Source organism: Virgibacillus sp. 6R (genome assembly GCF_001895305.1).
In the GTDB taxonomy this organism is placed as follows: Bacteria; Bacillota; Bacilli; order Bacillales; family Amphibacillaceae; genus Virgibacillus; species Virgibacillus pantothenticus.
This window is the reverse complement of record NZ_CP017762.1, coordinates 3,171,204-3,228,874: the sequence shown is the minus strand read 5'-3', so window position 1 is coordinate 3,228,874 and position 57,671 is coordinate 3,171,204. Positions and strand designations below refer to the sequence as shown.

The 57,671-nt window shown below is 37.9% G+C and carries 49 protein-coding genes and 2 other annotated features (2 of these 51 cut by a window edge); of the genes, 19 read left to right on the top strand and 30 right to left on the bottom strand.

Annotated elements, in window-relative coordinates; translation table 11 throughout:
• The 6 genes from hisB to hisC all read left to right on the top strand — a co-directional run.
• Positions 1-338, top strand: partial view of an imidazoleglycerol-phosphate dehydratase HisB gene (hisB, locus tag BKP57_RS14745; RefSeq protein ID WP_050351350.1) — the 3' portion only. The gene continues 247 nt to the left of window position 1, outside the view; only the last 338 of its 585 coding nucleotides appear in the window; the start codon falls outside the window, past its left edge; the stop codon is at positions 336-338.
• Between the two features lie 258 nt (positions 339-596).
• Positions 597-1,202 carry an imidazole glycerol phosphate synthase subunit HisH gene (gene hisH, locus BKP57_RS14740; RefSeq protein WP_072741841.1) on the top strand — a complete coding sequence of 202 codons (606 nt, stop codon included), beginning with the start codon at positions 597-599 and terminating at the stop codon, positions 1,200-1,202.
• On the top strand, positions 1,199-1,918 hold the full coding sequence (hisA, locus tag BKP57_RS14735; RefSeq protein WP_072741840.1) for a 1-(5-phosphoribosyl)-5-[(5-phosphoribosylamino)methylideneamino]imidazole-4-carboxamide isomerase: 720 nt from the start codon (positions 1,199-1,201) through the stop codon (positions 1,916-1,918). Before hisH ends, hisA begins: the two co-directional genes overlap by 4 nt.
• A complete protein-coding gene (gene hisF / locus BKP57_RS14730) occupies positions 1,912-2,694 on the top strand; it encodes an imidazole glycerol phosphate synthase subunit HisF (protein ID WP_072741839.1) in 783 nt (260 codons plus the stop codon). The genes hisA and hisF overlap by 7 nt, the downstream gene beginning before the upstream one ends.
• Positions 2,675-3,298, top strand: a complete 624-nt coding sequence (gene hisIE, locus BKP57_RS14725; RefSeq protein WP_072741838.1) for a bifunctional phosphoribosyl-AMP cyclohydrolase/phosphoribosyl-ATP diphosphatase HisIE — start codon at positions 2,675-2,677, stop codon at positions 3,296-3,298. The genes hisF and hisIE overlap by 20 nt, the downstream gene beginning before the upstream one ends.
• A complete protein-coding gene (gene hisC / locus BKP57_RS14720) occupies positions 3,295-4,359 on the top strand; it encodes a histidinol-phosphate transaminase (protein WP_050351355.1) in 1,065 nt (354 codons plus the stop codon). Before hisIE ends, hisC begins: the two co-directional genes overlap by 4 nt.
• A gap of 282 nt (positions 4,360-4,641) precedes the next feature.
• On the opposite strand, the gene BKP57_RS14715 is transcribed toward hisC, so the two are convergent.
• The 9 genes from BKP57_RS14715 to fni form a co-directional block, all read right to left on the bottom strand.
• Positions 4,642-5,367, bottom strand: a complete 726-nt coding sequence (locus tag BKP57_RS14715; RefSeq protein ID WP_072741837.1) for a SurA N-terminal domain-containing protein — start codon at positions 5,365-5,367, stop codon at positions 4,642-4,644.
• 699 nt (positions 5,368-6,066) lie between these two features.
• Entirely contained in the window at positions 6,067-7,032 is a 966-nt protein-coding gene (locus BKP57_RS14710) for a siderophore ABC transporter substrate-binding protein (protein WP_050353433.1), read from the bottom strand.
• Positions 7,033-7,341: 309 nt separating this feature from the next.
• Positions 7,342-8,097, bottom strand: a complete 756-nt coding sequence (locus BKP57_RS14705; protein ID WP_050351357.1) for an iron ABC transporter ATP-binding protein — start codon at positions 8,095-8,097, stop codon at positions 7,342-7,344.
• Positions 8,091-9,041, bottom strand: coding sequence for an iron chelate uptake ABC transporter family permease subunit (locus BKP57_RS14700; protein ID WP_072741836.1), 951 nt, complete (start codon positions 9,039-9,041; stop codon positions 8,091-8,093). Before BKP57_RS14700 ends, BKP57_RS14705 begins: the two co-directional genes overlap by 7 nt.
• On the bottom strand, positions 9,031-9,984 hold the full coding sequence (locus BKP57_RS14695; RefSeq protein WP_050351359.1) for an ABC transporter permease: 954 nt from the start codon (positions 9,982-9,984) through the stop codon (positions 9,031-9,033). Before BKP57_RS14695 ends, BKP57_RS14700 begins: the two co-directional genes overlap by 11 nt.
• Before the next feature lie 440 nt (positions 9,985-10,424).
• Complete coding sequence (locus tag BKP57_RS14690; protein ID WP_072742445.1) at positions 10,425-11,150, bottom strand: DsbA family oxidoreductase; 726 nt, start codon at positions 11,148-11,150, stop codon at positions 10,425-10,427.
• Positions 11,151-11,650: 500 nt separating this feature from the next.
• Complete coding sequence (locus BKP57_RS14685) at positions 11,651-12,472, bottom strand: MBL fold metallo-hydrolase (protein WP_232231430.1); 822 nt, start codon at positions 12,470-12,472, stop codon at positions 11,651-11,653.
• A 420-nt stretch (positions 12,473-12,892) separates the two neighbouring features.
• A complete protein-coding gene (locus BKP57_RS14680; protein ID WP_072741835.1) occupies positions 12,893-13,342 on the bottom strand; it encodes a DUF2188 domain-containing protein in 450 nt (149 codons plus the stop codon).
• Between the two features lie 364 nt (positions 13,343-13,706).
• Positions 13,707-14,762: a type 2 isopentenyl-diphosphate Delta-isomerase gene (gene fni / locus BKP57_RS14675; protein WP_072741834.1), complete on the bottom strand. Its 1,056-nt coding sequence runs from the start codon at positions 14,760-14,762 to the stop codon at positions 13,707-13,709.
• 684 nt (positions 14,763-15,446) lie between these two features.
• Here fni and BKP57_RS14665 point away from each other — a divergent pair.
• Entirely contained in the window at positions 15,447-15,995 is a 549-nt protein-coding gene (locus BKP57_RS14665; protein ID WP_072741833.1) for an HD domain-containing protein, read from the top strand.
• Between the two features lie 136 nt (positions 15,996-16,131).
• Here the strand turns inward: BKP57_RS14665 and rsgA are convergent, their stop codons facing one another.
• From rsgA to BKP57_RS14620, 9 genes are all read right to left on the bottom strand, one after another.
• Positions 16,132-17,199 (bottom strand): ribosome small subunit-dependent GTPase A, encoded by a 1,068-nt coding sequence (gene rsgA / locus BKP57_RS14660; protein ID WP_072741832.1) that lies wholly within the window; start codon positions 17,197-17,199, stop codon positions 16,132-16,134.
• Between the two features lie 560 nt (positions 17,200-17,759).
• Entirely contained in the window at positions 17,760-18,584 is an 825-nt protein-coding gene (locus BKP57_RS14655) for an aldo/keto reductase (RefSeq protein ID WP_050351366.1), read from the bottom strand.
• A gap of 1,117 nt (positions 18,585-19,701) precedes the next feature.
• Complete coding sequence (locus BKP57_RS14650) at positions 19,702-20,646, bottom strand: SDR family NAD(P)-dependent oxidoreductase (protein WP_072741831.1); 945 nt, start codon at positions 20,644-20,646, stop codon at positions 19,702-19,704.
• A 72-nt stretch (positions 20,647-20,718) separates the two neighbouring features.
• On the bottom strand, positions 20,719-21,306 hold the full coding sequence (locus tag BKP57_RS14645; RefSeq protein WP_050351369.1) for a TetR/AcrR family transcriptional regulator: 588 nt from the start codon (positions 21,304-21,306) through the stop codon (positions 20,719-20,721).
• A gap of 1,312 nt (positions 21,307-22,618) precedes the next feature.
• On the bottom strand, positions 22,619-25,060 hold the full coding sequence (locus BKP57_RS14640; RefSeq protein WP_072741830.1) for an ABC transporter permease: 2,442 nt from the start codon (positions 25,058-25,060) through the stop codon (positions 22,619-22,621).
• The gene (locus BKP57_RS14635) at positions 25,057-25,818 is read right to left on the bottom strand and encodes an ABC transporter ATP-binding protein (RefSeq protein ID WP_050351371.1); all 762 of its coding nucleotides are present in this window, start codon (positions 25,816-25,818) and stop codon (positions 25,057-25,059) included. The genes BKP57_RS14640 and BKP57_RS14635 overlap by 4 nt, the downstream gene beginning before the upstream one ends.
• A gap of 201 nt (positions 25,819-26,019) precedes the next feature.
• Positions 26,020-26,769: a hypothetical protein gene (locus tag BKP57_RS14630; RefSeq protein WP_050351372.1), complete on the bottom strand. Its 750-nt coding sequence runs from the start codon at positions 26,767-26,769 to the stop codon at positions 26,020-26,022.
• Positions 26,770-27,182: 413 nt separating this feature from the next.
• The gene (locus BKP57_RS14625; RefSeq protein ID WP_072741829.1) at positions 27,183-27,425 is read right to left on the bottom strand and encodes an ATP-binding protein; all 243 of its coding nucleotides are present in this window, start codon (positions 27,423-27,425) and stop codon (positions 27,183-27,185) included.
• Between the two features lie 286 nt (positions 27,426-27,711).
• Positions 27,712-28,224, bottom strand: coding sequence for an N-acetyltransferase (locus BKP57_RS14620; protein WP_050351374.1), 513 nt, complete (start codon positions 28,222-28,224; stop codon positions 27,712-27,714).
• Positions 28,225-29,008: 784 nt separating this feature from the next.
• On the opposite strand from BKP57_RS14620, the gene BKP57_RS14615 reads away from it, so the two are divergent.
• Positions 29,009-30,778: a methyl-accepting chemotaxis protein gene (locus BKP57_RS14615; RefSeq protein WP_072742444.1), complete on the top strand. Its 1,770-nt coding sequence runs from the start codon at positions 29,009-29,011 to the stop codon at positions 30,776-30,778.
• A 445-nt stretch (positions 30,779-31,223) separates the two neighbouring features.
• Here BKP57_RS14615 and BKP57_RS14610 read toward each other — a convergent pair whose 3' ends face one another.
• On the bottom strand, positions 31,224-31,790 hold the full coding sequence (locus BKP57_RS14610; protein ID WP_072741828.1) for a DNA-3-methyladenine glycosylase I: 567 nt from the start codon (positions 31,788-31,790) through the stop codon (positions 31,224-31,226).
• Positions 31,790-32,632, bottom strand: a complete 843-nt coding sequence (locus tag BKP57_RS14605; RefSeq protein WP_072741827.1) for a sulfurtransferase — start codon at positions 32,630-32,632, stop codon at positions 31,790-31,792. Before BKP57_RS14605 ends, BKP57_RS14610 begins: the two co-directional genes overlap by 1 nt.
• 705 nt (positions 32,633-33,337) lie before the next feature.
• Here BKP57_RS14605 and pepT point away from each other — a divergent pair.
• Complete coding sequence (gene pepT / locus BKP57_RS14600; protein ID WP_072741826.1) at positions 33,338-34,570, top strand: peptidase T; 1,233 nt, start codon at positions 33,338-33,340, stop codon at positions 34,568-34,570.
• A 458-nt stretch (positions 34,571-35,028) separates the two neighbouring features.
• Here pepT and BKP57_RS14595 read toward each other — a convergent pair whose 3' ends face one another.
• The 3 genes from BKP57_RS14595 to BKP57_RS14585 form a co-directional block, all read right to left on the bottom strand.
• Complete coding sequence (locus tag BKP57_RS14595) at positions 35,029-35,481, bottom strand: DUF2269 family protein (protein WP_072741825.1); 453 nt, start codon at positions 35,479-35,481, stop codon at positions 35,029-35,031.
• Positions 35,482-35,495: 14 nt separating this feature from the next.
• Positions 35,496-36,362 carry a fructosamine kinase family protein gene (locus tag BKP57_RS14590; RefSeq protein ID WP_072741824.1) on the bottom strand — a complete coding sequence of 289 codons (867 nt, stop codon included), beginning with the start codon at positions 36,360-36,362 and terminating at the stop codon, positions 35,496-35,498.
• Between the two features lie 84 nt (positions 36,363-36,446).
• Positions 36,447-37,484, bottom strand: coding sequence for a PTS sugar transporter subunit IIC (locus BKP57_RS14585; protein WP_072741823.1), 1,038 nt, complete (start codon positions 37,482-37,484; stop codon positions 36,447-36,449).
• A gap of 800 nt (positions 37,485-38,284) precedes the next feature.
• On the opposite strand from BKP57_RS14585, the gene BKP57_RS14580 reads away from it, so the two are divergent.
• On the top strand, positions 38,285-38,845 hold the full coding sequence (locus tag BKP57_RS14580) for a nitroreductase family protein (protein WP_072741822.1): 561 nt from the start codon (positions 38,285-38,287) through the stop codon (positions 38,843-38,845).
• Between the two features lie 181 nt (positions 38,846-39,026).
• Here the strand turns inward: BKP57_RS14580 and ddlA are convergent, their stop codons facing one another.
• The 3 genes from ddlA to BKP57_RS22210 all read right to left on the bottom strand — a co-directional run bounded on the left by ddlA (position 39,027) and on the right by BKP57_RS22210 (position 42,167).
• Complete coding sequence (ddlA, locus tag BKP57_RS14575) at positions 39,027-40,127, bottom strand: D-alanine--D-alanine ligase (RefSeq protein ID WP_072741821.1); 1,101 nt, start codon at positions 40,125-40,127, stop codon at positions 39,027-39,029.
• Between the two features lie 1,212 nt (positions 40,128-41,339).
• Positions 41,340-41,693, bottom strand: a complete 354-nt coding sequence (locus BKP57_RS14570; protein WP_072741820.1) for a hypothetical protein — start codon at positions 41,691-41,693, stop codon at positions 41,340-41,342.
• A 321-nt stretch (positions 41,694-42,014) separates the two neighbouring features.
• Entirely contained in the window at positions 42,015-42,167 is a 153-nt protein-coding gene (locus tag BKP57_RS22210) for a hypothetical protein (protein WP_156875346.1), read from the bottom strand.
• An 81-nt stretch (positions 42,168-42,248) separates the two neighbouring features.
• Positions 42,249-42,496, top strand: a binding site (T-box leader).
• A gap of 75 nt (positions 42,497-42,571) precedes the next feature.
• Positions 42,572-42,925: a binding site (T-box leader), on the top strand.
• Positions 42,926-42,991: 66 nt separating this feature from the next.
• On the opposite strand from BKP57_RS22210, the gene trpE reads away from it, so the two are divergent.
• The 8 genes from trpE to BKP57_RS14530 all read left to right on the top strand — a co-directional run bounded on the left by trpE (position 42,992) and on the right by BKP57_RS14530 (position 50,996).
• Positions 42,992-44,380, top strand: a complete 1,389-nt coding sequence (gene trpE, locus BKP57_RS14565; protein ID WP_072741819.1) for an anthranilate synthase component I — start codon at positions 42,992-42,994, stop codon at positions 44,378-44,380.
• Positions 44,377-44,973 carry an anthranilate synthase component II gene (locus tag BKP57_RS14560; protein WP_072741818.1) on the top strand — a complete coding sequence of 199 codons (597 nt, stop codon included), beginning with the start codon at positions 44,377-44,379 and terminating at the stop codon, positions 44,971-44,973. The genes trpE and BKP57_RS14560 overlap by 4 nt, the downstream gene beginning before the upstream one ends.
• Positions 44,957-45,982, top strand: a complete 1,026-nt coding sequence (trpD, locus tag BKP57_RS14555; protein WP_072741817.1) for an anthranilate phosphoribosyltransferase — start codon at positions 44,957-44,959, stop codon at positions 45,980-45,982. Before BKP57_RS14560 ends, trpD begins: the two co-directional genes overlap by 17 nt.
• Entirely contained in the window at positions 45,983-46,768 is a 786-nt protein-coding gene (gene trpC / locus BKP57_RS14550; protein WP_050351387.1) for an indole-3-glycerol phosphate synthase TrpC, read from the top strand.
• Entirely contained in the window at positions 46,758-47,363 is a 606-nt protein-coding gene (locus BKP57_RS14545; RefSeq protein ID WP_050351388.1) for a phosphoribosylanthranilate isomerase, read from the top strand. The genes trpC and BKP57_RS14545 overlap by 11 nt, the downstream gene beginning before the upstream one ends.
• Positions 47,364-47,368: 5 nt before the next feature.
• Positions 47,369-48,565, top strand: coding sequence for a tryptophan synthase subunit beta (trpB, locus tag BKP57_RS14540; protein ID WP_072741816.1), 1,197 nt, complete (start codon positions 47,369-47,371; stop codon positions 48,563-48,565).
• A gap of 1 nt (position 48,566) precedes the next feature.
• Complete coding sequence (trpA, locus tag BKP57_RS14535) at positions 48,567-49,337, top strand: tryptophan synthase subunit alpha (RefSeq protein ID WP_072741815.1); 771 nt, start codon at positions 48,567-48,569, stop codon at positions 49,335-49,337.
• A 1,209-nt stretch (positions 49,338-50,546) separates the two neighbouring features.
• Positions 50,547-50,996 (top strand): CotY/CotZ family spore coat protein, encoded by a 450-nt coding sequence (locus tag BKP57_RS14530; RefSeq protein ID WP_083547279.1) that lies wholly within the window; start codon positions 50,547-50,549, stop codon positions 50,994-50,996.
• 1,079 nt (positions 50,997-52,075) lie between these two features.
• Here BKP57_RS14530 and BKP57_RS14525 read toward each other — a convergent pair.
• Together BKP57_RS14525 and BKP57_RS14520 are read right to left on the bottom strand one after the other, a co-directional pair.
• Positions 52,076-52,696 (bottom strand): putative bacteriocin export ABC transporter, encoded by a 621-nt coding sequence (locus BKP57_RS14525; protein WP_072741813.1) that lies wholly within the window; start codon positions 52,694-52,696, stop codon positions 52,076-52,078.
• Positions 52,697-52,699: 3 nt separating this feature from the next.
• On the bottom strand, positions 52,700-54,829 hold the full coding sequence (locus BKP57_RS14520) for a DUF1430 domain-containing protein (protein WP_072741812.1): 2,130 nt from the start codon (positions 54,827-54,829) through the stop codon (positions 52,700-52,702).
• A 587-nt stretch (positions 54,830-55,416) separates the two neighbouring features.
• On the opposite strand from BKP57_RS14520, the gene BKP57_RS14515 reads away from it, so the two are divergent.
• Entirely contained in the window at positions 55,417-55,764 is a 348-nt protein-coding gene (locus tag BKP57_RS14515; protein WP_050351394.1) for a thioredoxin family protein, read from the top strand.
• A gap of 103 nt (positions 55,765-55,867) precedes the next feature.
• Here the strand turns inward: BKP57_RS14515 and BKP57_RS14510 are convergent, their stop codons facing one another.
• Positions 55,868-57,082 (bottom strand): hypothetical protein, encoded by a 1,215-nt coding sequence (locus tag BKP57_RS14510; RefSeq protein WP_072741811.1) that lies wholly within the window; start codon positions 57,080-57,082, stop codon positions 55,868-55,870.
• Between the two features lie 12 nt (positions 57,083-57,094).
• On the bottom strand, positions 57,095-57,671 hold the 3' portion of the coding sequence (locus BKP57_RS14505; RefSeq protein WP_050351396.1) for a hypothetical protein. It continues 257 nt past the right edge of the window; only the last 577 of its 834 coding nucleotides appear in the window; its start codon lies beyond the right edge, outside the window — the gene reads right to left on this strand; the stop codon is at positions 57,095-57,097.

The following is a 57,671-nucleotide window of genomic DNA, read 5'->3' as shown; positions in this document are numbered from 1 at the left end:
GAGATAAAGCTGGAATTACGCGTTATGCCAGTGTTACTACTCCGATGGATGAGGCGCTATCGACCGTGTCCCTTGATTTAAGTGGTCGATCGTATCTCGTCTATCAAGTAGAAGGTTTAAAAGATAAAGTAGGTAATTTTGATACGGAACTGGTGGAAGAATTTTTCCAAGCGTTTGCTAGTAATGCGAAAGTAACTTTGCACATTCATAACGTTTATGGGAAAAATACGCATCATATTATTGAATCCATGTTCAAAGGATTCGGCCGTGCCCTTGATATAGCAACACAGAAAAGCGGAAGAGTGATAGGCATTCCCTCTACCAAAGGAACACTGTAAGAGGATAACAGCAGATTGGCAACAAAAGCTTCCCAGCAACTAGACAGACGTGAAATTCCAGCAAGCGAACCTGCTTTAGCGTTTAAACAAAAGAAGCTTGTCTAATGATATGTATTCAAAAAACAAGAAAGCTGTGATGGCAAGACCACCACATAGCGAAAAAAAGACCCTCTTTTTCATGTTCGATTCAGATGGTAGTCTCTATCCTGTTTTTTATTTAGAGAAAAGCACACCTATTTAAAAGAAAGGAGCGAAACCATGATTTCCATTATCGATTACGGCGCTGGCAACATTAAAAGCCTGCAATTTGCCTTAGAAAAAACGGGAATGAACTCCCAAATAACAACCGATGAAGTAACCATTAAAAAAAGTGATGCTATTATTTTACCGGGTGTCGGTGCCTTTCAGGACGCTATGCGAGCTCTAAAAGAACAAGGATTAATTTCCATTATTAAACAGGAAGTTGCAAAGGGAAAACCGCTCCTTGGCATCTGTCTCGGAATGCAATTATTGTTTGAATTAAGTGAAGAAGATGGAGAAACAGAAGGCTTTGGCTTTTTAACCGGGAAGGTACGTAAAATTTCCGGTAACGTAAAAGTTCCACATATGGGCTGGAATAATCTCATCAAGCATAGAAATATCCCGTTATGTAATAACCTTGCGCCTGATGCATTTGTCTATTTTGTCCATTCTTATGCAGCTGATGGATTAGACACAAATACACTTGTTGCCAGTACAATATACGGAGACACCATACCCGCTATTGTGCAACAAAATAATATTGTCGGAATGCAATTTCACCCGGAAAAAAGTGGTGCAACAGGCCTGCAACTATTAGCAAATTTCAAGGAGATGATACGATGATTTTATTTCCTGCCATTGATATAAAAGACGGGAAATGTGTTCGATTAACACAAGGAAATTACGATCAAGTGAATATTTATAGTGATTCACCAGTCACCGTTGCGAAAGAATGGGAAGCACAAGGCGCAGCATACCTACATCTTGTTGATTTGGATGGGGCAAAATCAGGCGTTTCCACCAATCAGCCTTTCATCCGGGAAATTGCTAAAGAAACAAGCCTACCTACCCAAGTTGGAGGTGGTATCCGTAGTTTACAAGTTATGGAAGCATACCTATCCGCAGGAATTGATAGGGTCATTTTGGGAACTGCAGCTATAAAAGATGAGACTTTTTTGCAAGCCGCCCTCACCCAGTACCCTAATCGAGTTGCTGTATCCATCGATGCGCGAAATGGATATGTTGCAACAGATGGATGGACAAAGACAAGCACTGTCAACGCCATCGATCTTGTCAAAGAATTAGAAAGTATGGGTTTGCAAACAGTCATTTATACAGATATTTTAAAAGATGGTATGCTGAAAGGTCCTAATTTTCAAGGGCTTGCGCGATTACAAGATGCTACTTCGATGGAGATTATCGCTTCAGGCGGGGTAACAACCATCAAAGATATTACGGCACTAGCAAAGATGGGGTTGTATGGGGCGATTATTGGAAAAGCACTTTATGATGGCTCACTCACTTTGCCAGCAAGTTTGGAGGCAGTAAAAACATGTTAGCTAAGCGGATTATTCCATGTTTAGATGTTGATAAAGGTCGTGTTGTCAAAGGAAAAAAATTTACCGACATTCAAGATGTGGCCGATCCTGTGGAATTAGCCAAACGATACAATCAAGATGGTGCAGATGAGCTTGTTTTTTATGACATCACAGCTTCCAATGAGAATCGGGATATATTTATCGATATTGTAGAAAAAGTGGCTGCCGAAATTGCAATCCCCTTTACAGTTGGAGGCGGAATTCGCACCATTGAGGATATACACCGTGTATTACGAGCAGGTGCTGATAAAGTTTCCATTAATAGCGCTGCTGTCCGCCACCCAGCATTGATTACAGAAGCAGCGCGGAAATTTGGCTCCCAGTGCATCGTCCTATCGATTGACGCCCAGCAAATGACTAAAAATTATTGGCAGGTCTATATCAATGGCGGCAGAAAGCAAGCATCTCTTGACGCTATTGACTGGGCAAAGCAAGGAGAAGCACTCGGTGCAGGTGAGCTTGTTCTGAATGCCATTAATACAGACGGGGAAAAAAATGGCTATGATTTAGACTTGATACAAGCTATTGCTTCAACAGTAAATATTCCGATCGTTGCCAGTGGTGGTGCTGGTAAAAAGGAGCACTTTGCTGAAGTTTTGCAAGCAGGCTATGCAGATGCAGCTTTAGCCGCATCCGTATTCCATTACAGTGAAATACCCATACCAGCATTAAAAGACTATTTAGATAAGCAAGGTATTCCGGTGAGGAGAGATAACGATGAAACAAGTGACTTTTGATGACAATGGGCTTATTCCTGCTATTGTGCAGGATGCGGATACAGGTGAAGTGTTAACATTAGCTTATATGAATGAGGAAGCAATAGAGAAAACATTAGCTACTAAAGAAACGTGGTTTTATAGCAGAAAGCGCCAAGCATTATGGAACAAAGGAGCGACGTCTGGAAATCAACAAATCGTTCAGTCGGTTTCTTTAGATTGTGATCAAGACGCTATTTTATTACAAGTAAAACCGCTCGGTCCAGCCTGTCATACAGGGGAAAGTACTTGTTTCCATCAAGAGCTTCTTCAAGATCAACCTGCTTCTTTTACCATGATAAATCAATTAACTGAAAAAATTAAAACTCGAAAGGAAACCCCCATTGCAGATGCATATACAACATACTTATTTCAGGAAGGCATCGATAAAATTTTAAAAAAAGTTGGAGAAGAAGCAAGTGAAGTTATCATTGCCGCTAAAAACTACGATAAAAAGGAAATAACTTGGGAAATTGCTGATTTGACCTATCATACGCTTGTACTGATGGAGCTGTTGGACATTTCCGTTGCTAATATTAAGCATGTGCTACAAAAAAGGCATATACAAAAAGGGGATTCAAAATGATGAAGTATTGGAGTGAGGTAGCCAAACGCTGTACACCTTACGTCCCCGGTGAGCAGTTAAATGATTCAACTATTATAAAGCTAAATACGAATGAAAATCCTTATCCACCATCACCAAACGTACAGTCAGCAATTAAGAAAGAGATGGAGCAAGCATTGCACCTCTACCCATCTCCGACGGTTGATAGTTTAAGAGAAGCCATTGCCAAACAAGAGGGTACGACCAAGGAATCTGTTTTCGTAGGAAATGGATCAGACGAAGTGCTCGCTTTTGCGTTTATGGGACTGTTTTCGCCATATCGAACGATCCGTTTTCCGGCGATTACGTATAGCTTTTATCCTGTTTATGCGAATCTATTTCAAATTCCATATGAAAAAGTACCTTTAATGAGTGATTTCACATTAGATGAAACAGCATTTTTTCATTCAGAAGGTGGTGCCATTTTACCAAATCCAAATGCGCCTACCAGTATTTTTACCAGTTTAGATTTGATGGAGAACATTGTGAAACATAACCCTGACAATGTCGTGATTATTGATGAAGCATATGTTGATTTTGCACCAGAGACTGCTGTGGCACTAACGCACAAGTATGAGCAACTACTGATTGTAAAAACTTTTTCAAAATCACGTTCTTTGGCTGGATTACGCGTTGGCTATGCGATCGGGCATCCACATTTAATTGAGGCCTTAACCCGTATCAAGGACTCCTTCAATTCCTATACCATTGACCGTCTGGCAATAGTCGGAGCAAAGGCAGCGATAGAGGATACCGCTTATTTTAAGCAAACGACACGACACATTCTCCAAACTCGTGAATGGACGCGTGAGCAATTGGAAGAACGTGGTTTCAGCGTCCTGCCAAGCGCTACTAATTTTCTATTTGTCCACCATCCCATCTATGAGGCGGAAAAATTATATCAACAGTTAAAGGAGAAAAAAGTCCTCATTCGTTATTTTCGTAACCAAGGTATTACAGATTATATGCGGATTACCATTGGTACAGACGAGATGATGAGGAAGTTTCTGCTAGTGTTGGATCAGGTAATGGAGGGTGAGTAGCGATGATGTTGTTATTTAGTGAGAAAAGGATCGATAAGAAATAGTAACGTCTTCGGCAGAGCTTAAAATCGGGTAACCTGACTAATGGGCTACCCGTTTGATTTAATTTTACCCCGAATGTAAGTGCCGTAAGATCTACTTCGGTAAGCTCAAGTAGACACAGAAAAGCCTAAACAGGGACCAACCGGGGCCTAAATTTCGGATTCGTTCAAGAGCCTTTAGGTCACCCCTTATGGTACAAATATTTATTCGAGGATGCCCCCCAATGATTGAATTGTTATTTTATATGAATGTTTCAACTTTGGCATCTTTCTTTAGTGCATCTACTCGTTTTTGTAATTGTTCATTTGTTTTTTCTTCTTTTAGGGTTTGCTTGATTCGATCTTTCAAATCTTCTAGTTTGCCTATTTCTTCACTTTGTTCCTTGATTTGTTTATAATAATCTTCCACTTCTTTATCTGTTACTTTTATGTCAAATTCGGACTCCAAGTATTGCGAAGTGATCAGATTATCTCTTAACATGCTTTTAAATTGGTCTTCGTTCAGCTGAAATTGTTCCAAAGCAGTATTTAAGCGTTCTGCGCCTTCTTTTTTAATGGTATCAAATTCTTTCTGTACTTCATCATCCGATACTTCAATCCCTTTATCGGAAGCGTCCTGATTTATTAATTGTTGATTTATAAGCATATCTATCGTTTGTTGTTTTAACTGATCATTATCCACATCTTGATTAAACTGTGTATTCATCGTTTTCAACTGCAAATAAGCAGGGTTGTAACGATCTCCTTTTATTTCTTCACCATTTACAGAAACCACAGCTTTTCCTTTATCAACTTTTTCTTCATCCGTTATTTTAACAGGCTCCGGCTGTTTTCCTCCGTCTTCTGTATTGCCTTCTTCCTGTTGCTCCTCTTGTTGTGCCGTTTTATCCTCTTCATTGTCTCCTCCGCAAGCAGCTAATACCATTGCCAGCGTTAAGGTTAATGCAAATATGATCCACTTTTTCATCAAGCCATCCCTCTTTTCATTTTGAGTGTCCTTTTCATTCAAACATATTTTGTACAAGCTTTGCAAGTAGTCCAAAACAGCGATGCCACTCTCTAAAGCTACTATGCCTTGCTTTAAGCCATATATTTACAGTTTAACAACAAATGAACGGCTAAGTACCATGATTATGCCACAACTGTTGTCACCTTCTGTATTTATTCTACACTACATACGACATACAATTCAAACAAGCGCTTACGATAAGAAAAAGACTGGCGGCGTATGAATTTTGAGCTTCGGAGCACGACTTTTCGGCTGCGGCGCACAACTTCATCGATGTGATGCGCGGCTTTCTTGCTGTGGCGCGTGACTTTTGCGATGCGGTGCACGACTTTCTCGATGTGGTGCGTGACTTTTACGATGTGGTTACACGACTTTGATGCGGTGCACGACTTTTACGCTACCATGCGCCACTTTGGGCGATGGCTTGATTTATCAAAAGGGTTGCTGAATTTCAACGTGGCATTACTGGGGTGCTAGAATCCGACAAGACATTTGTTGGTCTGCACCGTAAAATGATCGGTACGGTCATCTTCACGTGGCAATATTACATCATCTTCCATGAAAAAGAACCCTGCGATTTAACTAGGGCTACTGAAAAATCATCAGATTTTCAGTGGCCTCCAATATAATTCAGGGCCCTTTTTTTAAAGGATAGCTTTATTTTAAAGTTGCATCTATTTCCTTAATCATTTCTTGAACAGAAACAAGTCCACCACCTGAAAGATACCAGAATTCTGGATCTAAGTAAGCGATATTATCGTTTTTAAATGCTTTCGTTTCTTTTACCAAATCATTTTCGACAATATTCTTTGCTGCTGGTTCCTCACCAATGGCAGCACTACGGTCAATAACATATAATAAATCTGGGTCCTGCTCCATCACATATTCAAAGGAAACATTCATACCATGCGTAGATGCTTCAATGTTTTCATCTACAGCTGGTACGCCAAACACATCATGAATGATTCCGAAACGGGACTTAGGTCCATAAGCACTAATTTTATCGTCGTTTGCTAACGTAATAAGCGCTTTTTGATCCATGTCTTGTGCTTTCTTATTTAGTTCTTCTATAGATGAATCAATGGCAGCTAGCTCTTCTTCTATTTCCGATTGCTTATCAAAAATTTCTCCTAATGTATTCATGTTTGCTTTAAAGGACTCCATATAATTCGTTGTATCTACACCTAAGAAAACAGTTGGAGCAAGTTCTGCTAATTGATCATAGACAGCAGATTGACGACCAGAAATAAAAATAACATCTGGATCGATTTCAGCAATTTTTTCAAAATCAGGTTCTTTTAGGCTTCCAACATTTTCGTAATCATCACTTTCATATTTTTCTAAATAAGATGGGATTACGCCACCTTTTGCTACACCAGCAACTTCAATTCCTAATTTATCCAATGAATCAAGTACACCAAAGTCAAATACAACTACTTTTTCGGGGTTTTTTGGCACTTCTGTGTCGCCTAACTCTTGCTTAATTTCGATCGTTTCAGCTTCTGCCTCTTTGGAGTCAGCCCCTTTACTATTACTGCTCTCTTTATCATCACTATTTGAACCACAAGCAGCTAAAGTTAAAACAAGCAGACTTGCGAATAAAAAGAATAACGTTTTTTTCAACATATTAAATTCTCCTTTTTTTCTTCATCAATTTTATTACCAAACACGTTATATAAGTATTACAACCAAAATAGATTTCGTATTTTATTCCAGACACGCAGTTTTATTTGTTTACTTTTAAGTTTTCTGCTAAGTCAAGCATATATCAATAGAAACTTAAATGAAGTCAAAATCATTTACCTTTAGAGATACATCCATTACAATTGGTACATATGCTATCCTTCATCATGAATTGGCTTGGGGGTCAACATCATGATGGGGGATTTTTGTTTGTTATTATTAAGACACACTTCTGGCAGCACAAAGCAATTAAAAATAAACACAAATTCGTTTATCATCAATATTTTTAATATCAATGTCCATGTCATAAATATCTTTTAATACACATTTATCAATGACATCACATGCTCTGCCTTGCTTGACTACTTTTCCATCCTTTAGAGCAACAATATTGTCCGAATAACAGGAAGCAAAATTAATATCATGAATTACAATTAATACCGTTTTTCCAAGTTCATCCACTAAATTACGCAACGTCTTCATGATTTGTACGGAGTGACGCATATCTAAATTATTTAATGGTTCATCTAGTAATATATACTCTGTATCCTGGGCAATAACCATCGCAATATGGGCTCGCTGCCGTTGTCCACCACTAAGCTGATCTAAAAACTTATCTTGCATATCACGAAGTTCCATATAATCAATCGCCTCGTCAACTTTTTCCCAATCGTAATTATTCAATTTACCTTGTGAATATGGAAAACGCCCAAAGGACACGAGCTCACGCACCGTTAATTTCAAATTAATAGAATTCGATTGCTTTAAAATGGATATCTTTTTTGCAAGTTCGTTATTTTTCGTTTTCATGATGTCTTTGCCATCTATCGAGATATCTCCATTATCTTTTGTAATGAGGCGACTAACCATAGAGATCAACGTACTCTTTCCTGCACCATTGGGTCCAATGAATGAAGTTATCTTTCCCTTCTCAATCGTCAGGGATACATCCTCAATCACTTTCTTCTGGTTAAATGACTTAAATACATTTTTAATATCTACCATGATTTATTCTCCTTTAACAAAAGATAGATAAAGTAAATACCACCGACAAAGTTAATGATGACACTAATCGTTGTTTCGAAGGTAAATACTTCTTCCACAATAAATTGCCCACCGATTAAAGCGATAATACTTATAAGCATGGAGCCAATTAAAATATAGAAATGGCGGAATGTCTTCAAAAATTCATATGCCAAATTGACAACAAGTAAGCCGAGGAACGTCAATGGTCCTACTAAGGCTGTAGCCATGGAAATAAAGACAGCAACAATAACCAGTAAATGCTTGACAACTTTCCCATAAGGTACCCCTAAATTAATTGCGTTATCCTTTCCTAGTCCTAGTACATCCAAGTATTTATAATAACGCAACAGATATACAATAAGTAAAACAAAAATCCCTATTGATATATACACTAAGTCTGTGTTTACATTGTTAATGCTTGCAAACATTCGATCCTGAGCTACCATGAACTCGTTCGGATCAATTAAAACCTGCATAAATGAAGTGATGCTGCTGAAAAAAGTACCTAAAATCATTCCTACAAGGAGAAGAAAATAAATACTATTTTGCTCACTTGTAAATAGCAACTGATATAGGAGCAAAGAAAATACGACCATTCCTCCAATTGATATGAGGTAATTGACATGACTATTCATCATTACCAATGAATTAGCTCCAACTACAAAGATAATAAATGCTTGGATTAGTAAGTAAAGGGAGTCCAATCCTAACACACTTGGTGTTAATATACGGTTATTCGTAATGGTCATAAAAATGGTTGTAGCAAAACCAATTGCTGCACCCGTTAACAAGATAGCAACAACTTTAATGATTCGTCTTGGTAAAATGTAACCTATGTTCCCAGTTAGATCATAAAATATATAGAGCATTGTTAATAATATAGCGATTAATGCGAGAATCAGTGTTTTCTTTTTATAGCCCATATTTTTTTCTCCTAAATAGCAGATAAATAAATAATCCACTACCGATGACCCCAACCGTCAAGCTAATCGGAATTTCATATGGATAAATAATAACCCTGCCAATAATATCACATACGAGAACAAATATTGCTCCTAACAATGCTGTATGTAACAAGCTTTTTTTCAAATGATCTCCTTGATAAATGGTTACAATATTAGGAATGATAAGACCTAAAAATGGGATAACTCCTACTGCCAAGACAACTGAGGCGGTTACAAGTGCTACAATCACAAGTCCCAAATTGACGACCTGCCGATAATTTAATCCCAAGTTCTTGGAAAAGTCCTCACCCATACCAGCAATAGTAAATTTATTCGCATAAAAAAAGGCAACGATTAAAATTGGAATGCTGACAAACATGAGCTCATAATTCCCTGTCATGATCATGGAGAAATCTCCTTGCATCCATGACGAGATGTTTTGGATTAAATCGTAGCGATATGCTATAAAAGTAGACATAGAGCTAACAATGTTTCCAAACATTAATCCAATTAAAGGGATAAATATCGCATCTTTAAATTTTATCTTTTCCAGTATCTTCATAAACGCAAATGTACCTAATAATGCAAAGGCAAATGAAACAAGCATCTTTTCAAATGGATTAGCGGAAGTAAATAGCACCATTGATACTAATATTCCTAACCTTGCTGAATCCAATGTTCCTGCTGTTGTGGGTGAAACAAATTTATTTCTGCTTAACTGCTGCATAATTAGCCCACAAATACTCATGCTCATCCCAGCTATTAAAATACTGAAAAGTCTAGGGACTCTTGAAATCAATAATACTTTTGCCTGCTCCTCCGATAGATTAAATATATCTAACGGAGAAATATTCGATACACCAACAAAGATAGATACAAAGGAAAGTATAATCAACATGACCACTAAGTAACGTATTTTCATAGGCTGACCTTCACTTTCAACTTCCCCGTATTGTTTAAAATCGTTATTATCTTTGATTCATTATAATTAATAATGATATTCATTATCAATTAACTTCAACTAACAGTATAACAGATTTGCCTTTTTCGTCAATGAAAAAATATAATATTATTTTTACTTTGACCTGTGATATGACGTACTTATGCATCGTATTTTTTATTATTCAGTAGATTGCAGATAGTAGCATATAGAAATAATACTGGATTGACACATTTTCTTAACACGTTAAGCCGATGTAAAACCGTTTTCATTTTTGCTTATGCACAAGAAAAAACACCGTTATTTTAGGCTTCATAGGTTGTAATCAGAAGGCATTCCTGCTCCTGATAATTTTTCACATAAATAACTGGTAGCGAGGGTTATGAGACAGCTTCACTACCAGTTATTTATCCCCTTCCCCTCTACTCTTCGTCAATTTCACAACAGCCTTCATCTGTACAATAGGTCGTTTTAGAGCCTTTAGGGTTCAATGATTGGAGTTTCTTTTCGGTTTGTGCTTCTTGCCAAACTTGATCAAGTGCCTGTGAAAAAACTTCAACTGGCTGTGCTCCGGAGAGGGCGTATTTTTCATTAAAAACGAAGAAAGGAACACCCTGAACTCCTATCTCCCTCGCTTGCTCTTGATCTGCTTTTACATTTCTTGCGTAATCACTACTGCGCAACACCGAAGCAACTGCTTCTTTATCCAATCCTACATCAGTGGCTATTGACTGCAATGTGTTATGATCACTTATTAATTGAGAATCCGTAAAAAAGGCGCGCATTAGTTTCTCAGCCAATTCATTTCCTTTTTCGTGACGTTCCGCATATTTTACTAATCGATGAGCCGTAAACGTATTCGTATGTTGCATCGTATCAAAACAGTAAGTTAGTCCTGCTTCTGCTGCTTGTTTTTCTATCTGTTTAGTCATTTGCTTTACCTGTTCTATTGGTATCCCTTTTGTTTTGGCAAGATATTCATACATATTTTGATCCGGTTTTTCTTCTGCGTTTGGATCCAACTGATAGCTTTTAAATTCTACCGTAACATCATTCCGATTGGCAAAAGTTTCTAAAGATTGTTCCAGTCTCCTTTTTCCAATATAACAAAATGGACAGACAAAATCGGACCATATCTCAATCTTCATACCAACACCCCATTTCCATTTCATTGTAGCATAGCTATTCCCATTGAATGAACAATCCTGCCTATAGAAGTTGTTGGAAAGAAGATCTCCATAAATCCTGTCCAAAAGGGTACCGTTCCCTTCCCATCTTGTTAAAGACATACATAGCTTGCTTGGAATTACAACGGAAACATTCCCCCGTTTTACACGTACAAAATAATCCATGAATGTACAGCGCCTTATTCACCGATGGCAAACGCTGATTCTCCAACGATGAAATTATTTTCGACTGTGCAATAGGAGTACAACGTTACCAAGGGACAAGGCGACATTAGTGAATGTGCATATTTGACATATAAAAGATTTTCCAATCGCGTACAAAATGGTTTTGTTTATCGTTGCATTATCTTTTCTATAATGACCTTGATTACCTCTAGAGGGTTAAAAACTAAGGTAGCGCAAAGTTTTTTTATTAGGGTTAAACCCGAGTAGATAGACAATGAATAAATTGGATGTTCTTTTTAATGATATAAGTTGTTACCTTTATCCACATATTCCCCATGATCGGGTACAGCTATATCCGTAAAATGTTCGACGAGCTTATTCAAGCCTTTTGTGAGCTTTTCTCCTTTCATGCTGACCCCATGACCTGACACGACAACTCTTGGCTCTAGTTTAGCTAATTTGCGTACAGACTCATACGCTTCGTCCCAATTCGTTGTAAAATATCTAGGTGGTCCATTAACTTCAGCAGACTGCATAAGCACACGATAAAATGAATCTTGACGAACAGTAATAAACGCATCGCCTGAAAATAATAATCGATCACTCTCTCTATAAAAGGATACATGGCCAGGCGTATGCCCTGGTGTATGTATCCATTTCCAGCCGTCTAAATGAGGAACTTGATGATCTTCTGGAAGGGCCTGTACAGCATTTCCAAGATCAATTGGTTCATTCGGATAAAGGTCGGCAATTTTTGCTAGTAAACCACCTTCCACACTTGAATCTGGTTTTGGATAACTTTTTTCTCCACGTACATATGGCAATTCTTTTGGATGTGCATAAATAGGTACATCCCACTCTTCTATTAAGTCCGCTAATCCGCCTACATGGTCAAAGTGGGCATGTGTTAAAAGAATTGCTGCAGGTTTACTGCCTTTACCAAATCGGTCAACCACAACAGATTTAATTTCAGGTGCAGCATGAGGTAATCCAGCATCTACAAGTACCCAATCTCCTTTTTCCGGATAACCGATAAATCCAATATTCACCATTTGATCCGTATAATAGTACACATCTGATTTCACCTGCACCCCCCCACCGCTTGTGATCGATGTCATTGGAATAAACCTGTCGTGCTCTCTTTTGTGAAAACCTTGTTCCACTTTCATCTGCCTCCTTTACTTTTACCGTCTATATTAGTATCTACCGCACGAAAAAAAATAACCACTCTGACGTGAGCAGTTATTTTTAAAATTAGTCTATCCTTTTTGTATGTCAGCTTATTTATTTTGATTAACTATTATTTTGCATAAGCGGTATCCAAACTTCGCGAAAAAACTGTATGACTTAATTTAAACGCACTAGCAATTTAATTGTAGACTACTTCGGCGACTTAATTTTAAATACGCAGGCAATTGTAAACTTCGAGCGAATCCACTGTGAACTTCGGCGATTTTCCATTTTAGTGCAGTGCAAAAAATTTTACAGTTATTATTGATTTTGTAATTCCCTGAAAAACACTAAATCGTTGGCATTTTTTAGTACGTATATCGCTCCTCAATCGTCCCATCTTGTCGATGAATGATGAGATACGTTCCTTTGTTGCTTGCTATTTCTTTGCCTCGCTCCACTGCTTCTTTTTTTGTTTGATAAACAGCACTTGGTTTTTCGCCATTGCTTGATCGTACAGCCCAGCCATCTTCATGACTAACAATATGTTCTCCTTCCTCTAACCGCTCGGGATTATTATCATATTTCTTTCCTTCTGCAGAGCGTTTCGTTGGTTTCCCTGTTTGCTTGTATGTTTCTACTTCTTGTTGACTGGCGTTCTTACGCCATTCCTTCGCTTGTTCGATAGCAATCGGAATAGCCCTATTTTCATCATAACCCTCGTCAAGCATGGAATTAGCAATATCAATTGCTTTTTTTCTCGTTACTTCATTTAAATTTTTCATCGAAGCAGGATAATCTTGTAAAGTCCAAGCCATAAAGTTTCACTCCTCTCAAGAATTGCTTATTGTATAGTTACCCGACTAAAGAAGCTAAAAAACACAAGATGAACAAAGGCGCGGGGCGCCCGTTTAGCAACGTAGCGAATGGAACAAATCAACTAAAGATAAAGGAATCATGCCACTAAAAACAGGGGTATGCCGACGCCTGAGCGGCAAGCCCGTTTTTAGTCGGCCTTCCTCTTTGCCACGAACCGATGAGGCCTTATCGTAGGGCGCATTTCTAAAGTCGCATCGTTGCTGGCGTTTGCGCCGGACGTGACTAGTCGGTTATTTCGTTATCTACAAGCACCTCATTTTATAGTTTCCTATACAATCAAAAAAACAGCCAGTTGCCAAGCAACTAGCTGTTCTGTTCTAATAACGACCTGCCCATAATGGATACGCGCCTCGTTTTTTTTAATTCTTCTAATGACGCTGCTCCAATCCCAAACATAGCCATCTTCAATTCTAATTCTATTTGTTCCATTGTTGTGATGACTGATTCAGCCGATTCGGTTGCTGCCTGTAGCAGTTGACGGGCAAATCCAATGACATCTGCTCCAATCGTAATTGCTTTTGCAGCATCAACACCTGTTTTCATTCCTCCACTTGCTACAAGCGGCGTATGTGGTAGTTTATTTCTTACCGATACGATACAATCCTTTGTCGGCAGCCCCCAATTATTAAATGCTTCTGCTGCCGCTTTTCGAAGTGGATCTTGTGAACGTAGCTTTTCCACCTGGCTCCATGACGTTCCACCGGCTCCAGCTACATCAATATATGCTACTCCGGCACTATACAGCTTTTCAGCTACAAATCCATCGATGCCAAACCCCACTTCTTTAGCGCCTACTGGTACAGTTAAATTACGGCAAATTTCTTCAACTTTTGGCAATAAATTAGCAAAGTTTAAATCCCCGCCATCTTGAACTGCCTCCTGCAAGCTGTTGAAATGGAGAACGAGCGAATCGGCTTCCGTCATATCGACAATACGCTGTGCTTCCTCAACGCCATAACCATAATTTAATTGCACTGCGCCTAAATTAGCAATTAATGGAACGGTTGGAGCCTGCTTTCGAATTAAGAAAGATGACTGGTGAGCATCACTTTCTAACAGAGCTCTAGTTGAACCAAGAGCAACAGCCCAGCCTTTCTCTTCAGCAGCCAGTGCTAAATTCTGATTGATTTTTGCCGCCAGCTCCGACCCTCCAGTCATGGAGCTTACCAAAAACGGAGCTTGCAATGGTTTATTTAAAAAGCTTGTGCTTATTTGAATGTCAGCAAAATTAATTTCTGGAAGGGCGTTATGTATAAATGATATACCTTCTAATCCTGTTGATTTATTTACACCTTCTACATTCTCTGTTAAGCAAAGCTGAATATGCTCGGTTTTTCTAAGATTAATTCCCTCTTCCATGCTAAGAACCTCCAATTTTCCGACCTTGCTTCTTATGATAACATAACTTAGACACAAAACTTACTGTGACGATTTAAGAAACTTTCTGTCCCAGCAAACGCCGAATCAAGATTCATTGTATAATGGGAAAGACGCCTTGAAATTTTGATGAAGTTGGAATTGAATATGGCTTATAGAGCTAAGGCAAATGTGGACTTAAATCGTTCTGAACGTAGGATGCTTGCTTTTCAGTTTGCAATGATCGATATGAAGCTGCATATGCTAGTGTTGGCGTGCTACTCATCCTAGGAAGTATCTATGATTGATTTAGTGTGGCACTGGCTCGGTTTAGCGCGGTACTCGATAGGTTTAGGTACTTCTATGCCCAATCTTGCTTGGGCACTAGCTCGGTCTGGGTCTTGGGTGCTTGAGCTAACCTACCACTTGCTCAATAGAGAGCATTTTATGCGCAGGTTGGCAAAACCTCTGCCAGAACAACAGTGATACAATTTCGATATCGCGCCCAACATCTTTATTTTAAACGTACACTTCCTTAAATAGTGATTTGGAACACTTGTGTGGAGCAGAAATTACTGGAATTCCGCTACTCCTAATTTGGTTTATGTCTAGACTTGTTGTTCCATACTAAAGCGTAAATCATAACATCTGAATTAACCATGAAATATAAGCAGGAGGAATTGATTCATGAAACAAAACGCAAAAGATTTTGCTACTACAGCACATCAGGGACAATTTAGAAAAAATTCAAAAATGCCATATATTACCCACCCTATTCGTGTTGCAAATATACTTGAAGAGGCTGGTTGCAGCGAAGAAGTTGTCTGTGCGGCTTATTTACATGATGTTGTTGAAGATACTTCATATACCATACAAGATATTGCCTCACGATTTGGAAAACACATTACTTTTCTAGTATGTGCGCATACTGAAAATAAATCTTTACCTTGGGAGAAGCGCAAACAGCATACAATTCATGTACTGCAAACTTCGAATATGGAAGTAAAGCAATTAATTGTTGCAGACAAATTAGATAATTTATTAAGTATTGAGGAAGACTTGAAATTACTTGGAGATGCCATATGGGATAACTTTAACGCTCCTGTTGACAAACAGAAGTGGTATTATCAATCAATTGCAGCAGTTATGTATGATGGGGTCTCCCCAAAGGAAACCCCATCTTTTTTTAAACACTATGAAGATACAGTATCCCGTGTCTTTCATTCTAAGTGTTAAATTATTAAATGGAAAGTGTTATATATTATTACATAAACCAGCTTTTTGCTAATGAGAACAGCCCCTGTAATACAAGCCCCCAATTCAAACCTATGGGGGCCACAAATAATCTCAGCTATTCTCTTACATAAAACAACTACTTAAATCCACGTTGTTGGTAGGCAGCTTTTGCATTTTCAGACCGCTGCTTCCACTTATTTTTCTCTTCAAGCTGGGCTTTTTGGTCTTGCTTTCTTTTTTCAAATGCCAATTCTCGTAATAGTTTCTGATAACTATCAAAACGTTCCTGCGACAGTTCCCCAGAGTCAAGAGCTTCCCGCACACGGCAGCCAGGTTCTGTATCATGTTGACAATCTTTAAAAAAGCAGGCGCTAGCAAAATCCTCTACATCTTCAAAAGCTGCATCTACAGCCTCTTCTCCGTCCCACAGCTGTAGTTCACGCATTCCGGGAGTATCAATTAACAATGAACCATTCGTTAACACAAACATTTCCCTGTGGGTTGTTGTATGTCTCCCTCTGCTATCATCTGATCGTATATCTTTTGTCTTCTGTACATTTTGCTCTAATAGAACATTCACTAAGGTAGATTTCCCTACTCCGGAAGAACCTATTAAAGCAACCGTTTCAGCAGGATTCAAGTATGCCCTTAAATCTTGTATTCCCTCTCCTGTAACACTGCTTACAACTATAATAGGGATACCGATAGCAACTGACTCCATTTGAGAAATCAACTCTGGCAACTGTTCTTCCGGATATTCATCTTTTTTCGTTAAAACGATAACAGGGGAGGCGCCACTTTCATAAACAGCTACAATATATCGTTCCATACGACGTATATTAAGATCATCATTTAGTGAACTTACGATGAATATTGTATCTAAATTTGCTGCAACTAGTTGAGCTTCGGTTTTACTCCCAGCCGCTTGTCGAACGAGTTGACTCTTTCTTGGCAAAATTTGATGAATAACCGCCTTTTGCTCCAACTTCAGTTTATCTACAACAACCCAGTCACCAACTGTAGGAAAGTCCATTGGGTTATTTGCCTTATTTAAAAACTTTCCACTTATGTGAGCAAGGTACTCCATTTCACCATCTGAAATCCGGTAACTACTTCTTTGAACTGTTATTACCCGGGCAATAATAGCTGGATCATCCGTTTTGAAAAAATTTTCATTCCATCCTAGTGTCACTAATTTATTCAATTATATTTTCCTCCTTAGGAATGGATGTTCAAAAAGGAGAATGGACCGAAACATTCGACATATTTACTTCTAGCGGTACTTCCCATATTAGGCTATCTGTACTCTAGAAAATAAGCTGTGAAAAATTCGACACACATTTTCACTGAATTTTGAACATCTCATGATTTGGAGGAAAGCGAATACCATTTATTCCGACCGTTCCTCCATTTTGTTTATGTTTATTCGTTTTAATACTACACGCATAAAACATCACTCCTTTCAAAATAGAACAACGCATATTAAACCCTAACTATGTTATAGCTTATTTCATACCTTTTTGTAAAGTTCCATAGGCACACAAAATTTTTCACGTGACAACTTTTTTCTAAACAAATGAAGCTAGCAATATAAAGAGGACAACATTGTAGTTTAAGTTATGCGGTTCACATTATATTTTTTAAAATGGCACGCGCTGAAACAACAGGTTACTTCGCTAACCAATTCACAGGAAATTACGAACAGCTTTGGATACAAAAAGGCTGCCTCAACGTTAATAACTAACGTAAGAGACAGCTTTTCGTTTATCGCATATTCATTTCACTCGGTTCAGGGCCTGTTCGTTCATCGCGGTCTATTTCAGCAATAGCAGCCATTTCCTCTGTTGTAAGTTCAAAATCAAACACTGCAAAATTTTGCTCAATACGAGATGGTGTGACAGATTTCGGTATAACAATGTGATTTGCTTGCAGATGCCAACGCAGTACAACTTGCGCTGGTGTTTTTTGATGCGCTTCAGCAATTTTTGTAATAACCGCGTCATGAAGCACCTTCCCACCCTGCATTAACGGACTCCAAGCTTCCATATATATATGATGCTGGTCGCAGAAATCTTTTAATTTTTTTTGCTGTAGATAAGGATGGCATTCAACTTGGTTGACTGCTGGAACAACGTCACACTCGTCCATTAATCGCTGCAAATGTTCCATATTAAAATTGCAAACTCCAATTGCTTTGGCTCGTCCGTCTTGGTACAACTTTTCCAAAGCCTTGTACGTTTCTACATATTGGTCATATTCCGGGGTTGGCCAATGAATCAAATATAAGTCTACATAATCTAATCCAAGCTTTTCTAGACTTTCTTCAAAAGCACGAAGCGTGTTCTCAAAGCCTTGATCGCTATTCCAAACCTTTGTTGTAATAAATAAATCTTCACGAGCAACAGAGCTGTTAGCTAACGCTTTCCCTACCCCACGTTCATTTTCGTAAATTTTAGCCGTATCAATGGAGCGATAACCGGTTTCAAGTGCTTTTTCAACTGCTGCCGTTGCTTCTTCATCTGGTACTTGCCACACACCAAAACCGAGCTGCGGCATACGTAAGCCACTGTTCAATGTAATATACTGCATTGTTTTGCCCCTCTCTATTTAGATAATTTTATAGTATCACAGTTGATATCATGAACAAAGGCTCGGGGCGCCCGTTTAGCAACGTAGCGAATGGAACGAATCAACTAAAGATAAAGTGAACCTTCCATCAGCGGGGTTTTCTTCATCCCCGCTGATTGTTAGTACCACCAGGGTATGACCTAAAGGCCCTTGAACGAATCGGGTGCTGTTACCTCCCACTTCGACTTGTTTAGCTTACCGCTTCCATTCTTGAAGTGGGAGTCTACAACGCCTTTTTACGGGATCAAGGAATCATCCCACTAAAACAGGGGTATGCCGACGTCTGGGCGAAAAGCCCGTTTTTAGTCGGTCTTCCTCTTAGCGACGAACCGATGAGGCCTTATCGTAGGGCGCATTTCTAAAGTCGCATCGTTGCTGGGCTCATGCGCCAGACGTGGCTATTCGGTTATTTCGTTATCCCCAAGACCTCATTTTATACTTTTCTATAGTACAAAAAAGACATAAGAAGAGCTTATCCCCTTACGTCTTTAAACAGCATGAATCGTATAGCACTCCTCTGCACTATCTATATGCATGCTAATCCGTCAGGTAGGTAGATGTCTCTTACTGGTATTTTTTCCATTATTTTGAATAATAAAAGAACAGACGTATCTCGTCATTTGAATTATTGGAAAAAATTGCATAACGAATATAAAGATATGCTTGTATTTTCGTTACGCTACCAGTTTGATTCATCTACCTCACCTCCTGTTTGTAATTAAATCTAGTTTATCCAAAAAGTACCCCCCATGTCAATGCGAATCTATACTCTAACTACCGTAAAATGATTTTGAAAGACCAATTATGTTGCAGAAACAGATACCTAAAAATCAACACATCGCTCCTATTATGTGTAAAGTCGGCTACAACGGTGTGTTTTCCCCGCCTACTTCTATACTTCGAATCCTGCATTCTTACTTGTTTGCTATAGCTTATTCCATGAACGTTTCCCTGTTATCCAAAGTTAAGAGCATAAAGTATTTGTTTTGCAAACTGCGTCACCGTTTTCACTTGTTGTTGAGGAATGACTGGAACTGGAATATCGGAAGTCATTTACATTCTTTAGTTTATACTTACTTTAATTCCCCAAATGTTCTAAGCCTTGGTATGATCTTATTGTAAGCTCAAGACCTTTTTTGTAAGATGTTCGTGGCAACGGACCTATTAATTTTTCATACTTTCCTCCATTTAAAATAACGGCTTGCTGATTTAAGTATTGCATTTCAACAAACTCTCGCATTTGACGATCAATAACACCTAGAAGCCTTAGCATATTGGTTGTTACTGTGGATACTTTTTTCTGATACCCTGTTAAATCCCGAATCAAGCGTATTAACTCCCGTCCCGTTACAGGATGAGTTGCAGGTATATTCCAATGTTGCCCGTAAGCTTCGTCTTGAAATGATAAATTAACAAGTGCTTGTGCTCCATCCAATGTAAAAAGATGCTCTCTTGCAAGATATTGGCTTCCTATAAACCAGGCACGTTTATTTTGAATAACCGATTGAATTGTAAAATTTAATTGTGTATTTTCTGCGTAGGGGCCATAAAAATCAGGAAAATGAGCAAGTACATAAGGAACTCTCGATCTCTTTACTCGTTCTTCTGCTTGTAACCTTAGCTTTCCTTTCTTCGTGTGTGGAGTCTTTACTGTTGATTCTTTAACCGTTTCGTTACACTTGCCGTATGCATAAATATTATCCACAATCGCTAGTTTAGCATTATTTTTTCGGGCTGCTTGAATGATGCTATCTGTTAAGGGAAGAAGCTTTGTTTCCCAATCCCCATATGGCAAATTAATGGCGTGGAAAATTATATCTTTGTTTCTTGCTATTTGCGTTAATTGGTTTTGGTTCAATGCATCCCCAGGAATAATCGTCACTGTCGGGTAACGAGAGAATAGATGGTTTAATTTATTTATTGAGCGTGCAAAAGCCGTTACTTCAACTCCGCGATTAACCAATTCTTTAACAATTGCATAGCCCATCCCACCAGAAGCTCCTAATACGAGCGCTTTTTTCACTGTTTCATCTCCTCTGCGTTTATTAACCACTGGTCAATTAATAGCCAAAAAGATTGGCTTCGCTAATAAGCGCTAGCCATTATTTTGGCCTGTCTTTGTCCATTGCAAGAGTAAATCGACATGACGTTTAGCCATCTGTTCAACATCGGCGTATTCATTTACATGCCTTAAATAATGGGTTACAAAACCATGTAAAGATAGAAACATAGACCAAATCACTTGAACAGAGAGCGTTTCTTCACTCCAATTAGCAACGAAATGAGCAAATCTTTGATAAGCTTTCATTGGAGCTTCTTGCATAAAAGTGCGCACCTCATCATCCCTTATTAGGAACATAATTTCATAATGACTTTGGTGTGTCAGCCCAAATGCAATATAATCCTGCATTAGCTGTCGCAGTTTTTCCTCATCGGGAATATCTTTATCCTGAATGGCACACATTCTCTCATCAAGCAATTGAAAATGCTTTTCGACTAATGCAAAAAACAGCTCTGCTTTGTTTTTAAAATGGTAATATAGCGATCCATGACTATAGTTTAGTTTAGTTGCAATTTGTCTCATGCTCACATGCTGATACCCTTTTTCAACAAATAAATTATTTGCCGCTTGCAAAATCATATCACGTGTCAGCTCTTTAGCAACTGCTTTTCTAGCAGACATTCGTATACCTCCATCTAATTGACCAGTGTTCAATTTAATAATATATCAACTGATCTATCCTGTCAAACGGATATTGTGAACTCCTTCTTATAAACTTTCTTTCTAGTTCAAAACGGTAAAATTAAGCTTAAAATCCACTTCTTATGCCCAGCGGGGAGTTCAGGAATACAGGAGGAGTTGAACTGGTAAACCCTTCCGCAAAAGGTGGTAAAAAAGATTGCAAGGCTAGTACATATAGAATGCCATACTCATTAAATTGTTGAGAAGTTATTAAAAATGCTAATAAAAATACACATGAAGCGTATATTAAATTAAATGTAGTAGCTATTTTCACTTTATTCTTGGTCTCAACCTATGTACCTATTCTGTATAGCCAAAACTATAGTCCCAATTTGTTGTGACAGTACTACTAAACTAGTAACTAGTGGAGAACTAGTTAACTCTAAAACAACTAGTGGGATTACCAACTCTCTAAGTCGGCCACTAAGAATTGAGGCTAAATTAGAAAACCACACAGACGAGAAATTTTTGTTTATTAGTAATTTTTTTCATTGTTTCTCCCCCAGAAAAGGTACGGACGGATCAAAATTCTTCCCAATAAACCTACTATCTTTTTTCAACTAATGGAAATAGTTTTTCAGAAAATAGTCCAGAGCCTTATGTTGTCGAAGGGGTTTGGAAATGGTTGAAAAGTGACTAATTATAAGTTTGTTAGTCAACCTCTCGCTTTTATTTCATGTATAACTAGTAAGAGTCTTCATGTTTATAGCTTAATTAGATAAATTTAACATGTTTTTATTCCACTTTAAATTTCATTCAAATAATGTGGTTGTTCTTCCGTTGTTCTAGCAACAAGCCCGTTTTCCCATTCAAATGTTTCAAGCATTGATTTGCTCTTCCACTTTCTGTTCGTTTTATTCAAACTCTTCTATAATTTCTTTAGACTCGAATTTGAACTTGGGCATTCGCCATTTTCCACAGAACAAAGGCGCAAGCGCCCGTTTAGCAACGTAGCGAATGGAACGAATCAACTAAAGATTTAGGAATCATGCCCCTGCAACCAGGGGTATGCCGACGCCTGAGCGGTAAGCCCGTTTTTAGTCAAGCCTTCCTCTTAGCCACGAACCGATGATGACTTATCGTAGGGCGATTTCGCGAAGTCGCATCGTTGCTGGGCTCATGCGCCGGACGTGGCTATTCGGTTATTTCGTTATCCCCAAGCACCTCATTTTATACTTTCTCTTTTCAAAAAGTTCGGCGTATACCGGACTTTTAGGGTGGTGACAGCCCACCAGATCTTCAACTATGTTTTTTATTTTCCATCGAAATTCATTTCGTTCATTACAGGTTTTTTTGTCAACCAGGATCCTACCGTTGTGAACACGACGATACTAATGAGCAAAATGATGATAGAAAGACTTCCAATGATTTTATAATTAAAAACTACCGGCGTAGGATCAATTAATACAATTAGTAATGAAAGGATCGAACCAATAATGATCCCTAGAATCAACCCGATCATCACATATATTAATATTTGCGTGAGTATGATTTTCTTAATACCTAAAGGGGTGACTCCCATTGACCTGAGGACAGCATATTCTTTTCTCTTAGACAACATGGAATTGATTAACGAATGGAAAACACCAATTAATGTTGAAACGACTAGAATCGTTAAAACGATGATAAATATTGCCCATCGTTGAAGAAACATATTTAATGATTCCTTTTGAGCTACGCTGAAAGCATTTATTTTTAGTTCAGGGTATTTTGAGCTTAATTGGTTAAGTTCTTCTAATGTAGTCGCTTCATCCTGAGTTTCTACATATAAATGTGAAAACGTACGATAACGATTTAAAGAATGATCCCAACTAATGATGATATCCGTGTCATCATCTAGTTGATTACTAATACTTGCTATTTTATATTCACCCAAGGGTTGGATTGCTGATAAATCTTCTGAATCAACACCTATAGAAAGGCTATCATCTTTCTTAAAGCCGTTCTGTTTTGCGAACTTTTCAGATATCACCAGCGAATCTTTCGGAATGTTTGTTACGATATCGCTATTTGTTACTGCAACATCCATTCTTATTTCTTTATTACCATCCAAATAGTACATCATATCTAAACCATTATAAAAATAAGTGCCTTCCACACTTGATATTTTTTCAATATCGGTGCTAACCTCTATCGGATCCAGCGTAGAAGATTCTATCAGACGATTTTCTATCACAATTGGTGTTTCATATTGATCCAATAAGAATGTTTCACTATTTTTTTGTATTGTATTTAATATGGTTGTACCAAATATTGCAATAACAAGTAATGTGCTTATGGATATAATAGCTAGCGTATTCTTCCTAACTTGTGGAAGTAAATTATTTATCGCAATAAAAGACTCTTTACCAAATATCTTATCAATGATGGGTAGCAACAATTTTATGCATAACGTAATGATGTTAGGTAACAAGAAGATGAGACATATTAAAAACAATGATATCCCAATTAAAACGAACAAAATAAAAAATTCATTTTTATGGGATAAAACATAACCGATAAGAGCGAATATTCCAGCTATGATGGACAAAACTTTGATAAGACGTGTCCTACTTTTCTCTAGGATAAAACCTTGTCTTTCATTTTCCTGTATTAATTTTAACGGCAAGATTTTTGTGCTACGGTATGCTGGAATCAACATAAACAATTGAAAAACGATGAAACAAATGAGAGCAATTAGAATGACTAAAATCATATTAATCTTTTCGGTAGTAGGAGGTAAATTTAGTGCCTCTTCTGCGAAATGAAATATCTGTTGAACCCCTAATATAGCAAAAATTGTTCCTAGACCTACACCTATTGTATTAATAACGAAGCTTTGAAAAAAGATGATCCTGCTAACTTGTTTTGTAGTAGCACCAATCGAACGCAAAATAGCCATTTGATTTTTAAGTTTGTATAGAATGATATCAAAATTTGATATGACTAATAATGAAGTTACCGTAAGAATTAAGGCTGATAATATGACAATGAAAACATTTAGTGTCTTGATGTTCGAACTAACCAGAGGATCTTCTTCAAAAACATCAATACGAAAATCAGGATCGATCTGTTTGATGCTGTCCGCCATATCTAAAGAAGCTTGGTTTTCCTCGCCCTTGATCATTACATATGTCGCTTCTTCCCCATTTCGTAAAAAAGGCTTCACATTATCCTGATGCATAATTAATAGATCTGGAACGTTAGAAGTACCTTTGATGTCTTCGATAATTTCAATAACTCGATAACTTTTACCTTCTATACTTAGATTATCACCAACGTTGTAATCGAATGTAGCAGCTAATCCTTCATTTAATATGACGGATGATTCATCTAAATCTTCGTTAAATTTGAATCTACTTTTTGTTAAATCATTATTTGTTACACCTAGCGTATATAATTCTAAGCCTTTTTGATCAATTGTCAGATGAGATATAGCTACTTCGGCAGCATCTTCAATCCCGTTTTGAGATTCAATTTCCTGGATTAAACTTTGATTTAAAAATTTAGTTTCTCCTGTATCATACCCAACGGATAAATCAGCGTCACCATACAAAGTCCTAAATGATTGTTCCATGGATTCCTTCGCATTCAATGAATATAGAACCATGGTCACTACTAATATCGTAGCGATCGTAATACTAATTATGGAGGTTAAGATAATGAGACGATTTGCACGAAATAATTGAAATGAAATGCCTCTTAACGTTTTCATTGTATTTTACTTCTTTCCGTAATTTTTTTAAAGATATTTAAAATACTTTCTAAATCATTCTCACTTCTGCATTCATACTCCCCTACTATTTCACCATCGTGGAAGAAAAGAACTCGATCACCATAATTAGCTACAGTCGGATCATGCGTGACAAGTAAAACAGTTTGATTAAATCGATTTTTCATTTCATAAAGGGACTCTAGCACTTCATTTGAAGTATTAAAGTCTAAGTTCCCAGTTGGTTCATCAGCTAATATAATCGGGGGCTGCGAAATAATAGCACGTCCGATTGCTACACGTTGTTGTTGGCCACCTGACAATTGCGTTGGACGATGTTTCCGCCATTTTGTTAATCCGAGTACATTTAGAATTTCTTCTAAACGTTCATCAATCATCTCCCTATTCATATTTTGTAAGATTAATGGTATTACGATATTATCTTCAACTGTTAAATCTTTTAATAGATTGTAAGCTTGGAAGACAAAGCCAATATTTTTTTGACGGTAAAATGAAGCATTCGGTTCTTTAAATAACTTTTCTTGTAACTCTCCATTTAACTTAATCGTTCCAGAAGATGGAGCATCAAGCGCACTCAGGATATTTAATAACGTGCTTTTACCTGATCCACTTGTCCCCATAATAACAACAAACTCGCCCTTATTTATTTTAAAGGATATGTTTTTTAATGCTTTCACTTCAAACCCTTGCCCTTTGTATTCTTTCGTTAAGTTCTTTACTTCAAGGATTACCTCACTCATTTAAGACACCTCGTTTACTAGTAACATTTAGTTCAAGCGTTTGCGCAAAATAATTATTTTTTAAGCACTTTAAAAAATACACTACCGCAAAAATTAGAGCCCTTACAGTTTACATTTATACTGTAGAGCTCCACATTCATTCTTAGAAATTCACCATTTATATACAATTATCTATATATTTGAGGACTGGAATTTTAATAATTAATATTTCTTTCCATACCAATTGGTAACCTCCAATAAAATTAAATACCCAGAATAAATTAAGTCTATGATATCTATATCAGAGTCTATTTTATTATAAAAATCAAATAACTTTTCGTAAAATACTTTTGAACGGTTGCCGATTTCATAAGGTAAGTAACTTAAAACCTCATTCTTGGGAAGTTTCCAAACTAAATTCCCATCACCAGATGTTAAAGTTGCAACATGATACAAAACCGGAGAAACCTGAGTAGTTAAGAGCCTGAGTAGTCTTATTGATCTGTTATTCCCACTATCAAGAAGTCCTGAAAAATACTCTGGAACAACCTCCACATTTTCCAAGTGTTTTATAGCCTCATTTTTCAATTGAGAATTTGTTGGCTCTTTTATCGATATATCACCGCTAATTAATTTATAGCTTCCCTTCACAAGACCTATCATTTCTCCTAATTTCGATATTGGAACAGCATCACATTGAATATAGCTGAATGGACTAATATTTATTCTTGATAATCCTTTATTAATCCCTATATATATATCCATGGGTAATGTACCATTCGGCCTGAATATTTCATCGTCTAAAAACAATTTAAAATCTATATCACTAGAATTTGAAATAGCCCCTCCTTTTAGTGCCGAACCATGTAAAACCAACCCCCTAAAATAGGGTTTTGTATACTTAAAATATACTTTTGAGATTTGATTAATTATTTCATCTCCAATTTTTAAATCAAATAACTCATTATGCATTTTATCTCCTCCTAAATAGATTATTTTATATCAATATTAATTTGAGATTTATAGTATATGACATTTATTATGAAATTTATCCAATAAGCCAAAGTGTTAACAAAAGACACACTTAACGAGTTGCTAATTCATTTTTTCATTATTATTCAACCAGGAACCCTAAACTATTGACTTTTCCACTGTTTCTCACTTCCAATTTTTTCTAGTATATTTTGTTTTATTAAAATAATAACATACTATTTCTCTGAAAGTTTCAAAATATTAATAGTCGTATATATAATTATCACTAACTACAATTAATTAACTACGAGTCAATGTATAAAGATTCCAGTTTAATTTTATATAGAAATGCCCTTAAATTATTTCCCTTATTAGCTAAGAAGGCTAAATAACAATCGAATGCTATTCTTACATCAGAAAAATATGCTCAAAGTCATAAACGTATCCAATGTTTTCCTAAAAGGTAGACGGGCCAGCTTAAGTAGGGTTTGTCTGCTTCGTTCTATTCTCGCTTGATTTTCCATTTCCAACAGTTTCTCCAGGAAGGCATGATATGGTGTATTATCTTTAGAGGATTCTTTCGTGAGGGTACGCCATTCTGACTGGATGGTGGATAATTTGAGTGATTCACAGTATGTATCAATCACCTGTTTCATCGCTCTCCCTCCTGAGGAATTTGGTCGTAGACGCTTAGTGGGCAAACGGCGATCTCTATATCTGATGCAGCGTGGAAGGTGCCGTATCCCGACTTAAACTTCTTTGTTTCTACTCAGGATCCCCGAAATGGGGATCTTACGGCAACTCACATCTGGGATAAATGACCTCCCCGTATCTTTAAACAACCCAGGAACTGTTCGCGACAAAGCATGAAAAAACATTCCGCTTGAATAGCTTGGCGTGTGTAACAAAGCCATTATTTTTTCGTTCATGGATACCACCGAATTAGCACGGACTCCAAACAATTTTTCCACTCTGCTCATTATGATCCATACTTATATCAAAGTAATGCTTCGTATAAAAGTGTTTTAGTCGTTCCACATGATCAAAATCGCGTTTGACAATATCGCCTGTAATATAATGTTTGTTCTCTTGATGGGCAATCTCTTTTAAATGTTTCATTAAGACCGAACCGAATCCTTTATTTTGTTCGCCTTTAATATCGGAAATATGAATCGTGGTTTCTGATTTATATTCAGCTTCAATAGCAGAATCCCAATTCCCTCGAAATGGTTTTGTACATTCGTGAAGCATAAGTTGAATCGTATTTGCTTTTCGATTGGCATAAACAATGACCCAATTCGCTTCTTTTGTTTGGTCAATACTAACGATATATGCTTTTTTGGCAATTTCCTTCACATTTTCCTGCATGCGAAAGACTTGAATTTCCAGTGCATCCAGTTCTTCCTGTAATTCCTGCTTATTTTTTTCGTTTTCTATAAAAGCGGTACTTTGCATGATATCACCTGCATTTTTAAATTTACGCACACAATTTGACATTCTACACGATGAATAGGAACTAACGCAAATGTAAAAAAATTTGCAATAATCACTTCAAATTACTCTTTATTCTGTCGATATGTAAACAAAGGTTCTGTTTCCTTTATAAGACAATTTTCTTAAAGGGATTCCTTATTTAGTAGACAATATCTCCAAAAACTTAAAAATCGTGTTGTTATTTCTACCGCAACTTTCCTTGTCCATGAAGAAGGAAAGCATTTTTACGCAATCGTGAAGTGTTGCTTTTGTTTGTTAATCAAAACGCTTTTTAGAAAAACTTGGCTTGTCGCCAAGTCTTATGGCGGAAGCCTTTGTTTTTCTTATACTATAAACCAAAAAATATTATACTTTCCTATAGTGGAACAAAGGCGCGGGGCGCCCGTTTAGCAACGTAGCGAATGGAACGAATCAACTAAAGATAAAGGAATCATGCCACTAAAAACAGGGGTATGCCGACGCCTGAGCGGCTAGCCTTTAGTCGGCCTTCCCCTTAGCGACGAACCGAAGATGACTTATCGGAGGGCGCATTTCTAAAGTCGCATCGTTGCTGGCGTTTGCGCCGGACGTGGCTAGTCGGTTATTTCGTTATCCTAAAGCACCTAATTTTATACTTCTTATCTTTGAACATCAAATTGGTGATTTTATTACCATTCTTTGCCACTCCTAAAGCGCAGGAATATGCAGCATTATGCAAAATGAAGTGAGCGAATTTTCTATGACAAATGCTATAGAGGGGGATTCCATGCAGAAAAAGAAAGCAAAGAAATTAACGAACGAAAAAAAGAAGACAAAAACCATTAGGAAAAAACTCATTTTTACTTGGCGAAATTTGCGCATTCATAAAAAATACTTATCTGTTTTCTTTTTCACCATTGCCTTACTCCTTACTTCTTCCGTAATTGTATATGTACAATTAAAAGGCGGACAAAAGGATATTCAAAAAGTAAATGAGTTACAAGAGCAGACGAATCAAATATCGCAATTAGCAATTATCATTCAGGCAAAAGATGTACAATCTGCTGATTATTTAATCACTGAGAATACAAAGTATTTTAGCGCTTTCCAGGATTATCAAGAGCAATTTGATCAAATCGCACAACAGTTAGACAAAACGATTGACGGGAAGAAACAAAAAAACATTTTCAACGATATTCTGCAAAACAATGCTTCCATTGATGAAGCTTTTATGGAACGGATGGTAACTTCTGTCGAAGAAGGAAGAGAACAATTTGCTAATACCATTCGCCACTACTCAGGGAGACTTCGTACAGATACACTTACACTTGTTAACAATCTTCTAGAGCAAACACAAGAACAGCAAGCTGCCGCAATCGCTGAAGCGGAGGACAGTTCAAACAGGAGCGTATACATATTGGCTATCACTAATCTGTTAGCATTGGTCATTGGCGTTCCATTTATGATTATAGTTAGCCGAGGTATTACAGCAAGATTACAGAGCATTGTCCAATCAACAAAAGAAGTAGCATCTGGGAACTTACAGGTAAAACAAGAAGAGGATCGAGCAAAAGATGAAATAGGACAACTTGCTCAATCCGTACACATGATGAAGGAACGAATACGCGACATCATCCACAGCGTACAAATGGCTACGTCATCTGTCTCCACCCAAAGTGGGCAGTTAACAAAATCAGCAAGTGAAGTAAAAGAAAGCAACCACCAAATTGCTGCAACGATGGAGGAATTAGCTAGTGGTACAGAGGCACAATCAACAGGAGCCAATGAGTTGTCAGAAAAAATGAATAGCTTTGTCGATAATGTTCATATTTCGGAGCAAAGAGGAAATGAAGTAATGACAGATGCTAGTGATGTTCAGCAATGGACAACAGACAGCTCCAAACTGATGGAACAGTCCGTTCAGCAAATGAATCAAATTGACGCCATTATGGAGCAGGCCGTGCAACAGGTAAGGGGATTGGATGAACAGTCTAACCAAATCTCTAAGCTCATTAAGGTTATTCGAGATATTGCAGAGCAGACCAATCTATTATCCCTAAACGCTGCTATTGAGGCCGCAAGAGCTGGGGAACATGGCAGAGGCTTTGCAGTGGTAGCGGATGAGGTAAGAAAGCTATCAGAACAAGTCGCTCAATCCGTGGGTGAAATTACAACAATTGTCCAACGTATTCAATCAGAGACGAGCGAAGTGGTTGCTTCCCTGCATCAAGGTTATGATGAAGTAAAAACAGGAAAGAAGCAGATTGAAGACACAGGCACCAACTTCCAACAAATGAACCGCGCTATTACCAATATGATTGAAAAGATGCAAGCTATTTCTATCAAGCTGAAAGAAAATACTACAACAAGCGAATCCATGGATCAACTCGTCAAAGAAATGGCTTCCATCTCACAAGAATCTGCTGCTGGTGTAGAGCAAGTAGCCGCTTCTACAGAAGAAACAACCAGTACGATGGAACAAGTTTCCTATAATGTAGATGAACTAGCTGAATTAGCTAAAGAGCTTAACAAACAAGTGAACGTTTTCAAGCTATGAAAAACAAATGGCTGAAGTGGTGGAAAACGAGCAAATAATTGCCAACAACTCATGGTCAAAGATTGATATAAAGATGCCATCCGTCCATCTGTAGACGCACTGGAAGATGGACGGAACCCATATTAGAAAAGGTTGTTCTCCTACACCACTTTGATATATTTCAAGGCTCTGCCACGTTCTCGCTACGGTAATCTATTTCCTTACCTTAGTTAGCGTCTTTCTCGCTCTGATCGGATTCTGGCTCAGACAGGCTGTTTATGAATTCAACGACGAATTTCTTGCTTCGACAAGCGAGGACTTGGCTCCCGAGGGTGCTTCCTTTCAAAACAAAAAAATAGTCCTAAACTTTACTTTATTAGTAGCGGGAAAATTTCGTATATGGTCTACTAAAAATCAGGAAGTAAGACAAGCGAGAGGTCCATTTTTATAACATGAATTAACATCGTTACTTTCTGCCGGCATATAAAAAACAGTCACGTGTATGATCATTGACCATTCCCGTTGCTTGCATATATGCATAACAGATCGTCGGTCCAACAAATTGAAAACCACGACGTTTCAAGTCTTTACTCATTTGCTCGGACTCTTTTGTAAACGCAGGAACCTCTTCATGTTTTTGCCAATGATTAATCATTGGCTTTCCACCGACAAATGACCAGATATACGTGCAAAAGTCGCCAAACTCTTCTTGTACTTTCAAAAAGGCCTGTGCATTTTTAATAAATGCATTTACTTTTCTACGATTGCGGATAATCCCTTCATTTTGGAGTAATGTTTCTATTTTCTGATCATTATATTTACTTATCTTTATCGGGTCAAATTGATCAAATGCAAGGCGGTAATTTTCTCTGCGCTTTAAAATGGTAATCCAGCTTAGCCCTGCTTGTGCTCCTTCTAAGCAAAGCATTTCAAACAATTTCTGATCGTTGTATTGTGGTTTTCCCCATTCATGATCGTGATAAGCAATATAAACGGCATCATCTGTAACCCATTGGCATCTCTGTTTGATCATCAATCTTCTCCAATCGCGACTTCATTATCTTCATATGAGATCCAATCGCTAAAGCTACCTGGATATAGCTGCACATTTTTAAACCCAAGTGATTTCAGCGCTAAAATATTCGGACAAGCGGATATTCCAGAACCACACGAGACAATGATTTCCTCATCCTTAGATAGAGAAGCAAATTGCTTTTCTAATGCTTCTTTCTTTTTCCATGAACCATTCGCATCAAGTACATCCTTCCAGAAATAATGCTTTGCCCCAGGTATGTGCCCTGCTCTAGCATACATCGGCTCATGGTCTCCTAAATAACGCTCCTTTGCGCGAGAATCAATTAAAACAGCAGCATTTTGCTTTACTTTTTCTTTCACTTCTTCCATATTTGCCGTTTGGTTTGGTCTCATTTTCAAGTGAAATAATTTCGGCTTAAGTTGTGGAATTTCTACCGTCGTTTCGTTCCCTGTTTCTTTCCAGCGGGTATATCCACCATCTAAGACGTACACTTTGTTATGTCCCATGTAATGTAACAACCACCATGCTCTTGCAGCAAACATGTCATTATGATCATCGTATAAAACAACTGTTGTAGCATGATCTACGCCGACTTTTCCTAATTTAGCTGCAAGCATCGTGAGATCTGGAAGTGGATGATTTCCTCCATGTTTCAACTTTTTACCGGACAAATCTTTTTCAATATCCATGAAAATTGCACCAGGGATATGGTCTTGCAAATATGCCTTTCTACCTGCTTCTGGATCCATCAATTGAAAACGAACATCAATGATTACTGTATTCTTTAAATTATTTTTCAACCGGTTCTTCAGGCGTTCCACGCTAATGACATATGTCAATGTTATCCCTCCAGTATTTTTAAACAGATATGAACAGCGAAGGTTTTCGATATGATCCCGTAATCTTTTTAACTCTTTATATCCTAACCTTATTTTAAACGATAAGCGGATTCATGCCTACCCCTAACTTAGGGACACGAAGTATTTTGTTTAGAAAATTAGCGTAATTAAGTTATAATAAAAGAAATACTTTGCATGATATGAAGAATAAATAAACAGTACTATTTTTCAAATAAGTTATGTGAAGCATAGAGGTACATACTTTTTAACATAAAGTGCGTGTTCAAAAAGCGAGGTTAAAGGACCGAGGTCGGCTAAGGTTTCAGGGCGCCCTTGAAAAAGAAAAACACTTTTTCTGCGTGCGGTGTATTGCTGTCGTAGCCTTCCTTATCCTGTTGCAACGCTGACACTAGCGCATCTTGGCGCCTGAGTTAGGCGGCGAAGTTTCGAGGAGCGCGCTTGTACAGAATGTGCTGACTTCTACCCCGCCACAGGACGAGCCAACGTAGAATATCCCATAGAAGTACAGATACATATGCGCTAGTATAGGCATCCTCGAAACCCTCACACAGGAAAAGGGGGTATCCTTTTCCAAATGGAGAAACGAGCTAACGAGAAATTCGATGTGTCATTTTCAATGCACTTTTGAAACAACCTCATCGAGCAACTTGTTTTACATTTAAAGCAGATCGGAGCTGACGATTCATGAAAGAAGAAATGATTGAAAGATTTATCACATACGCCAAAATGGATACACAATCAGATGAAAGCAATGACGCTACCCCATCCACCCCAGGACAACTTGAATTAGCCAATCACTTAGTTCACGAACTTCAGGAAATTGGCATGGTAGATGTTGCCGTAGATGACTTTGGCTATGTCATGGCAACACTTCCAGCAAACACGGATGGAGACATACCGACAATCGGTTTTTTGGCACATTTGGATACAGCAACGGATTTCACAGGAAAAAATGTGCAGCCCCAAGTTATTGAGAACTTTGATGGTGGCGATATTGTCTTAAATGAAGATCAGAATATCGTGCTGTCTGCTTCTGATTTTCCAGAACTGCCACAATATAAGGGGCATACGCTGATCACTACAGATGGGACAACTTTGCTTGGTGCTGATAACAAAGCAGGCATTGCGGAAATTATGACAGCTATGAACTACTTGATTAGACATCCGGAAATCAAGCACGGTAAAATTCGGGTCGCTTTTACACCAGATGAGGAGATTGGTCGTGGACCACATAAGTTTGATGTCGAACGATTTGATGCCACATATGCTTACACCGTCGATGGTGGACCGTTAGGCGAGTTGCAGTATGAAAGTTTTAACGCAGCAGCAGCTAAAATATTGTTTAAAGGCAATAGCGTGCATCCGGGAACAGCAAAAAATAAAATGATCAATGCCGGAAAAATGGCAGCAGCCTTTATCAACGAACTTCCAGACCAAGAGGCTCCCGAATATACAGAAGGATATGAAGGATTTTATCATTTAAGCTCGGTTAATGGTGATGTGGAAAACGCGGAAGTAATCTACATTATAAGAGATTTTGATAAAGATACATTCGAGAAGCGGAAGAACGTGTTTCACCAAATAACGGACAAACTTCAAGCCAAGTATGGAGCAGAATCTGTCACCCTGGAAATGAGAGATCAATATTATAATATGCGAGAAAAAATCGAGCCTGTGAAGGAAATTGTCGATATTGCCTATGATGCGATGAAAAATCTAAATATCGAACCAATTGTACAGCCAATCCGTGGCGGTACTGATGGATCTCAGTTATCGTACATGGGACTGCCAACTCCAAATATCTTTACTGGAGGAGAAAATTTTCACGGTAAATTTGAATATGTTTCTGTAAATAATATGATCAAAGCAACTCAAACGATTATTGAAATTTGTAAGCTATTTGAGCAACGAAGTTAAATATAATAGCTATTAACGTGCCAACCGACGTCTGTTGGCACTTTTTTATGTGCATTCTTATGATGGCATTGCTTGGGTTGGCAAGACGTACTGCTTGAAAACGGAGGCTGTCTTAAATGACTCTCGTGCTTACATGCTCGAATTGGCGTGCCTTGCTCGATCTGATGGCTTACTCACGTGGTTTACGACGCCACTAGAGGGCTGATTTCTGACTTGCACGATTTACGGTATTATTAGCAAGACCTTCCCGAATTCGAGTATGAGTACCCTTGGTTTAAGCGTCCCTCCCTTTAAATCGAGCAAGTCATTAGCTAGAACGCATCTCCGCTATAGGGTTTGAGTGATTGTGAACTTCGGCGATTTTCCATTTTACACCAAAAAATAAAATCCCGAGGTAGGTTAAGCTCTCAGAATTTCGCAAAAAATTCTTATTTATTCCAACTTGTAGCATCCCATTACTAAAACGGCTTCGTAATCATTAAAATAATGATAAGGAAAAACAAAAGGCTTTCTATTCTTTCATAGAAAAATAGTTTTTTGGACAAATTAAAATACTCATCTGGTATCGTATCCTCATGATGCATTTGTAATAGATTTTTAATTGGTTTTGAACGTGGAGATAGCACGAGGGGGCCAAATGCTAAAGCAAGCAGGAAGAGCAATAAGCTTGTTACATACCACCCTTGAGAAAATAAAAAGGGACGAAGTACTCCCATTGCTAAACCTGTTAACAATAACAATGTTCCACCAATCATGACTAGCCAATGTAATTTGGCTCGAATCCTAAATCCATATCGCAATTCAGTCATAGTTGTCGCAGTTTTAACTGGCATAATCATCAAAAATCCAGGACCCATCCCAACGATAGCTGAAATGATGTGAATAAATACCAATATGTCATAAAACTCCATTTTATTTGCTCCCTCTAGTTTCCTAAATAATAACTAAGAATCGCATCCACCTCTGGTCCATATACTTCGCCAAATAAATTTAAATGAACTAATAAATAGTACAGTTGATATACCGGCTTACAATCTCTATAATAATTCTTTGTAGGAAAAGTGCCTTCATAGGCTTGATAGAAATTTTTTGAAAAACCACCAAACACCTCTGTAAAAGCTAAATCAAAATGTCTGTCACCATACAAAAAAGAGGGATCAATTAAATAAGGCACACCCTGCTTACCGACAATCCAATTCCCCCCCCACAAGTCACCATGTAAATAGGATGGGGAGATATCTTCTGGGATCCAGCGATCTAACTGCATAAGTAACTGTTCAAGCTTTTCACGTCGTTTTCCGCTTATAACGTTTCTTTCCACTCCAAGCTGTAACTGTGTGAGCAGACGTCGATCACGATAATATTCTAACCAGCTATCATAAAATCCATTCGGTTGCTGCAGTGTACCTATAAATGTAGATTTGGTAAATCCATGCTGTTCCCCCATGTTTTGGTGCATTGCTGCCAACCGCTCACCAAGTAGCGTATCCGTTTGCTGCGTTTTATTCCCACTCACCCATTCCAACACTAAAAACCGCTCGTCCTGTTCATCGGAATAGCTGATGACGTCTGGAACATGAATCGTATTGGTAGATTGTATAAGCTGCAACCCCATTGCTTCTAGAGTAAAAAAGTGATTTGGTGCAGCTTCGTTATATTTGATGAAAAATTTTTGCTGTTTTGTTTCTACAAGGTAGGCTTCATTAATAGAACCGCCTGTCACCCTTTTCGAATTAATGACTTTCTCTTTTACTCCCGCCTGCTGTAACAGCTTCTGGAAGCGTTGTTTCATATAACAGATTACTCCTTTCGTATCGCAAATCAGTATTATGAAACGTCTCCACCCGAGTTTTGCATAGTACAGAAATGATTACTGCTATTCATACGTGATCTTCATATCCCCTGGTTGGATCCAGCCCTTTTTTCGCAAAAAGCTAACAATAAGTAAACTAATTATTGCTGGTGCAATCATATGTAACATTAGCATACTCCAAAGCACTGACATCGAAAAGCCCATTGATTCGATTGTCATAATTTGTCCAACAAACCCACTTGTACCCATGCCTGCTCCTGAAGGATTATTCGTTAATTCCAGCCACACAGTAGCAAATGGAGCAACCATAGCACCAGCTATCGTCGGAGGTAATAAAATAATTGGCTTTTTAACAATATTCGCGACTTGCAGCATAGACGTTCCAACCCCTTGCGCGATAAAGCCACCAAATCCGTTATCGCGGTAACTGGCAACAGCAAAGCCGATCATTTGTGCCGAACAGCCTACAGTAGCCGCTCCTGCTGCCAAGCCATCCAGTGATAGCATAATGGCAATCGCCGCAGAGGAAATAGGAGCTGTTAAAGCTATCCCCATCAATACAGCTACTAAAATTCCCATAATGAAAGGTTGCTGCTCAGTGGACCAATTTATCATTTCTCCAAAGCCTTGCATTAATCTACTAATTGCAGGCCCGATGAATTTGCCGGTTGCAAAACCTGCAATGATAGTAACTAATGGCGTGATGATGATATCGACGCGCGTTTCCTGATATACCATTTTCCCCATTTCTGTTGCTAGTACTGCACTAACATAACTACCTGCTGGTCCACCTAATTCTGCACCAAACGCGCCAGCAAACAGCGCCGAAAATAGTACAAGCGGCGGTGCCTTTAATCCGTATGCAATCGCTACACCAATTGCTCCCCCTATTATTTTCGTATCCATGGCAAAACTACCCATTTCCATGAAAATTTGTGCCAACGATGGCGAGAATATACTAACAACTTGCTCTCCAACTGTCTGAATAATTAAACCAATAATTAATGAAGCAAATAATCCTAATGCCATATAGCTTAAAGCCGTTATAAAATAGACTTTTCCCGTTACATGGATACCTTTTCGCTGTAAAAATTGCTGCATGTAAAATCCTCCTATCGTGAAATAACTCACATTATAACGAATGAAAATGGATAAATTGCCTTATTATCAATTGTACCGTGTAAAGCTTCACAAACTAACCTTATATGTCTCATTCCAAAATAAGTGATACCTCCATCCCGTCAAATTCTATTCAGCTATCACAGGTCGCTAGTACCTCAAAGATACGAACTAAAAACCTCTGGCAGGAATCGGATATTTCTTGCAGTTGGATCTTATGCTTTTCACCTTGGGATCGCCTCGTTAGGACAGAAGGTCTATATGTAGGACTAAAAGCAATATTAGCTATTTTATTTAACAAAATGAGCCTAGCCAAATGTGTTAGGCACTCTTCAACTCTTGGTCTTTGCAATAATTTTCACCTTAGACTTGAGGGAGACCCCTAAAAGAGGTTGATCTTTATAAGAATTCGATTCTAACAAGATGCTCAATAAAGAAAAATTTTAAATAAAACTTCCCACATGTAGTGGTATTTGGTTTCCTACTTTTTAGTTTTTCAGTGTCCTTGACTAGATGTAGAATCGGGTCTATTGGCAATCCGTAGTAGCTCTATCTAAGATTTTCGCATATTCCATCTTCATTTAACTGTATTTATCATCTATTTATTGTATTATCATCTATTATTACGTTAATCATCCATTACTTCAAGCAGATTATTTATCCCAACTTTTTCGGATATGCAATGGCTTAGGGATAGATTAGTTGCTTTTCAACGTTTATTCAGCTACAATTTAACTGAAAATAATTATCAATTATGGAAACATGTAAGGGAGATGGAAGATATGGGGGAAACTACTACAAAATCGCAACTAGCCAACATTATCCGTGAACGCCGTGCTGTCAAAAAAGGGTATAATAATGCAGAAGTCACACAAGATACGGTTTTAGAATTATTAAAGGATGCCGTTTGGGCACCTACTCATGGAATGCGCCAACCATGGCGATTTATTTTTGTAGGAGCTGATAAACTACCAGAGTTTGCCGAAAAAGTCGCTGCTACTTACCCTCCTGAAAGACAAGAAAATAGAGAGAATTATTTAAATGAGCCGAATGCTATTTTAGTTGTTGTTATGGATGAGCCCGAGTCTCAAAAGGAATGGGAAGAAAATTATGGTGCAGTCGCTTGCTTAATTCAAAATTTCTGGTTATTAGCTTGGGAAAAACAACTCGGCGTAGTATGGAAAACCAATCCACATATTCAAGATCCGAAAGTGAAGGAAATATTAGATGTAAAACCGCATGAAAAAATAGTCAGCTTCCTTCATTTAGGATACTTCGATGAAGCCCCGACACCTAAAGAACGCATCGATGTTGTAGAAAAATTCACAACCTTCCAAGGATAACAACCGACAAACGAGACACATATAGTCTAGTGTTAGAAAAACTTGGCTTGTCGCCAAGTCTTATGGCGGAAGCCTTTGTTTTTCTTATACTATAAACCAAAAAAATCTTATACTTTCCTATAGTGCAAAAAAGGCTTGATGGTGTAACCCCACTCCCATCAAGCCTCTTTTACTAACTAATTTAATCCCAAAGTGAGCTTTTCAATTGATGATCCTGTTTATGGCGATCAATTGCTAATTCAATCAATGTAGTAATTAAATCTTGGTAGGAAAGTCCGCTTACTTCCCACAGCTTTGGATACATACTAATTTTGGTAAATCCTGGTAATGTATTTACTTCATTTAGATAAATCTCGCCTGCTTCTGTTAAGAAGAAGTCCACTCTTGCCAACCCTTCGCATTCTAATACTTTAAACGCCTGAATAGCAATCTCTTGTACCCGCTTTGTTGTCTCCTCTGAAACATCAGCTGGAATCGCTAAATCGGCCCCTTTTTCATCAATGTATTTGGATTCATAGGAATAAAACTCTGTTTGCGGTAAAATCTCCCCTAGTAATGAGGCCTTTGGTTCCTCGTTTCCTAATACAGAACACTCTATTTCTCTGCCAATAATACACTCTTCGATAACAATTTTATGATCATAATTAAATGCTTCTTTAACACCTTGGTAGAATTCTTCTTCTGTCGTCACTTTACTAATTCCAACAGACGACCCCTGATTGGCTGGTTTAATAAACATCGGTGTTCCTAACTGTTCAGCAACTGTTTCATAATCAATCTCTTGCTGTTCATTTTTCCGGTAAACAATCCCGTTTGCAACGTTTATTCCAGCTGCCTGTAATAAACGCTTAGCGATATCTTTATCCATACACACGGAAGACGCTAAAACGTCTGGACCTACAAATGGAAGATCTGCTAAACGTAGCATTCCTTGCAAGCTGCCATCCTCACCCAATGTCCCATGAACAATCGGAAATACAACATCCAATTCATCAAGCTTTGCTGCATTGGAAGTTTGAATAAACGGTTTTTCTTTCTCTCCTGGAACAATTGCCACTGTTTCGTTCGATTTGTTTAATTGAATTAGTTTCGGATTATCTGCGTGCAGCAAATAGGAGGACGGCTCATTTAAATGCCATTTCCCTTCTTTATCAATCCCAATTAAAACAACCTCAAATTTATCGCGATCAATCGCATCGACAATATTTTTAGCTGATTGAAGTGACACTTCATGTTCAGCAGATTTTCCTCCAAAAATAATCCCTACTTTTTTCTTTTCCATGTTTTTCGTCCTTCCCTTATCATAATGGTTCAAAAAGGACAGGCTGATTGATGTCACAAAATAAGCATCTAACGCATGATCACCTGCGAAATAAAGACATGAATATAAAACCCACGTCATATAGAGGATACCTAAGTATATAAACCTACTTAGCCAACTTCCATATCATCGTATACTTGATATAATCCTTTATTAAGTCCGCAAACGACGGTGAATATAGCTGCATATTCGTATTCTTTCCTTCCTGGACTTTTTGAACTACTGAGACTTTTATTCGAAGTTAAACTGTATAATTAAAATAGCATAAAACCGTCCATGCAATAAAGCAAAAAATAATTTTTGCACGATCGATTAAAGTAACTCGTTACTATTATAATACGTATCACGATATTTTGCCCTTCCCCATTTTTAATGGCAACTATTTCTCTAATTTTTATGGTATCATTGTTCATATTTCCCTCTAACTGATCTATCTTTTTCAGAAGTGTTAAAGTGACCAATATGCAGAACGTTAAAACCCCACTTCATTCATACCATATTTTCTTTTAATATAAAATTAGATGCTTGAGGATAACGAAATAAACCGAATAGCCACGTCCGGCGCATGAGCCCAGCAACGATGCGACTTTAGAAATGCGCCCTACGATAAGGCATCATCGGTTCGTCACAAAGAGGAAGGCCGACTAAAAACGGGCTTGCCGCTCAGGCGTCGGCATACCCCTGTTTTTAGTGGCATGATTCCTTTACCCCGGATATAAGGTGCTGTAGACTCCCACTTTAAGAATGGTGAGCTGAAAGTCGAAGCGGGAGGTAACAGCACCTAAATCCCCGATTCGTTCAACTAACAATCAGCAGGGATGAGGAAAACCCCGCTGATTGAAGGTTCACTTTATCTTTAGTTGATTCGTTCCATTCGCTACGTTGCTAAACGGGCGCCCCGCGCCTTTGTTCATACTATGATGGCAACCTAATCATTATAACAAGCAGCTTTCTTTTTTGCACCCCGCAATGTATGTATTTTATAACGAGCACGCGCCTATATAAACCCGCTTCCTTTCTACCAGCAAGTAAATTTTTTCACACTACTAAAAAAGCAGATGATGTGTCTTTTTTCTAAAGGAAATAAGCACAAAAGTGACCATTTAGCCATATAATACAGTAAACCATTTTATTCAGGGGCATAAAAGCCCCTGAATAGTTAGCAGAAACTTATTATTTTGAGGAGTTGTAAAGTTCTTTAAACATTTTTACAACTTCCTCCATATTTGCTCCGTTATTCCCTGGTCCATCACTAAAATCATTTAAGAAAACTAACACAATGATGATTGCTGCAATGGATAAAGCATTTGCTTCATTATTAATATACACATGCGGATTTCCGTTATTTTCAAATTTGGTGCGATCACTTTGCGATTGTGCTTGCCCTTGATACTGGTCTTGGTTTTGGTCTTGATTTTGGCGCTGAGCTTGTGCTTGCAGCTGTAATAGAATATCTTCTAACAACACCTCCACACGTCTAAAGTCGTCTTTTTTGTCAAAGTCACAATGTCTTGAATAACATCCCATATTTAACACTCCTTTATTTAGATTACACTAGTAATATATGTTAGCGTGTTGGTAATGGAAGGGTGGCTGTCTTTGTAGGGAAAAATTAATAAAATAAACTATATTTGATAGACAAAAAACAGCAATTACAAATGTTACCATTTGAAGAATCTGATTAAATGCGAGTGGAAATGAATCCAGGTCTAATAAACCAACCAGTATAAAGCTGAATTTCTAAAGATGCTTCAGTAAAAATAACTCCTTTTATGATAAAGCGAATCTTCAATCAATCGGGGTTTTCATTCATCCACCACGGGCTTGAGAATACCGTAATGGTATGACCTAAAAGCCTCTTAAGATATAGGTCATTTTGGAGCTGTTATCTCCCATATACTTGTTGCGGTACAGATGATCCAGCTCGTGAAGTGGGAGTCTTACAGCATCTAATTTACGTGATAAACCATTGTAAAACTGAATTCCTGAAGACAGTGCCATCAACAATAACTCCTTTTATACTAAAAAGGGGTTGACATTTTCAAGATTGTATTTTAAGATTATTTTCAATAAACAAAATGATATTAAGCAATGATGAAGAGTAGTAATCTAATGGAACACTCTAGAGAGCTGATGGCAGGTGCAAATCAGTGTGATTGTGTTAGATGAATGGACTTCTAAGCTTCCAAACCGAACCAGAATATGCAGTAGGCTTTGGCGAATTCGTCTCATCGTTACCTGAGACAAATAGCAGTGTGAGCAGTCTGCTATTGTCAAAGTGAGTTGCATTGCAGCTAATAAAGGTGGTACCACGGTCCCTCGTCCTTTTCTAAGAGCGAGGGGCTTTTTGATTTTCCGATTTCACATAGCAGCTATTATTCTTAACCGAAAGCTTCATCTTATAAAAAAAATCGATGCGTAAGAGAAGTAAGCTTGCATAAAGCGTCATAGAGAGCTGGTGATGGTGGAATACCGGCACGTGGAATCAAGCTGAATGGACTTACAAGAGGTTTCCTGAACGTATTAGTAGGGAAACACGGCACTCCGCCGTTACACGGATAGGATATCGGAATAGTGATTGGAGACTATTGCACGACTTGTCTTACAGGCATGTCGGCACTACAGAAAAGTGTGCTCTAGCAGCTATAGCATTGCCTCACGGTCCCTAGTTTTCCCTTCCCATTCCCGTATCTGAATCAAGATGAAAAGATAACTTCTTTTCAAAAGAGGTGGCACCGCGGTCGTCTATCGTCCTCTATAAGCACAACTATGTGTTTATAGAGGTTTTTTTCTTTCATCAAAATCTCTTAGAAAGGGTGATGCTAATGCAAAAAACAAGCAAAGAAGCGTATCGTTTCGTACAGCTAAATGGCGACACCTTCACACCAATTGATATTTATTTGCGCCTGACAGGAACGAAAAAGTTTTTATTAGAAAGTACGTTCAAGCACCAAAGCAAGGGAAAGTATTCTTTTATTGGCTGTGACCCTTATGAGGAAATTATCAGCTTTGGAGAGCAAACAAAAATCATCAACTGCGAAACTGGAAAAGTTCAAACGGTGAACCAGAATGCCATCACGTATTTAGAGCAATCCTTTCCGCAAATGGAATTTGATTTGCCGTTTCCATTTTACGGAGGAGCTGTTGGCTATATTGGTTATGACGCCATTCGTTTGACCGAGGATATCGGTGAACGTCTTCCTGATCCGCTCGACATGCCAGATATTCATTTAATGGTTTATCAAGATGTCATTGTGTTTGACCACGCTAATGAAACGATCCATCTAATCGCTATTCAACTACCACATGAACAAAATGTAGATCTTGATGAACGGTTAATGAAATTAAAGCAGTACTTGGTCAAGCCAGTTAAAAATCAGGAACAAACAAAAACAAGCTTTTCCTTTAAACCCGAGATGACACAGGAAGAATTTCAACATCATGTCCAAATCGCAAAACATCATATTCAACAGGGTGATATCTTTCAAGTCGTCCTATCACAACGAATGAAAGCAAAAGTATCTGGAGATCCCTTCTCGTTTTATCGAAAACTGCGAAACGTCAATCCATCTCCCTATATGTTTTATATCGATTTTACTGATTATTGCTTACTTGGTGCTTCACCCGAAAGCTTGCTACAAACGCATGGAAAAACGGTCATCACCAATCCAATTGCCGGCACGAGACCACGAGGTTCCACCAAAACAGAAGATGAAAAACGCAAAAAGGAATTGCTGCAGGACAAGAAGGAAATTGCCGAACATCGGATGCTTGTTGACTTAAGCCGAAACGATCTAGGAAAGGTTTGTGAGGTTGGTAGCATTACGATTCCTACCTATATGACGATTGAAAAATATGAATATGTCATGCATATCGTTTCGGAAGTACATGGCAAATTGAAAGAAACGATGACATCATTTGATGCACTCAGATCTTGTCTGCCAGCAGGTACAGTATCAGGTGCGCCCAAAATTAGAGCAATGCAAATCATTAATAGTCTAGAGGCACATGCACGAAGCGTTTATGGTGGTGGGATTGGTTTTATTAACTTTAATCACGATTTAAATATGGCGCTTGCAATTCGCTCTCTTATCATCAAAGAAACGACTGCTTATTTACAAACAGGTGCAGGCATTGTCTTTGATTCTGATCCGGAAACAGAGTTTAAAGAAACCCTATTTAAAGCAAAATCGTTAACGGAGGTGCATCGATGATTTTATTGATTGATAACTTTGACTCGTTTACGTATAACATTTATCAATATGTTGCTGAAAGGGGCTACGATGTTGACGTCGCGCGAAATAATGCGTTAACTATTGAACAGATTCGTAAACTCAAACCAGACGCAATCCTGATTTCACCAGGTCCAGGTTTACCAAAGGATGCCGGTAATTGCACTGCTATCGTTAAAGCTTTTTATCAACAAATTCCTATCCTAGGTATTTGCTTAGGTCATCAAGTCATTGGGGAAGCACTTGGTGCACAGATACGACCAGCAAGACAAATTATGCATGGGAAGACATCGTTTATTACCCATCAAGGAACAGGGATTTTCCAATATATATCACAGCCTCTGGAAGTGATGCGTTACCACTCTTATGTGATTGATATACCTCATTCAGCCCCATTGGAAGTGACAGCAACTTCTATGGATGATCAAGAAATCATGGCCGTTCAGCATACAGTCTACCCTGTATACGGCGTGCAATTCCATCCAGAGTCCATTGGAACAGGTATGGGAAAGAAATTAATCCATCAATTTTTAACACATGTACGGGAGGGGAAGACATATGAAAGTTTATCTTGAAAAACTGATCCAAGGAAACAGTTTAACCATGGAGGAAATGCGCGCAGCTACACTTGCCTGTTTGAGTGATACGGTTACAGATTCCCAAATTGCAGCCTTTTTAACAGCTCTGCAAGCAAAAGGAGAAACAGCCGAGGAAATTGCGGGGTTAACAGACTTCATCCGTGCTAACTCCACTTTTCAGATGGATGTGTTGGATGGTGTAATGGATAACTGTGGAACAGGTGGAGATCAATCTGGAAGCTTCAATATTAGTACTACTGCTGCGTTTGTTATTGCAGGAGCTGGCATCACTATCGCCAAGTACGGAAACAGGAGTGTCTCTAGTAAAACAGGAAGTGCGGATGTGCTAGAGCATCTAGGTGTCTCCTTATTTTTTACCAAGCAACAAATAAAAGAGGCTCTGACTAACAATCAGATCGCCTTTTTGTTCGCACCACATGTTCATCAAACATTAAAGCCATTTGGCAAAGTACGAAACGAGCTTGGTCTGCCAACGATCTTTAATATGATCGGTCCATTAACAAACCCCGTACAATTAAATACGCAGTTAATTGGCGTTTATCGTGAAGATAAGCTAGAACTCATTGCTTCCGCGCTGAAAAAGCTTGGAAGACAACGAGCTGTAGTTGTTCATGGAGCTGGAGGAATGGATGAGGCATCGCTTTCTGGAACGAACCATCTCATCGTGCTAGAAGAGAAAGAGCTTAAACGGTTCACATTACATCCAAACGACGTTAATCTCCCTGTTTATCCCAACCAAGCGATTCAAGGAGGAACTGCGAAAGAGAATGCCGCGATTACACTTTCCGTGCTACAAGGACAGCCAAGTGCCTATTTGGATACAGTACTGCTAAATGCCGGACTTGGTATTTATGCACAAGGTGCAGCAGCAACTATTCAAACTGGAATTGAGATGGCCAGAAAAAGCATAACTTCTGGTAACGCACTTACAAAGCTAGAACGACTAAGAACTATAAGTGAAAAATTTACAAGCGAGGTGGGCTAAATGACTATTCTGGATGAAATCATCACCGTCAAACAAACAGAAGTACGAGAACTTTTACAAAGCAAACGAAAATTTGCTATTACCAAAAAAACTCATTCATTAACCAAGAGGATCGCAGAAGCTGGGCAAATGCAAATTATCGCAGAAATCAAACGGGCTTCGCCTTCTAAGGGAGATATACAAACAAATATACATCCAGTTGAACAGGCAATCATGTATGAAAAATGTGGAGCTGCTGCTGTTTCCGTGCTTACGGACGCTTCCTTTTTCAAAGGATCCATGAACGATTTAAAAGCAGTAGCAGAAGCTGTAGAGATACCCGTTCTATGTAAAGATTTTATCATTCATCCGATTCAAATTGACCAAGCCAAAGCGGCGGGCGCATCGATCATTTTATTAATTGTTGCTGCACTTTCTAAACAGCAACTGCAAGAATTATACGCTTATGCAACAGCAAATGACTTAGAGGTAATTTGTGAAGTTCATGATATAGAAGAATTAAGTACTGCTCTTTCCTTGAATCCAGCAATCATCGGCATTAACAACCGCAATTTAAAAACCTTTGCTGTCACACTACAAACAACGAAAAATATAGCTCAGCAAATAAACAATCCAAATACGATGATTATTAGTGAGAGCGGCATACGGTCACGATCAGACGCCATGCTTGCCAGAGATGCTGGAGCAGATGCAATTCTTGTTGGGGAAACGTTAATGCAATCAAGTAACATCCAACATACCTTCCAGCAACTCCAACTGGATAGGAGGAAGAAGAATGCTCGTTAAAATATGCGGCATCCAGACAATTGAAGCGGCACAGGCAGCTGTCCTGGCAGGAGCTGATTGGATTGGATTCGTGTTCGCCCCAAGTAAAAGGCGCGTATCCCTAGAACAAGCAAGAGCAATTGCAACAACGCTTCCACCTTCTATCCAAACAGTTGGCGTGTTTGTCAATGAAACGGTTGAAACGATGAATGGATTGGCAAGCAAGGTACCGTTAGATTATATCCAACTACATGGACAAGAAGATAACCTTATTGCCAAAAAAATTGAAGCCAAAATCATGAAAGCATTTTCGATAACAGAGATAAAACAAGCAGATGCAGCTAACTACCCTTGTGACTATCTATTAGTGGACGCCCCCCGTGCAACATATGCTGGAGGGAACGGAGTAGTCTTTGATTGGCAACAATTGAAAAACTTACAACTGCCTCACGACAAGTTAATGATTGCTGGAGGACTAACACCAGATAACGTCACGTCAGCGATCCGCCTGCTACAACCTACTGCTGTTGATGTATCAAGCGGTGTTGAAACAAACGGGAAAAAAGACCATAACAAAATAACCCAATTTATTAACAGAGCCAAAAGGAAAGGATGAACCGTATGACAGCTTATACTATGCCAGATACAAAAGGAAAATATGGACAGTTTGGCGGGAGATTTGTTCCAGAAACATTAATGCCTGCTTTACTTGAATTAGAAACAGCTTATGAGCAAGCCATAAAGGATGAGCAATTTACAGATGAGCTTCATGACTACTTGCACCATTTTGTCGGCAGGGAAACGCCGCTTTACCTTGCCAACCGTTTAAGCCAACAACTTGGTGGTCCTAAGATTTATTTAAAACGCGAAGATTTAAATCATACCGGTGCCCATAAAATCAATAACACCATCGGGCAAGCATTGCTCGCCGTCCGTATGGGAAAGCGTAAAATTGTCGCTGAAACTGGAGCAGGACAACACGGCGTGGCAACGGCAACCGTTTGTGCTCTGCTTGGGCTAGAATGTGTTGTCTTTATGGGGGCAGAGGATATACGCAGACAGAAATTGAATGTCTTTCGCATGGAATTATTAGGTGCAGAAGTTCGCAGTGTTACAAATGGCAGCGCTACTTTAAAGGACGCGGTCAATGATGCGCTTCGTTATTGGGTCGCCCACGTAGAAGATACGCATTATATTCTTGGTTCCGTAGTTGGTCCCCATCCATTTCCTAAAATGGTTCGCGACTTTCAATCGGTAATTGGAAAAGAAACAAAGCGACAAATGCTAGATCAGCACGGAGAGTTACCGGATGCTGTGGTTGCTTGTGTTGGCGGCGGAAGTAATGCAATGGGTATGTTCTATCCATTTATTCAGGATAAGGACGTAGCGTTATATGGCGTAGAAGCAGGCGGAAAAGGATTACAAACAAGTAAACACGCTTCTGTTTTTCACAACCCTAAGCCTGGTATTCTACATGGAACGATGACCAATTTACTCCAAAATGAACATGGCCAAATTCAAGAAGCTTTTTCCATTTCGGCTGGATTGGATTATCCTGGAGTTGGACCTGAGCATAGCCACCTCCACACTACTCACCGGGTAAACTATACAGCCATCACAGATGAAGAAGCTATACAGGCATTTCTGCAACTCTCACAAACAGAAGGAATCATTCCAGCACTGGAAAGCGCACACGCTCTTGCCTATGTAGCAAAACTTGCACAATCCATGAATCAAGATCAATCGATCGTCGTTTGTTTATCCGGTCGCGGGGACAAGGACGTCGAACAAATGAAGCAACGATTGGAGGCGAAATAACATGGGAAAAACTAAATTGGACAATTATTTAAGTGCCATACAAGCCAATCATAAGAAAATTTTCGTCCCCTATATAATGGCTGGAGATGGCGGCCTAGAAAAGCTCAAAGAACAAATACTATTTTTAGAAGCATGCGGGGCTGCAGCTATTGAAGTAGGCATTCCTTTTTCTGACCCGGTCGCTGATGGTCCAACGATTCAAAACGCTGCCAAGCGCGCGCTTGAGCAACAAACGACGCTTCAAGCCGTCTTAGCAGCACTTGCTACCTTTAAGTCGCAACGAACGATCCCTATTATCATCATGACGTACATGAATCCGGTTTTCGTATACGGAGTCGAACATTTTGCCAATGCATGTGCAGAAGCTGATGTCGATGGTGTGATTATCCCTGATGTGCCTTTAGAAGAAGATGATTTAGTAACCGGTGCACTAAAGAAAAACGATATCGCACTAATTCGGCTCGTTTCTTTAACGAGTACGAAGGAAAGAATCCAAACGATTACGCAACGGGCAGAAGGTTTTCTTTATGCCGTTACTGTTAAAGGAACAACGGGAGCGAGAAGCAGTTTTGATCAAGCAGTGAAAGAGTATTTACAACAATTAAAGCAGCAAAGCAATATTCCAGTTTTAGCCGGCTTTGGTGTGTCAACAAGCGAACAAGCCAAGGAATTAGCCTCTTATTGTGATGGAGTGATTGTTGGAAGTAAGATTGTTGAATGGCTACACGAAGAAAAGCGAGAAGCAATCCAGTTATTAATCAGCAGTGTTTAACCGATTCTTTTTAAAAACGGCGTTGAAAAAGTTCTTAAATTGAAATTAAAATGGTTTTAGTGACCAATTTCTGCTTTGTGGAATGATGGATATAACATTTATCCCGTATATTATATAAGGTGCTGTAAGACTCCCACTTCAGAAGTTGGATAAATTATACTGCAACAAGTCTAAGCCGGAGATAACAGCACCTAAATACCCTATTTCGTAGGCGACCTTTAGATCATACCATTATGGTACTGCCAATTAGTGAGGGATAAATGAAACCCTCACTGATTGAAGGTTCACTTTATTTCAATGAATAATGTGATGGCTTTTATATCGCTGTCAGGTCCCATATAGCCGCGCTAGTCTAATATACTGTGTACAAAGGCGCGGGGCGCCCGTTTAGCAACGTAGCGAATGGAACGAATCAACTAAAGATATAGGAATCATGCCACTAAAACAGAGGTATGCCGACGTCTGGGCGGCAAGCCCGTTTTTAGTCGGCCTTCCTCTTTTTGACGAACCGATGAGGCCTTATCGTAGGGCGCATTTCTAAAGTCGCATCGTTGCTGGGCTCATGCGCCAGACGTGGCTAGTCGGTTATTTCATTATCCCAAAGCACCTCATTTTATACTTTTGTATGAAAAAAACGCTATTTACCATTATATAACTTATTTATTTTAGGTAGTATTTCAAGAATCTAAACAGTATAAAGCAAAATTTTTCGTCATAGATGGTGGCTTGCGCTCTAGGCGAGCCATGCTGGTTTCTTATCTGGGTAAAAAAGACCGATTTGTATAAATCGGCCTTTTTTATAGGAGAATATTTCATGGGTAAACGCATACAAGCTTGTAATGGTTTAGATTATCTTATGTTCAAAATATACTTATAGAGTCGGCATATCCCTCAGGTTATACATACATTTCAACACAATGGACAGTTACCCAAATACCTAAATTGTAGCTTCTTATTTTACGAAAGAAGTGATCCCCTAATCCCCCTTCTTCACTTGTTTACACTGGTTCCCATTTTGACGTTTGCTCCAACATATACTTTTCAAAATACAAGACAATGATACAAGCTAAAGCTAGATTTTGACATATGCTATCAAGAATAAACTAGTTTAGAAAGGATGGTTGCTATGGATTGTCATAAATGTAAAGGTGGTAAGAAAGTACATTTATCACTGAAAGATGATCACAATTGTGTCTGTGATAAGGTAAAATTGTTCAAGCGCAAAGGCAAGTAGAATTTGATTGTGATTCCAGTTGTCATCAATTTATCCAGCAATTAAAAGGAGATCAGCATAGAGTTCAACATACGACGATCCCATTTATGCTTTACTGCGAATCTACTTGCAAACCATTTATTGGTAGTGGCTATGTCCAAAAGAAAACCCGCTGTTCATCGGACCATTATTATCAATATATTGAAACTCCTTTCTTTAAAGCAAAAGACGTGGATAAAAAGTGCTGCGCTAAATTAGAACTACTTTTGCCAGATACCGACTTTTGCTGTGAACATCATTGCTGTGATCCTTGTACCTGTTCTTATAAAGATAATCCAATAAAAAGGTTTTTGGCAACAGGAGTTTGTTTAACGGTGGATTTGAATAAATTTATCGGCATTAATTGCCTTGCCCCAAATACACCTGTAGACATGGGAGCTTATTAAAAGCTCCACTTACTCCCTTTTCTCACTATAGGAGAGGGAGTTTTTAATATATATCTAGTCTATGTAAACTACCTTTCTATGTCTTTATTCTCTTTAAAAAAAAGCTTCCTCACTGTTTAGTGTTAAGTATTTATGAAATAGTTGGTTCTATGGAATGAGACGTTGAGAAAAGAATAAATTTTAATGTTAAGCTCAAGATTCCACAATAATTTTAATCAGACGTGATAACACTTTTTCCCAACTGGTTTTTGGAAACATTTTACTATCGGTGTAGAGAGTTATAAAAATATTTAAAAGGATTGCAGTTTCCTCCAGCAGGTAATAATGGTAAAATCCATTTGATTTGACAGCAATGGAAGACGAAAAAACTGTTTTTCCACGGTAGGCTATGGATGAGCTAAAAAAAGAGGGCAGGCGGAGAAACGTTCAACTATCATTACAGATGTTGAAAATATGGAGTTATTGATACAGATAGAAAGGCAGTTAACAAGGGATTAAAAATTCATCAAATAAGTTCAATCTGAAGTCGGTTTCCGAACCATTTTTTTGCAAAGAAATAAGCAGAGCTGTCCCAAATAGATAATCACTCTTTTGGAACAGCTTTTTTTGGTTGCAATATTCAAACGTGGTAAGAAATTCGTTCTGAGACTTATTTGGTGGAAATTTTACTTATCATTTACAAGAGTATCTAGACAATTCCCTCCTTTTGGTAGAAAAGGAGTAACCTTTTACACTTATGCAGCGTTCCAGAAAAGTTTCTGGCTCCTCGCTATTAAGTGTTGGGAGGTATCCCAAAAGATAGATTCGCAGTCAGTTGGACACGGACCTCTGTGTGGGCATAATTCATGATTTAAGACGCCAGTATTAAGGGTTATTGGCTCACGCTTTTCATGCTATCATGCCGCTACTACGTATAAAACCTTTTAAACTACCATCTTTCCCCATCCCAAACAGCGAAGAGGCAGGTTTTGGATAGGACTTTGTTTTAAGTTTTTAGGTGCTATTGGGATTTATTCCAAATAAGCATTCATGATTTATTTTGTAGTTCTCTACAAATGCTTAACTGATAACATTAAAAATTAAATTTCAATCCGATAATGGGCAAAATCAGCCACAATTTCATCATGAGTAGCAACAATAATGGTCTTACCTGCTTCATTGAATTGTTGTAAATGTTGTAACACAAGATCTCTATTGTCGGAATCCAATGCACCGGTAGGCTCATCCGCTAAAATAATGGAGCATGGTTTTAACATTAATCTGGCTAAGGCTACTCTTTGTTGTTGTCCGCCACTTAATTGATACACTTTATGAGAAAGTTTATCAACTAAACCTACTTCGGATAATACTTCTTTTTTTAATTCTTGTTTGTTCTTTCCTGTAGCATTAAATTTTAAAGCGATCTCCAAGTTTTTATCTACTGTTTCTTGATCGATCAAAGCGTAATTTTGAAATAAAAAACCAACTTTATATCGCAATAGATTTATTCTTTGTTTTAAATTAGACAGAGAGTGATTGTCAATCTTAATTTCACCGGAATCAAACGGCTCGATTCCGCCAATCATATTCAGTAAGGTTGATTTCCCTGCACCACTTGGTCCAACTAATGCAACAATATCGCCGTCTTTTATTTCAAAGCTCAGGTTATGAATGATTTTTTTTCCCAGATAACTCTTGGTAAGATTAGTTACTTCAATCATTTGTTACTCTCCTTTTACTATTAATACGGTATTTTTATTTTCATAAACTCTTATTAGCATCCTAATTAAAGCGAGCTCGATACATATAAATGCCATGATAATTACAAAAAATAGCATACTTACTTTCTCCGAGAGTAAAGCGAAGGTGCTTAATATAGCAAACCAAGATAGGAAGTTAAATAAGAAGAATTTTTTATGTTTATCCCAAGTAGTATAACCATGAATAGTCTTGACTGCGATAAATAGTTTATTTCTTTCCAGGTAATTAACGGTAATAAACGCTAAAATAATGATGGAGACGATGAAAATAGAAATCAACATAATTATATTAACGATAAACGCCGTCTTTACAGAGGAAATTTCATAAGCAACCTCTGTATAAACATTTGGTGTAGCTAAAATACTACTTTCTAACTTACTTTTTTTTATTTTCGGTAACAGTTCTGTGTATGGCTTATTCGGGTTATCTGTACGTACAAATAATCTACTACTCATTATGCTTAAATAAGCAGAAGGACCTAATGTATCTGCTGTTATCATGGCAAAGACAGGATCAACGGCATAATCTACTTGATAAGAGTCTCCATAATTAAACAGGAAATACTTTTTATCACTAGCTATATACGTAATGTGGATATCTAATTTCTTTTGATTATATTCCGTTTCTGTTAGTTCACCGGCTACTAATGCATCCATATATTTTTGACCTCTAAACCAGTCCAGATAAATTTTTTTAATTTCATCTTCCGAATCTTTATACTTTTCTGGTACATATAACTGTAAGGTCGTGCCATTTGTTGTTGGAATTGGTTTGTTTATAGGTTTTATAAATCTTTTAACATAGGTTTCATTCACAACCATGCCATTACCTTCATATGGGTCTAAACTATTAGGTTGTGCATTATTATCAATATAACCTTGGCTAGGTTCAATCACTAAACTGTCATGATTTAAAAGGCGAAATAGCTCCCTTGATTTTTCTCCTAGTTCAGTCTCTATTTGCTGTCTTTTGTTTGGATCATCTGATGAATGTTCGAGGTAATCTAAAATGGAGTAGTTCTTTAACACATCCCACTCATCCAATACGCCTAGTTTCTGTTTTAACTGATCGTAGGTTTCCAATAAATTGAATAACAATGTTGTAACAATAATTGCATAAAAAACTTTGGAAGCCATATTTAGAATGGTGATCCTTTTTAATGGCCGTTTATGTTTTATCATAGCTGGAATATTCACTTCACGGATAACAAATAACGAACATAAATAAATGATGATTAACATCACGGAAAAAATGGAATAGACAACGAGCCAATATAAAAAGAACCCCTGTAATCCCTTAAAATCGTTGTAGAAATATATAGCAATGATACCGATGATCCCCAGTATGGCAGTTATTAAAAAGAATTGTCTCAATTTCTCTAATAGTAATGTTTGAACGATATTTGCTGAACGATAGCCGTGAAGTTTGTATACGGCAATTTCATTATAGCGCATAAAAATTTCATAGAGCGTTACTAATAAAAATAAAAGGATATATACACTGAGTAAGATGGTTAATGCTATATATGAAGGATTTGAGACTATCATATCCAAAAAGTTTGTCATTTTTACAAGGCTGTAGTTAAATCCCAGGTCTGTAAGTTTATTTTTTATGAGGTTTATATCCTTTGGATTATTCATTTGAAATGTATAAAAGCCGCGGATATTCTCTTCGTTAGCTTCCTCGATAGGGTACAAATTAATGGTAAAATTTTTATTAAAAAGCGCTATTTCTTTGTCGGATCCTAGGGACACTTTTCGATTTAATTGAATCTGGTTAGGTATATTGAATTCCTTATGAAATAATTCCTTATTATGTATAGATGCATATATTTTTAGGTTTTGTTGAGTTGTTTCTCCTCCATACATCACTTTTTTATAGATGTTGAATTGATTTTCTTTTGCGAATGTATCCAACTCTGTTAATAGTTGTTTAGGAGGGACAGATTTTGACCAGTCACCTATTGTGATGTTAAAATTATTTTCATTAGATTTGAAATAAGTAGCAACTTCTTTCTGTTGATAAGTTAATAATATTGCTATGTTTATTAAGATCAATCCTACTGTTAAAAACGCTATCCAAACTTTTTTCATACTGTTTCTCCCCGTATAATATGTTTACGGACACATCTTAGAGGAATTTCCAGTTGGATCTGGATTCCCTTGAAGGCCCTCTTCGTATTTTGGAAATGTTATTTAGTAATGAGAAAGTCATTGCTTCCCTATTCATATACGTTTTTGTTATTTTTTTGCTTCACCCGTGAATGGGTAAGCGTGACATGTTTATAGATTAACCCTTGACTAGAATGCAGAAGAACTTACTCATACTGCTTATTAAAGACACCCCAAAATAACATAGGTGAACTGGTGGAGGATGGGGGGATCCCCCTCTCCCTATATCGTACTGCGATTTATTTTATTGCTGTGATTAATGCAACAGTGACAAATTAGATTTGGTTGTTGAGCTATAACTATAGTTTTTCTTCGTTTGCTTGTCGACCATCACTTAGATATAAGACCATACGGACAGCAAACAAGGATATCATGATTAATTAACCTGCTTTTTCAACACTACATAGCGAAGAGTCACAAAAAAGAGTAAGTATAATAATGATCCATAAGCTCTTTTCCAAGTATATGATAACTACCTATGGTATGCTAAATTCAGGAGGGAAAAACACATGACAGAAAAACATTTTACTATGTTATCAAACTTAGGTGACATAGAAACATTTATTGAACAAAATAAGCTTGCTTTCCTATATATTTCCCGTGAAGCCTGCAGTGTATGCCATGGGTTATTCCCACAAGTCGAAGAACTGATGAAAAAATATCCTAAAATTGCTACAGCACATATAAAGGCGGATCAGGTCGAAGAAATCGCTGGGCGCTTTTCCGTGTTCACCGTCCCGGTACTGCTGCTTTTCGTAGATGGCAAGGAGTATTTACGTGAAGCCAGAATTGTGCATATGGATTTATTCCACGAAAAATTAGATCAGATTTATAGTCATGTGGTTGGAGCTAATTAAAGCGCCAACCACTACTATGTGTAAAACATTTATCCCCCGACGTCGAGCCGCACTAACAAGAAAGAACTTCTGCTACTAAGCATTGTTCCTTTGTTGGGACTGCTTATTTTTCATTTTCATACATCATATAGACACTAAAAATTTTGTTTTCTGCTTCCTTGTTGTCTGCCTTTAACTCACCTTGATAAAATACTTTTTTTGCTTTTAAATCAATCACGTACATTAACGGCAACCTATTTTTTTCATTCATTTCACCATTCATATCATATAAAATATATAGCTTGTCATTAATAATCTTTGTATATTTCGTCATAGATGAATTAATGGATTCTGATATCGGAATTTCAAATGGTTCCTCCGCTTTTTGTTTGGCAAATTGGTAAGGAGTTATTTCTATCTTCCCTTCCTGTTCATGAATAAAGTATAGCTTTTTAGCGTCCATATGTGCGATTACTTCTTGTTCCAGCAGTTCTTTTGGAACATCGACTGGTAATTTTTCCCGTGTTTCCAAATCAAACAAACAAATATCCTCCATTGGTACATCATCGACTACTTTTGTGGCCCCAATAGCAATATATTTACTCGCACGAAGCTGGTCAAGGTCTTGTAATAAGTATCCCCCTTCATTTTCCGAATTATCTCCCCCCTTGTTTGAAAATAGTTTTGCTTCGCTAATTAATTTTTCTTCCTTAAGATTTAATGTATATAGATGCAATTCGGTATACTCTTCATCTTCCCCTTCATATATGTCATTTTGGGTAACGACGTAAAGCTTGTCATTTATAGTAATCACATCTTCTACAGCCATATATACATAGTTATCTTGATTCGGAAGTTTGATAGAAAAGGAAGTGGTTTTATCTTCATTTTTATACAATGCCTCCACTTCTAATTCAAAGTTCCCTTCTTTAAATTCGCTGCTATCCCATTCCGATTTCACATTTGCGTATGCAAGAATGTTCTCATTCTCAAAATAGTTTTCAGTATTCTCTGTTTTCCCACGCATAAAACCGCGATATTCCTGTTGCAATTGCTTGATTTTCGGGTTGTCCATCACCCCGCTTAGCCTCTCCAAAAAGGAAAGTTGGCTTGCATAAATTCTATCTTCACCAGCCAGTTGTATTCCTTCAGCAAAAAAGTTTTTACCTTGTGCATAACCCTCTACCAACACATCTTCTAACGCCTCATCATTTCCTGCTTGTTTTTCCCATGTATATTTTGGAACCTCTTTCTCTGCAAATGTATCATGCAAGTAAAAAAATCCAATTCCGAACACAAGCAAACATGAAATAAAAATCAATTTCCAGTATCGTTCCACAGCACTTCCTCCTTACACCGTAATTTTCTTAGCCAATAAGTAATTACTTACTACTACTGAACCTACCATTACAATCAAGCCTAAAATGATTTGAACCGTGAGCCACTCAAGTGGATATAAAGACACTTCTTCCGATATCATACTTACAATAAATGGCGACATAAAAAATACCGTTGCTAGCGCTACATATCCGATTGCAAATATCAAGCCTTTCCAACGATAACTACGCTCAATAAGAATCGCCGTAAAGAAGACAAAAACAGCCATCAAACCAGTACTATAGTATAGAACAAATTCAGTAAACGTAGCTGGCAATATCGTATGTAAATATGGAAAGTTTATGCTTAGATCAGTGACACTCATCGCTGACATAAATTCATTTGGAACCATCCATTCCAGCACAATTCCTGCTATAAATATAAGCAACACTTGTAAAGCGACCAAACCGAGTACCATAGCAAAAATGGCAGTTGCCTTAGCAAAAAACAGATTAATTCTTTGAGTTGGTAACATCAATAAACGGTAAATAAATGTATTTTCCCCTAACCAATCGCGATACCAAATCAGAAACATATATATGAGTAATGTA

Excerpts from the sequence above, each read along its gene's own strand:
- hisH (WP_072741841.1), top strand. The coding sequence starts at position 597 with ATGATTTCCATTATCGATTACGGCGCTGGCAACATTAAAAGCCTGCAA.
- hisA (WP_072741840.1), top strand. The coding sequence starts at position 1,199 with ATGATTTTATTTCCTGCCATTGATATAAAAGACGGGAAATGTGTTCGA.
- hisF (WP_072741839.1), top strand. The coding sequence starts at position 1,912 with ATGTTAGCTAAGCGGATTATTCCATGTTTAGATGTTGATAAAGGTCGT.
- hisIE (WP_072741838.1), top strand. The coding sequence starts at position 2,675 with ATGAAACAAGTGACTTTTGATGACAATGGGCTTATTCCTGCTATTGTG.
- hisC (WP_050351355.1), top strand. The coding sequence starts at position 3,295 with ATGATGAAGTATTGGAGTGAGGTAGCCAAACGCTGTACACCTTACGTC.
- BKP57_RS14715 (WP_072741837.1), bottom strand. The coding sequence starts at position 5,367 with ATGAAAAAGTGGATCATATTTGCATTAACCTTAACGCTGGCAATGGTA.
- BKP57_RS14705 (WP_050351357.1), bottom strand. The coding sequence starts at position 8,097 with ATGGTAGATATTAAAAATGTATTTAAGTCATTTAACCAGAAGAAAGTG.
- BKP57_RS14700 (WP_072741836.1), bottom strand. The coding sequence starts at position 9,041 with ATGGGCTATAAAAAGAAAACACTGATTCTCGCATTAATCGCTATATTA.
- BKP57_RS14695 (WP_050351359.1), bottom strand. The coding sequence starts at position 9,984 with ATGAAAATACGTTACTTAGTGGTCATGTTGATTATACTTTCCTTTGTA.
- BKP57_RS14690 (WP_072742445.1), bottom strand. The coding sequence starts at position 11,150 with ATGAAGATTGAGATATGGTCCGATTTTGTCTGTCCATTTTGTTATATT.
- BKP57_RS14685 (WP_232231430.1), bottom strand. The coding sequence starts at position 12,472 with ATGACATCGATCACAAGCGGTGGGGGGGTGCAGGTGAAATCAGATGTG.
- BKP57_RS14680 (WP_072741835.1), bottom strand. The coding sequence starts at position 13,342 with ATGGCTTGGACTTTACAAGATTATCCTGCTTCGATGAAAAATTTAAAT.
- fni (WP_072741834.1), bottom strand. The coding sequence starts at position 14,762 with ATGGAAGAGGGAATTAATCTTAGAAAAACCGAGCATATTCAGCTTTGC.
- BKP57_RS14665 (WP_072741833.1), top strand. The coding sequence starts at position 15,447 with ATGAAACAAAACGCAAAAGATTTTGCTACTACAGCACATCAGGGACAA.
- BKP57_RS14655 (WP_050351366.1), bottom strand. The coding sequence starts at position 18,584 with ATGCAGTATATTACATTGAACAGTGGCTTACGTATGCCGCAGCTCGGT.
- BKP57_RS14645 (WP_050351369.1), bottom strand. The coding sequence starts at position 21,306 with ATGTCTGCTAGAAAAGCAGTTGCTAAAGAGCTGACACGTGATATGATT.
- BKP57_RS14640 (WP_072741830.1), bottom strand. The coding sequence starts at position 25,060 with ATGAAAACGTTAAGAGGCATTTCATTTCAATTATTTCGTGCAAATCGT.
- BKP57_RS14635 (WP_050351371.1), bottom strand. The coding sequence starts at position 25,818 with ATGAGTGAGGTAATCCTTGAAGTAAAGAACTTAACGAAAGAATACAAA.
- BKP57_RS14630 (WP_050351372.1), bottom strand. The coding sequence starts at position 26,769 with ATGCATAATGAGTTATTTGATTTAAAAATTGGAGATGAAATAATTAAT.
- BKP57_RS14625 (WP_072741829.1), bottom strand. The coding sequence starts at position 27,425 with ATGAAACAGGTGATTGATACATACTGTGAATCACTCAAATTATCCACC.
- BKP57_RS14620 (WP_050351374.1), bottom strand. The coding sequence starts at position 28,224 with ATGCAAAGTACCGCTTTTATAGAAAACGAAAAAAATAAGCAGGAATTA.
- BKP57_RS14615 (WP_072742444.1), top strand. The coding sequence starts at position 29,009 with ATGCAGAAAAAGAAAGCAAAGAAATTAACGAACGAAAAAAAGAAGACA.
- BKP57_RS14610 (WP_072741828.1), bottom strand. The coding sequence starts at position 31,790 with ATGATCAAACAGAGATGCCAATGGGTTACAGATGATGCCGTTTATATT.
- pepT (WP_072741826.1), top strand. The coding sequence starts at position 33,338 with ATGAAAGAAGAAATGATTGAAAGATTTATCACATACGCCAAAATGGAT.
- BKP57_RS14595 (WP_072741825.1), bottom strand. The coding sequence starts at position 35,481 with ATGGAGTTTTATGACATATTGGTATTTATTCACATCATTTCAGCTATC.
- BKP57_RS14590 (WP_072741824.1), bottom strand. The coding sequence starts at position 36,362 with ATGAAACAACGCTTCCAGAAGCTGTTACAGCAGGCGGGAGTAAAAGAG.
- BKP57_RS14585 (WP_072741823.1), bottom strand. The coding sequence starts at position 37,484 with ATGCAGCAATTTTTACAGCGAAAAGGTATCCATGTAACGGGAAAAGTC.
- BKP57_RS14580 (WP_072741822.1), top strand. The coding sequence starts at position 38,285 with ATGGGGGAAACTACTACAAAATCGCAACTAGCCAACATTATCCGTGAA.
- ddlA (WP_072741821.1), bottom strand. The coding sequence starts at position 40,127 with ATGGAAAAGAAAAAAGTAGGGATTATTTTTGGAGGAAAATCTGCTGAA.
- BKP57_RS14570 (WP_072741820.1), bottom strand. The coding sequence starts at position 41,693 with ATGGGATGTTATTCAAGACATTGTGACTTTGACAAAAAAGACGACTTT.
- BKP57_RS22210 (WP_156875346.1), bottom strand. The coding sequence starts at position 42,167 with ATGGCACTGTCTTCAGGAATTCAGTTTTACAATGGTTTATCACGTAAA.
- trpE (WP_072741819.1), top strand. The coding sequence starts at position 42,992 with ATGCAAAAAACAAGCAAAGAAGCGTATCGTTTCGTACAGCTAAATGGC.
- BKP57_RS14560 (WP_072741818.1), top strand. The coding sequence starts at position 44,377 with ATGATTTTATTGATTGATAACTTTGACTCGTTTACGTATAACATTTAT.
- trpD (WP_072741817.1), top strand. The coding sequence starts at position 44,957 with ATGAAAGTTTATCTTGAAAAACTGATCCAAGGAAACAGTTTAACCATG.
- trpC (WP_050351387.1), top strand. The coding sequence starts at position 45,983 with ATGACTATTCTGGATGAAATCATCACCGTCAAACAAACAGAAGTACGA.
- BKP57_RS14545 (WP_050351388.1), top strand. The coding sequence starts at position 46,758 with ATGCTCGTTAAAATATGCGGCATCCAGACAATTGAAGCGGCACAGGCA.
- trpB (WP_072741816.1), top strand. The coding sequence starts at position 47,369 with ATGACAGCTTATACTATGCCAGATACAAAAGGAAAATATGGACAGTTT.
- trpA (WP_072741815.1), top strand. The coding sequence starts at position 48,567 with ATGGGAAAAACTAAATTGGACAATTATTTAAGTGCCATACAAGCCAAT.
- BKP57_RS14525 (WP_072741813.1), bottom strand. The coding sequence starts at position 52,696 with ATGATTGAAGTAACTAATCTTACCAAGAGTTATCTGGGAAAAAAAATC.
- BKP57_RS14520 (WP_072741812.1), bottom strand. The coding sequence starts at position 54,829 with ATGAAAAAAGTTTGGATAGCGTTTTTAACAGTAGGATTGATCTTAATA.
- BKP57_RS14515 (WP_050351394.1), top strand. The coding sequence starts at position 55,417 with ATGACAGAAAAACATTTTACTATGTTATCAAACTTAGGTGACATAGAA.